47 protein-coding genes (1 of these 47 running past the window's edge) are annotated in these 57,671 nt (G+C 45.0%); 36 read left to right on the top strand and 11 right to left on the bottom strand.

All coding sequences use genetic code 11. The features are described 5' to 3' along the window. A protein-coding gene (locus KN811_RS19265; protein WP_187966365.1) for a LamG-like jellyroll fold domain-containing protein crosses the window boundary here: on the bottom strand, window positions 1–1,776 show its 5' end (the start). 5,553 nt of this gene lie to the left of the window's left edge; only the first 1,776 of its 7,329 coding nucleotides appear in the window; it begins with the start codon at window positions 1,774–1,776; its stop codon lies off the left edge, out of view. A gap of 736 nt (window positions 1,777–2,512) precedes the next feature. Further along, a complete protein-coding gene (locus KN811_RS19260; protein WP_187966366.1) occupies window positions 2,513–3,544 on the bottom strand; it encodes an LLM class flavin-dependent oxidoreductase in 1,032 nt (343 codons plus the stop codon). Window positions 3,545–3,662: 118 nt separating this feature from the next. On the opposite strand from KN811_RS19260, the gene KN811_RS19255 reads away from it, so the two are divergent. From KN811_RS19255 to KN811_RS19180, 16 genes are all read left to right on the top strand, one after another. Continuing rightward, a complete protein-coding gene (locus KN811_RS19255) occupies window positions 3,663–4,013 on the top strand; it encodes a winged helix-turn-helix transcriptional regulator (RefSeq protein WP_187966367.1) in 351 nt (116 codons plus the stop codon). 63 nt (window positions 4,014–4,076) lie between these two features. After that, window positions 4,077–4,436, top strand: a complete 360-nt coding sequence (locus tag KN811_RS19250; RefSeq protein WP_187966368.1) for a bleomycin resistance protein — start codon at window positions 4,077–4,079, stop codon at window positions 4,434–4,436. Window positions 4,437–4,508: 72 nt separating this feature from the next. Continuing rightward, window positions 4,509–5,015, top strand: a complete 507-nt coding sequence (locus tag KN811_RS19245) for a DinB family protein (RefSeq protein WP_187966369.1) — start codon at window positions 4,509–4,511, stop codon at window positions 5,013–5,015. Between the two features lie 457 nt (window positions 5,016–5,472). Beyond that, complete coding sequence (locus KN811_RS19240; RefSeq protein ID WP_187966370.1) at window positions 5,473–8,667, top strand: SusC/RagA family TonB-linked outer membrane protein; 3,195 nt, start codon at window positions 5,473–5,475, stop codon at window positions 8,665–8,667. An 18-nt stretch (window positions 8,668–8,685) separates the two neighbouring features. After that, the gene (locus KN811_RS19235) at window positions 8,686–10,404 is read left to right on the top strand and encodes a RagB/SusD family nutrient uptake outer membrane protein (RefSeq protein WP_187966371.1); all 1,719 of its coding nucleotides are present in this window, start codon (window positions 8,686–8,688) and stop codon (window positions 10,402–10,404) included. 75 nt (window positions 10,405–10,479) lie between these two features. After that, on the top strand, window positions 10,480–11,205 hold the full coding sequence (locus tag KN811_RS19230) for a DUF6250 domain-containing protein (RefSeq protein ID WP_187966372.1): 726 nt from the start codon (window positions 10,480–10,482) through the stop codon (window positions 11,203–11,205). A 15-nt stretch (window positions 11,206–11,220) separates the two neighbouring features. Next, on the top strand, window positions 11,221–12,600 hold the full coding sequence (locus KN811_RS19225; protein WP_187966373.1) for an acetylxylan esterase: 1,380 nt from the start codon (window positions 11,221–11,223) through the stop codon (window positions 12,598–12,600). A 373-nt stretch (window positions 12,601–12,973) separates the two neighbouring features. Further along, a complete protein-coding gene (locus tag KN811_RS19220; RefSeq protein WP_187966374.1) occupies window positions 12,974–14,137 on the top strand; it encodes a dienelactone hydrolase family protein in 1,164 nt (387 codons plus the stop codon). Between the two features lie 23 nt (window positions 14,138–14,160). Continuing rightward, window positions 14,161–15,576, top strand: coding sequence for a mandelate racemase/muconate lactonizing enzyme family protein (locus KN811_RS19215; RefSeq protein WP_216334954.1), 1,416 nt, complete (start codon window positions 14,161–14,163; stop codon window positions 15,574–15,576). 17 nt (window positions 15,577–15,593) lie between these two features. Continuing rightward, on the top strand, window positions 15,594–16,163 hold the full coding sequence (locus KN811_RS19210; RefSeq protein WP_187965909.1) for a gluconate 2-dehydrogenase subunit 3 family protein: 570 nt from the start codon (window positions 15,594–15,596) through the stop codon (window positions 16,161–16,163). Between the two features lie 48 nt (window positions 16,164–16,211). After that, window positions 16,212–17,918 carry a GMC oxidoreductase gene (locus KN811_RS19205; RefSeq protein WP_187965910.1) on the top strand — a complete coding sequence of 569 codons (1,707 nt, stop codon included), beginning with the start codon at window positions 16,212–16,214 and terminating at the stop codon, window positions 17,916–17,918. Beyond that, a complete protein-coding gene (locus tag KN811_RS19200) occupies window positions 17,915–19,447 on the top strand; it encodes a PQQ-dependent sugar dehydrogenase (RefSeq protein ID WP_187965911.1) in 1,533 nt (510 codons plus the stop codon). The genes KN811_RS19205 and KN811_RS19200 overlap by 4 nt, the downstream gene beginning before the upstream one ends. After that, window positions 19,447–20,664 carry an Nramp family divalent metal transporter gene (locus tag KN811_RS19195; RefSeq protein ID WP_187965912.1) on the top strand — a complete coding sequence of 406 codons (1,218 nt, stop codon included), beginning with the start codon at window positions 19,447–19,449 and terminating at the stop codon, window positions 20,662–20,664. Before KN811_RS19200 ends, KN811_RS19195 begins: the two co-directional genes overlap by 1 nt. A gap of 5 nt (window positions 20,665–20,669) precedes the next feature. After that, a complete protein-coding gene (locus KN811_RS19190) occupies window positions 20,670–21,683 on the top strand; it encodes an NAD-dependent epimerase/dehydratase family protein (protein ID WP_216334953.1) in 1,014 nt (337 codons plus the stop codon). After that, window positions 21,683–22,750: a dihydrodipicolinate synthase family protein gene (locus KN811_RS19185; protein WP_187965914.1), complete on the top strand. Its 1,068-nt coding sequence runs from the start codon at window positions 21,683–21,685 to the stop codon at window positions 22,748–22,750. The genes KN811_RS19190 and KN811_RS19185 overlap by 1 nt, the downstream gene beginning before the upstream one ends. Window positions 22,751–22,845: 95 nt before the next feature. After that, window positions 22,846–24,030, top strand: a complete 1,185-nt coding sequence (locus tag KN811_RS19180; RefSeq protein WP_187965915.1) for a M20 metallopeptidase family protein — start codon at window positions 22,846–22,848, stop codon at window positions 24,028–24,030. A 188-nt stretch (window positions 24,031–24,218) separates the two neighbouring features. Here the strand turns inward: KN811_RS19180 and KN811_RS19175 are convergent, their stop codons facing one another. Then, window positions 24,219–25,244 (bottom strand): LacI family DNA-binding transcriptional regulator, encoded by a 1,026-nt coding sequence (locus KN811_RS19175; protein ID WP_187965916.1) that lies wholly within the window; start codon window positions 25,242–25,244, stop codon window positions 24,219–24,221. Between the two features lie 744 nt (window positions 25,245–25,988). Here KN811_RS19175 and KN811_RS19170 point away from each other — a divergent pair. The 7 genes from KN811_RS19170 to KN811_RS19140 all read left to right on the top strand — a co-directional run bounded on the left by KN811_RS19170 (window position 25,989) and on the right by KN811_RS19140 (window position 30,151). Then, entirely contained in the window at window positions 25,989–26,654 is a 666-nt protein-coding gene (locus KN811_RS19170; RefSeq protein WP_187965917.1) for a helix-turn-helix transcriptional regulator, read from the top strand. A 125-nt stretch (window positions 26,655–26,779) separates the two neighbouring features. Beyond that, window positions 26,780–27,475, top strand: a complete 696-nt coding sequence (locus KN811_RS19165) for a DUF2589 domain-containing protein (protein WP_187965918.1) — start codon at window positions 26,780–26,782, stop codon at window positions 27,473–27,475. 107 nt (window positions 27,476–27,582) lie between these two features. Further along, complete coding sequence (locus KN811_RS19160) at window positions 27,583–28,218, top strand: DUF2589 domain-containing protein (RefSeq protein ID WP_187965919.1); 636 nt, start codon at window positions 27,583–27,585, stop codon at window positions 28,216–28,218. A gap of 37 nt (window positions 28,219–28,255) precedes the next feature. Then, window positions 28,256–28,480 (top strand): hypothetical protein, encoded by a 225-nt coding sequence (locus KN811_RS19155; protein WP_187965920.1) that lies wholly within the window; start codon window positions 28,256–28,258, stop codon window positions 28,478–28,480. 18 nt (window positions 28,481–28,498) lie between these two features. Next, the gene (locus tag KN811_RS19150) at window positions 28,499–29,020 is read left to right on the top strand and encodes a DUF2589 domain-containing protein (RefSeq protein WP_187965921.1); all 522 of its coding nucleotides are present in this window, start codon (window positions 28,499–28,501) and stop codon (window positions 29,018–29,020) included. 23 nt (window positions 29,021–29,043) lie between these two features. Continuing rightward, a complete protein-coding gene (locus tag KN811_RS19145) occupies window positions 29,044–29,613 on the top strand; it encodes a hypothetical protein (protein WP_187965922.1) in 570 nt (189 codons plus the stop codon). A gap of 115 nt (window positions 29,614–29,728) precedes the next feature. Beyond that, entirely contained in the window at window positions 29,729–30,151 is a 423-nt protein-coding gene (locus tag KN811_RS19140) for a hypothetical protein (RefSeq protein ID WP_187965923.1), read from the top strand. A gap of 78 nt (window positions 30,152–30,229) precedes the next feature. Here KN811_RS19140 and KN811_RS19135 read toward each other — a convergent pair whose 3' ends face one another. Then, window positions 30,230–30,373: a hypothetical protein gene (locus KN811_RS19135; protein WP_187965924.1), complete on the bottom strand. Its 144-nt coding sequence runs from the start codon at window positions 30,371–30,373 to the stop codon at window positions 30,230–30,232. 439 nt (window positions 30,374–30,812) lie between these two features. Between KN811_RS19135 and KN811_RS19130 the strand changes: the two genes are divergently transcribed. The 3 genes from KN811_RS19130 to KN811_RS19120 all read left to right on the top strand — a co-directional run bounded on the left by KN811_RS19130 (window position 30,813) and on the right by KN811_RS19120 (window position 37,075). Next, window positions 30,813–34,004: a SusC/RagA family TonB-linked outer membrane protein gene (locus tag KN811_RS19130; RefSeq protein WP_187965925.1), complete on the top strand. Its 3,192-nt coding sequence runs from the start codon at window positions 30,813–30,815 to the stop codon at window positions 34,002–34,004. A gap of 26 nt (window positions 34,005–34,030) precedes the next feature. Then, entirely contained in the window at window positions 34,031–35,533 is a 1,503-nt protein-coding gene (locus KN811_RS19125; protein ID WP_187965926.1) for a RagB/SusD family nutrient uptake outer membrane protein, read from the top strand. A 207-nt stretch (window positions 35,534–35,740) separates the two neighbouring features. Continuing rightward, complete coding sequence (locus KN811_RS19120; protein ID WP_187965927.1) at window positions 35,741–37,075, top strand: alpha-L-fucosidase; 1,335 nt, start codon at window positions 35,741–35,743, stop codon at window positions 37,073–37,075. A gap of 539 nt (window positions 37,076–37,614) precedes the next feature. On the opposite strand, the gene KN811_RS19115 is transcribed toward KN811_RS19120, so the two are convergent. Next, complete coding sequence (locus KN811_RS19115) at window positions 37,615–38,106, bottom strand: DUF2938 domain-containing protein (protein WP_187965928.1); 492 nt, start codon at window positions 38,104–38,106, stop codon at window positions 37,615–37,617. A 267-nt stretch (window positions 38,107–38,373) separates the two neighbouring features. Further along, complete coding sequence (locus KN811_RS19110; RefSeq protein ID WP_187965929.1) at window positions 38,374–39,225, bottom strand: AraC family transcriptional regulator; 852 nt, start codon at window positions 39,223–39,225, stop codon at window positions 38,374–38,376. 267 nt (window positions 39,226–39,492) lie between these two features. Here KN811_RS19110 and KN811_RS19105 point away from each other — a divergent pair, with 267 nt between their 5' ends. From KN811_RS19105 to KN811_RS19085, 5 genes are all read left to right on the top strand, one after another. Further along, window positions 39,493–39,996 carry a nuclear transport factor 2 family protein gene (locus KN811_RS19105; protein WP_282097926.1) on the top strand — a complete coding sequence of 168 codons (504 nt, stop codon included), beginning with the start codon at window positions 39,493–39,495 and terminating at the stop codon, window positions 39,994–39,996. Window positions 39,997–40,440: 444 nt separating this feature from the next. Then, window positions 40,441–43,443 (top strand): glycoside hydrolase domain-containing protein, encoded by a 3,003-nt coding sequence (locus KN811_RS19100; protein WP_247716566.1) that lies wholly within the window; start codon window positions 40,441–40,443, stop codon window positions 43,441–43,443. Next, complete coding sequence (locus tag KN811_RS19095; RefSeq protein WP_187965931.1) at window positions 43,440–46,379, top strand: DUF5107 domain-containing protein; 2,940 nt, start codon at window positions 43,440–43,442, stop codon at window positions 46,377–46,379. Before KN811_RS19100 ends, KN811_RS19095 begins: the two co-directional genes overlap by 4 nt. Window positions 46,380–46,685: 306 nt before the next feature. Then, entirely contained in the window at window positions 46,686–47,750 is a 1,065-nt protein-coding gene (locus tag KN811_RS19090; protein WP_187965932.1) for an NAD(P)H-dependent flavin oxidoreductase, read from the top strand. Between the two features lie 279 nt (window positions 47,751–48,029). After that, window positions 48,030–48,428 carry a cupin domain-containing protein gene (locus KN811_RS19085; protein WP_216334952.1) on the top strand — a complete coding sequence of 133 codons (399 nt, stop codon included), beginning with the start codon at window positions 48,030–48,032 and terminating at the stop codon, window positions 48,426–48,428. Window positions 48,429–48,652: 224 nt separating this feature from the next. Here KN811_RS19085 and KN811_RS19080 read toward each other — a convergent pair whose 3' ends face one another. Then, a complete protein-coding gene (locus tag KN811_RS19080; RefSeq protein ID WP_187965933.1) occupies window positions 48,653–49,294 on the bottom strand; it encodes a DUF6266 family protein in 642 nt (213 codons plus the stop codon). A 301-nt stretch (window positions 49,295–49,595) separates the two neighbouring features. Continuing rightward, the gene (locus tag KN811_RS19075; protein WP_187965934.1) at window positions 49,596–49,850 is read right to left on the bottom strand and encodes a helix-turn-helix domain-containing protein; all 255 of its coding nucleotides are present in this window, start codon (window positions 49,848–49,850) and stop codon (window positions 49,596–49,598) included. 617 nt (window positions 49,851–50,467) lie between these two features. On the opposite strand from KN811_RS19075, the gene KN811_RS19070 reads away from it, so the two are divergent. After that, window positions 50,468–50,779, top strand: a complete 312-nt coding sequence (locus KN811_RS19070) for a GIY-YIG nuclease family protein (RefSeq protein ID WP_187965935.1) — start codon at window positions 50,468–50,470, stop codon at window positions 50,777–50,779. 362 nt (window positions 50,780–51,141) lie between these two features. On the opposite strand, the gene KN811_RS19065 is transcribed toward KN811_RS19070, so the two are convergent. Then, entirely contained in the window at window positions 51,142–52,794 is a 1,653-nt protein-coding gene (locus KN811_RS19065) for a S41 family peptidase (protein ID WP_187965936.1), read from the bottom strand. A gap of 386 nt (window positions 52,795–53,180) precedes the next feature. Between KN811_RS19065 and KN811_RS19060 the strand changes: the two genes are divergently transcribed. Both KN811_RS19060 and KN811_RS19055 read left to right on the top strand, forming a co-directional pair. After that, window positions 53,181–53,660 (top strand): hypothetical protein, encoded by a 480-nt coding sequence (locus KN811_RS19060; RefSeq protein ID WP_187965937.1) that lies wholly within the window; start codon window positions 53,181–53,183, stop codon window positions 53,658–53,660. Window positions 53,661–54,102: 442 nt separating this feature from the next. Then, window positions 54,103–54,327 (top strand): hypothetical protein, encoded by a 225-nt coding sequence (locus tag KN811_RS19055; RefSeq protein ID WP_187965938.1) that lies wholly within the window; start codon window positions 54,103–54,105, stop codon window positions 54,325–54,327. A 103-nt stretch (window positions 54,328–54,430) separates the two neighbouring features. Here KN811_RS19055 and KN811_RS22140 read toward each other — a convergent pair whose 3' ends face one another. Next, on the bottom strand, window positions 54,431–54,667 hold the full coding sequence (locus KN811_RS22140; protein WP_187965939.1) for a helix-turn-helix domain-containing protein: 237 nt from the start codon (window positions 54,665–54,667) through the stop codon (window positions 54,431–54,433). A 611-nt stretch (window positions 54,668–55,278) separates the two neighbouring features. On the opposite strand from KN811_RS22140, the gene KN811_RS19045 reads away from it, so the two are divergent. Then, the gene (locus KN811_RS19045; RefSeq protein WP_187965940.1) at window positions 55,279–55,551 is read left to right on the top strand and encodes a hypothetical protein; all 273 of its coding nucleotides are present in this window, start codon (window positions 55,279–55,281) and stop codon (window positions 55,549–55,551) included. 108 nt (window positions 55,552–55,659) lie between these two features. Then, on the top strand, window positions 55,660–57,378 hold the full coding sequence (locus KN811_RS19040) for a HEPN domain-containing protein (protein ID WP_187965941.1): 1,719 nt from the start codon (window positions 55,660–55,662) through the stop codon (window positions 57,376–57,378). Here KN811_RS19040 and KN811_RS19035 read toward each other — a convergent pair. After that, a partial coding sequence (locus tag KN811_RS19035) for a hypothetical protein (RefSeq protein ID WP_216334951.1) occupies window positions 57,319–57,671 on the bottom strand: 353 nt, incomplete at its 5' end. The genes KN811_RS19040 and KN811_RS19035 overlap by 60 nt on opposite strands.

The following is a 57,671-nucleotide window of genomic DNA, read 5'->3' as shown; positions in this document are numbered from 1 at the left end:
CCACCGGCCACCCTGGCAAACCGCGTTTTCGTGCGTACTACCTTCAACCTTGTTTATTAACGTATTACCCTGGCCCTCATCCATTTGATAAACAGAATTAATGCCGCTATCCTTTTTTTGTTCCAATACATCGATACTTCGGTATTTATTCAATTGACGACTAACCAATTTACTGTCCCAAATACGCATTTCACCAATTAAGCCTTTGAAATAATACCTATGTGCTAGTTCGCTGCGCCCCACGGTTGCTCCAACCGGTTGACCGATAGGCGATGGGGAAATTTGAAAGTCACCCACTTCCCAGCCATTTAAATATCCTTTCAAATATCCTGAACTGGAAAAAGTAAACGCGATATGTGTCCAGACATTGGGGGGTAATGGGGGAAGCTGATCCAGGATAGTCGGGTACAATAGATTGCGTGTCTCTGGATTTATTTTGAACAGGCCTAAATGTAAATCATTCATCAGGCATATTCCGCCGCTGCTTTTATCGTCACCATCGCCGAACTCCAGTTCGAAAATACACTGATCCTCCTGTGGATTTGCATACGGCATGATCCAGGCCTCAAACGTATGCCCGCTGGCGCTGCTATTAGGTAGCGTAATATAATCGCTACGGCCGTTTAGTTCGAGGGCTGTGCCATAAAAAGGGATTTCCGGTAAATTGAGTTCAACGGCTTCCGGATCGCTGTTCATCCATTTTTCCGTTGACGAGCCTGCAAGCCGCCCGTTCAAACCGAGGTCGATATCCAGTACACTGAATAATTGACCGCAGGACAAACTGAGCATGATCCCTGCATTGGTCATTACACTAATGGCGCCGCTGTCATTGGTGTACGCAGGTTCCTGACGGTAGTAGAGTGTAGCTGATAAGTTGCTTACCGGGGGAGTAGTATTTTGTCCGCTGCCATCATCATCATTGTTATGAACAGGCAGGTATTTTGCCGAAGGCTCGATAAGAGGAAAGGTCTGTTTGTTGGTATTGGTGGAAAATTTATTGAATCCGTGTAATTGTGAAACATCAAATGGAACAAAAAGGGAAGCAGGAATAGAAAAAGCCACAATATACTGGTCTTGTGGGGCAAAAATATGCCATACAGGGGATTTATCTCCCACAGGCACTCTCACCACTGCAAATGTACTGGTCGGGGAAAATTGCACATCAAGGGGCAGGAGGAATGCCGGTTCCAAAAATGGTTCTCCGTCCATGGACTCACTGCCCAGGCTGTCTTTATCTGAAGCGGGGACATCCGCATTTTCACTGCGTACATAGCGGGTTTCCGTAGCATGTGCCAGGGCCATATCCTGCTGTTGAAAAATAAACCGGTCCACTAAAAGCCCCACGGGAAATGTATCATTAGAACCCTGGGATTGAGGGTCCAGCGACGTAGTGCGGAACAGGTATATATAGTCTCCGTCAGATACCACAATAAAAGGATTGGCTTGTGTGAGCGATGCTGTGGTATTCGGGTCTCCATTGGCATCTTCGCCCGGGATATCCCGTAAAAGCAGGTTCATCCCTGCTACGCGGGTTTCTGTGGCACAATTTAAAGGAATAAGTTCTGTCCAGCCATCATCGACTGTCAGGTCGCCGGCATCGATATTTTCTTCAACTTCGGTTCCGACAGCAGGGTTGAGCACGCACCAAAATACTTCATCATATTCCGATCCATCACCTGAGCGGGTTGTAGGCGATGAAGCAAAGGCAAAAGCATGGCCCTGGTGTGTAAGGGTCTTTACATGGGTAAACGGACGCTCTTCGTTTCTGGTTTTCATAGTAGGTTTATTTTTGGGGCCTTTCGGGGGAAAGGGCGTTAGTAATATTTTCAGATCGGATAAAAACTCATTTCGGTAATTTTTATGTTATTTCACTAAGAGCCTGTCTTTGGAATATTTTATAGTGTATTTTTTTGTCAGACAGGGCCGGGCGTATAAAAAAGGTCTGCCGGACCTTTTTAACGAAGGAGCCAGGCTGTCGCGAGGGCAAAGGCACATAAAAGAGCCAAAAGCGATGCCTTGAGCTTGTCGAAGGGATAAAATTCAGACAGGCTCTAAAAGTTCTGATATTCTAAACTTATGTCAAGATTTCCAACAAATAAAATAAAAACTGTTTTTGATGAAAATTTGTGAAATAAGTTTTGTTTTTAGTGAAGTAATAACTCCGGATGTCCTGATTGGAAGAGAAGGCTGCTATTTTGTTATGTGTAGATGATCCGATGTTTTTATTCGTTGCTTTCTGAAGTTGATCTTCTCAAACCCTCCAAAAATAGTCCGGAAATTGTCCTGAAAGGACAACTGAAGTCAAACAGCCACCATTTAAAATCAAATAGTACCGTTTTTTATGTAACAACCTTTTTATCGGTCCGGGTGGGGGATAAGGTTTTCTGGAATTTCGACCTGATACCCGGCATGTGTCAAATATCTGACCGATATGGTCTACACCAATAAATTCTATTTTCATTTCTCCATTCTATCTTATTTGTATGGCGAATAATTTTAACGCTTATTGTGCTTAGGCAATCTCTCTTCGTATTTTTTCTTCATTGATTTCCGTCATGACTTCGCCAAACAGCCTTACAGAATTGATCCGATCTTCTAAAGCAAAGGTTGTGGATACTGCGATGAGTTCATTTACCTGTGTTTCTTCAAGAAATGCTTCAAGTTGCTTTTTTACGGTTTGTTTGCTTCCTACGAAAGAGTATTTCAACATTTGGTGTAAAGAGGGATGTTTCAGCAATTCCTGTAATTCTTCTGTCATTGCCGTAGGCGGTTGTATGGCATCTTTGGCCCCGGTCAAAACCCCGAGAAACATTTTAATTAAGGTAGTAAACAACCGTTCCGCTTCTTCATCCGTATTGGCAATTAAAACATTTATCCCCGCTATGGTGTAGGGCTTTTCTAAAATATCGGAAGGCTGGAATTCATCGCGATAAATATTTAATGCATTGAATAAATGTGTTGAAGCAAAATGGCTGGCAAAGGCATAAGGTAATCCTTTTCGGGCCGCTAAATGCGCACTGTCAGTGCTGGAACCTAATATATAAAGGGGGACATCTGTACCTTCTGCAATCGTTGCCCGTACTTCTGCATTTTTATTATCTGTGGAAAAGTATTGTTGTATTTTTTCTATTTCCCGGGAAAAAGAATGTGCGGCCTGCATAAAGTCGGACCGGATGGCACGGGCAGTTTTCGGGTCGGTACCGGGCGCCCTTCCAAGCCCTAAATCAATTCGGTTGGGGTATAAATGGGCCAGGGTACCAAACTGTTCTGCCACGATCAAAGGGGAGTGGTTGGGAAGCATAACACCACCCGAACCTACCCGGATGTTGGAAGTGTTATCGGCTACGTAGCCAATGAGCAGTGAGGTAGCGCTACTGCCTATATATTCGGCATTATGGTGTTCGGCAAACCAATAGCGTTTGTACTTATTGGCTTCCGCTTCTTTTGCTACGGTTAACGAATCGTTAAGCGTCTGTTTAATGGTACCTCCTTGTGGCACAAGGGCTAATTCCAAAATGGAAAAGGCAATATCTCGGTTATCCATATCTTCCGTGTTTCGATAAAGAAAAATTTTATATCAAATAATATTGCAAAGTTAAGGTTTCTTACTTTCTTTTGTATAGTACTTTCCTGAAGGAAAGTACTATTTAAAACAAAATGATATGGCAGCAAAACGAGACTATCTGTCCTGCCTGGACACTCTAAAACCTGTGAGGGATGCACTGGATGTAATTAACGGAAAATGGAAATTGCCGATTATTATTTCTATTATGGTGGGTAATAAGCGTTTTACCGATATACAAAACAGTATTCCAGGAATAACGCCTAAAGTTCTGGCCAAAGAGCTAAAGGAGCTGGAAGTGCACCAGTTAATTAAAAGGACGGTAATGGACGACTATCCGGTAAAGATTTTGTACAAACCGGAACCTTATGCGGATACCCTGGTTCCTGTTATTGATGCTTTGAAGGGATGGGGGCTGAATCATCGCAAGAGGCTTTTTAACAGGGAATAACCTTGCGATATTAGATCCAATTATTTAAAACCATTCCTTATTTTTATAAAAAAATAAAAAGATATGCTGACAGATATAAACCCAAAATTACCTATGCGAGACAAGTTGGTTACAAGGAACTTTTACCTGAACAGGTTGGGGTTTCAGGAATTTGGAAATGCCGACTATGAAGGATATCTGATGGTACAAAAGGATCATGTACAACTCCATTTTTTTGAATTTAAAGAATTAGACCCCAAAGAGAACTACGGACAAGTTTATATCCGAACCGATGACATCGATAACCTGTACCAATCATTCCTGGAAAAGAAATTGAGCATACATCCGGCTGGGCACCTCCAGATGAAACCCTGGGGGCAGAAAGAATTTGCAATGCTTGACCCGGACAATAATCTGCTGACATTTGGACAGGGCATGCTATAACAACAGGGGTGAATATGCAAAATACGTTTTGCGTATGTTCGTACATCATTGGTTATAAAACACAAAAAGTATATGGATAATCGGAGAGTGATTCGGCATATAATCCGGCAGCTTTTAGAAGTTCAAAATGGAAAACTTTGGATGGGTGATAATTTTGATAGAAAAATTAATTCCATAACGGAGCGGGAAGCATTCACAAAGCCATCCCCAAGCATGCACAGTGTTGCTGAATTAATCGCCCATCTTACTGCATGGAGCAACGATACAATCTTAAAGATAAGGAACGGAACAGGCCAGCTTAGGGATAACGATGAGCAAAACTGGCCTGATAACGATAGCCTCAAAAAATTAGGATGGGACACCATAGTTCAGGATTATCGAAAAAGCCTTTCCCGGGTGATTGATCTGTTAAAAGATAAAGATGATTCCTTTTTAAAAGAAACGTATTATGATCAGGACTTCAAAGGCGAATTTGAGTATTCATTTGCCATAGATGGAATGCTTCATCATAATATCTACCATCTGGGTCAAATGGGGATTTTAATAAAACTGATCAAAGAAGGTCGAAACGCTCCATAATCCTTTAAACTACATTATTGCACTATTTTCCCTACAGACACTTATACAAAGACTTCTCTTCGATATACGGCTTCTATCGGATCTTCTTTATTCCGGCCAAGAACGTGATCGGCTCTTATTTTTTACTTGTTTAAGTTTATAGGCATTTTCTGAACCGGTGACTTCGGCTCCGTGCATTTTGGCAATTTGAATACCAGGCAAAGCAACACCGCCCTTTCCTTCAATCAGCACTGTTTTCCCCGGATAATTCCGCCGTGTTCTACATACCAAATACGGGCTATTGGCGTGGGTTAAATAGCATATGTTACCCAGGTTCATACAAACAAATCAAACTCATATTTTTTTAACATTAGTAAATATATTTCGGGAACGTTCCCGTTAATTTTTACGTCTTATTGTTTGAATTTGTCCGTTTACCGTTGCTAATTTTAACACAAATTAACCAATTCAAAGTAACATGAAAACAACTTCACTAAAACAGATCGTTCCATTTATCGCCCTGTTTTGTGCCTGGGCGGCACAGGCTCAGGTAACGGTTTCCGGAAAGGTATCGGATGCAAGCGGCTCTTTGCCTGGTGCCAACATTGTAGTAAAGGGTACTACGAACGGCACCCAGTCAGATCTCGACGGGAATTTTACCCTGGAGGATGTTGAGGAAGATGCTGTTTTGGTATTTAGCTACATAGGGTTTAAATCCCAGGAAGTAGCAGTAAACGGCAGGAACACGATCAACGTTACCCTGGCTGAAGATGCAGAAGGCTTGGATGAAGTGGTGGTAGTCGGCTACGGCACGCAAAAGAAGGAAAACCTGACCGGTTCTGTCGATGTCATTTCGGGCGACCGCCTCAAGGACCGTGCGGCAAATAATGTAGCCGACCTGGTCAAGGGGGCATCGCCCAACCTCAACATCTCCATGAACATGCGGGGTGGTGAGCCGGGTACCGCCAGCAATTGGAACATCCGGGGTATGGGATCCCTGGAAGGTAATGCCTCACCGCTGATACTGGTAGATGGCGTGGAGATGAATATCAATAATGTCGATCCGGAATCCATAGAAAGCGTCTCTATATTGAAAGACGCTTCGGCATCCGCGGTCTATGGGTCACGGGCACCTTTCGGGGTAATCCTCATCACCACTAAGAAAGGAAAGAAGACCGGCGGGGTCAGTGTCCAGTATACCAATAACCTATCGTTCAGTAGCCCTGTCCGTTTGCCCAGCTTTGTAGATTCGTATACCTGGGCTACGGCATACAACCAGGCGGCCGCCAATGCCGGGATGAATGCGGTGTACAGCGATGAACAAATGGAACGTATCCGGGGGTACCAGGATGGCACTTTCCCGTACGAATACGATCCGGAAAATCCTATCGATAACATCTGGGGCGGCCGCAGAAACGGTAATGCCAACAACGACTGGCCACATGTTTTGATGGGAAATACCGCCTTCAACCAAAAACACAACATCAATGTGTCGGGTGGTAACGAGCGGAACCAATTTTACATTTCCGGGGGGTATGTAGAAGAAAATGGCCTGTATAGCTGGGGGAATGACAGCTATAAACGCTATAATTTTATGGGCAATTACAATGCCGAGATCACTTCCTGGCTGAAATTCAATTCCAGTGTAAAGTATGCCTCTAAAAAAACCGACTACCCCATTGGCTTTACTACCGTGGGCCGGGAGCACTTCTTCAACGGAATGCTCACCTTTGCTCCGATGATGCCGTTCTATAACATCAATGGAACCGTGCAAAGCCCCCTGGTACGGAATTTACAGGGCGCCGGACGGGATAAAGGCTATACCAATGACTTTTTCATCACATTGGGCGGGGAACTGGAACCCGTCAAAGGGTGGAAAACCTCGTTTACTTTCAATTACAACAACCAGGGACACCGGAGTACATCCAACCCGCGACCCGTACCGGTAGAGCTGGGTACGGGCGAATTCGGTAACATCGGCAAGGCCATCTCCGGTTATGAGTCGGCCTTCTCCCAGAATATCTATAAGATGATCAATGGCATTACTTCATACGAAAATACCTTTAACCGGCATTATCTCAAAGCAATGGTAGGGTATGAACAGGAATACCGCTATTATACGGGGCTGACAGGATCGGGGAGCAACCTGATCAATGTGGATGTACCTTCCATCAGCACCTCATTGGGGGAGCGGAATCTGGACGATCTGATCTATCATTGGGCTACCCAGGGGGTCTTTGGGCGGATCAATTATAATTTCGATGAAAAATACCTCCTTGAGTTCAGTGCGCGGTACAACGGCTCTTCCCGGTTTGCATCGGGGAATCGTTGGGGCTTTTTCCCTTCGGGTTCCTTAGGATACGCAATCTCCAAGGAAAGTTTCTGGGAACCGATTCGGGATTATGTGAATAACCTGAAGATCAGGGTTTCATATGGTGCCCTGGGAAACCAGAATGTAACGACTTCAGGTACGCAGAATGTGAGGAATTACCGCTATCTGGCCACAATACCCACCGGTAGCCAGTTGAGATGGATCATTGATGGTGAACGACCGGCCTACGCCGATGTGCCTGCACTCATCAGTGATGATCTGACCTGGGAAACCATTACCTCGTTCAATATAGGGGTCGATGCGGCATTCCTGGATAACCGGTTAAACCTGACATTCGATTGGTACAACCGGGTAACTTCCGATATGGTAGGGCCGGCACTTTCCCTGCCGTACCAGTTGGGCACTGCCGCGCCGCGCACCAACAATGCGGAGTTATCTACCAGGGGGTATGAGATCGTGTTGTCCTGGAAAGACAGACCTTCTCCCCAGTTCGGATATAACGCCAGTGTGAGCCTTGGTGACAACCGTTCGAAAATTCTCAAATACCGTAACGATAAAGGAGTGATCGACACCTGGTATACCGGTAAACAGGTTGGAGAGATCTGGGGCTTCAAGAGCGACGGACTGATCCAGGCTGAAGGAGAAGCGATGGCAGACCAGTCCAAATACCACGACCAATGGGGCCCTGGCGATATGAAATACAAGGACCTGAATGGCGATGGTGTTATTAACGACGGCCAGCGGACCCTGGATGACCACGGAGACCTCACGGTCATCGGAAATAACCAGCCGCGGTACAATATCGGTATCACGGGGGGCGTAAACTGGAAGCAGTTCGATTTTTCGATGTTCTGGCAGGGCGTAGGGAAGCAGGACTATTATCCGCAGCTCAATTCGCCGGTCTTCTGGGGGATGACCCGGGCATGGGCGGGTTCCGCAATTTTCAGGGACTCACATAATCTTGACTATTGGCGGCCGGCCGATGAGACCAATCTCCTCGGCCCCAATACCGACGCTTACCTCCCCAAGCCCTACTTTACTACGGAAACGGAAAAGAACCGGCAGGTCCAAAGCCGGTACCTGGTCAATGCAGCTTATTTGCGGCTTCGGAATATACAGCTCGGGTATACGTTGCCGGGCGATTTTACCAACCGGTTCAATATCAGCAGCGTGAGGGTGTATGTCTCCGGAGAAAATCTGTTGTTGATTTCTAGTGTACCGAAGGTTTTCGACCCGGAAACAATGATCGCTTCGGATAAAAGTTTCGGGGGCTACCAGACAACCGGTATCATTTATCCGAATACCAGGTCGTTCTCGCTCGGATTGAATATTACTTTTTAACTTTAATACAGCAATGTCATGAAAAAGTATTTCATCATTACCACCATATTTACAGTGCTGATGAACAGCGCTTGCCAAAATGATTTCCTCGACCGGGAACCATTGGATGCGACCACATCGGATGTTTTCTTCGAAACACCAGGGCAAATGCGCGCCTACCTTAACACCTTCTATAACAGGAAGAATTTCCCCAAGTATGCCAACCACGGGAGCGACTTCAACAGCGATAACGAGGTGGCTGGTACGCCCGATATACGGTTGCAGGGTACACGGGTGGTTTCCACTACGGGAACTATCGGGTTCGGCGATGTGCGCCGGATCAATTTCTTCTTCGATAATTACCGTAGGGTAGAAGCAAACCACGAACTGGAGGAATACCAGCAATACCTGGGAGAAGCGTATTTCTTCCGGGGGTTGATTTATTTCAATCTGATGCAGAGCTACGGGGACATACAGATCATCACAAAGGAGTTGAACACCGATTCGCCAGAGTTATACAACCCGAGGGATCCGCGTAATAAGGTGGCCGATTTTATCATTCAGCAACTGGATTCCGCTGCCATATACCTCACTGCCGACAAAACCTCGGGAGCCGGACGGATAAACCGCTGGATGGCATTGCTCATCCAAAGCCGGGTAGCGCTGTACGAAGGCTCGTGGGAAAAATACCATGACGGTACACCCTTTGGTGTGGACGATGCCGACCCGGATAAGTATTTTACCAAAGCAGCCGAGGCTGCCGAAGAACTCATCGACGGAGGTGTGTACAGCATATACAGTACGGGCAACCCCGGCTCGGACTATAAAGACCTGTTTTCCCTGTTGGACTACTCGACCAATAGCGAAGTGATGTTTTGGCAGAATTTCGACCAAAGCGTCACCCAGGGCGACGGGGATTTCACGAACGACCGTTTCTTCCGGATGAAAACCCCGACCAACAAGACCATTACCAAGCAACTGGCCGATACATACCTGTGTACTGATGGCCGTCCCATCAGTGGCAATACACTGTTTGGTGGGTATAACACGCTGGCGTCGGAAGCCGAAAACCGCGATCCGCGGTTCTACCAGACCATTGCCACGCCAGATCAGGTATGGCAGATCCTCCCCGATGGCGATATAGAATATTGGAGCGACGCTTACAACAAGCTCAATTCGACCGCCGATTACAACGCGCCCGGTGGCTACATCATCCAGAAAGGGTACAACCCGAATACAACATACCATGTGCAGCAGTACGAAGAGTCACCGGGCCTGATTTACCGGTATGCCGAAGCCCTGCTCAACTTTGCAGAGGCCAGGGCCGAACTGGGGACTCTTAGCCAGGCCGATATCGACAAATCCATCAAACTGCTGCGCGACCGTGTAGGGATGCCCAACCTCGTGTTGAGTGATATTGCTACGGACCCCAACTGGGATTTCCCCGATTTGCCGCCCGTTATCAATGAGATACGGCGCGAACGCAGGGTAGAACTGGCTGCGGAAGGCTTTCGGTGGGATGATATTGCCCGTTGGGCAGCGGCAGACGAGCTGATTGTCGGCACTCGCCCAAAAGGATTCAAGGCTTCCCAGATCGCAGAAAACCCATTTCCGGTTGATGAAAATGGTTTCCTCGATCCTTTCCGGAATGCAATTCCCGAAGGCTATGGTTTTAAACTGGACCGGGATTACCTGAATTCAATTCCCGAAAGTGAGATTACACTCAACGATAACCTGACCCAAAACCCGGGTTGGTGATGATTAATAATCACATAAGTGGATCATGAGTGATTTTTTTATGGACATATTTTTCTGTACCGCTCAACCAAACGTATGAACAATATAAACGAGTACAATTTGTCTATAAAATATTTAAGTGTAATACTGATCGTCTTGTGGAGTATGGCAACGGCCTGTGCACAGGCCGAAAGAGAAGTAGATACAGTGATTGTAGGTGACGATACATACCAGGTAGAATGGAAGCTCCGGGAGTCGTTCGATGAAGGCTGGGAAGACCGGTGGGTGCTGGAGGGCGATAGTTGTTACATTTCGGTGCTGGACAATAAACTTTATGTCAATGATTATATGGGGGCCACCATCTGGAACGTGGAGGAATACCCCGCCAATATCCTGGTCCGGCTCAAGGTGATCGGTCTGGATCGGACAGATACCAAAACCAATTTCAATATAATCACGCATGGTCGCGAAAACGACGGTTCCCCATTGGTCATCGGCCCGGAAAGTGGACGGACGGGTGCATATAAACCCTACCACGATTTTCCCAATCACATCGCCACGTTTGTGTATAAATGGACGCGGGTACGCCGGGATCCCGGTTTTAATTTGCTGAGTGATGTGCAGGAGGTAGCCTCGAAGACCAATACCGAATACGAGATCGTGTTCGCAGTCAACGAAGAACGTTTGATATACTACATTAACGGGGTAAAACACCATGAGGTTCCGAACGAGCATCCGCTCCCTGGCGGGAAATTCGGGATCAGAACCTGGAATACGCTGGCATTTTGGTACGATATCGAAATCGGCGAACTGATAAAATAATTAATTCTTTCACGAATGATTGAGACAGATTTATTTAACGTATTTAAACGATCTACACGGATTGCAGTGCTCTGTATCGTATTCTGGGTAAACCAACAGGCAGCATTTGCACAATCGACGGCTGGTATTGATGTAGAAAATTCTCAATCGGATGAATTTAAGGATATTGAGCTGGCTGTTTCAGCGGGGAATGAGGATTGGGTTTACGCGCTTGGGGAAGAGGTGGTTTTTAATGCAGTGTTATCCGTTGACGGTGCACCATCAACAACCGACAGCATTTCATTTGCCTATACCATTGGTCCTGAAAAAATGCCTGCCATAAGCCAGGGAACTGTAGTGGGCAAAAACGGCAGGGCTGAGATCAGGGGTGGAACAATGCGTATTCCCGGATTTTTGAGGTGCAAAGTGACCGTGGAGGTAGACGGGCAGGTATACGAAGGTACGGCAACCGCCGCTTTCGAACCGGAAAAAATTGAGCCCACTGCAATTGTTCCGGCAGATTTTGACCGGTACTGGAAAACCGCTATAAAAAAATCCAGAAGCATTCCCCTGGCATATCAACTCACGCCGATACCCGAACGGCAAACAGCATCCGTAGATGTTTATCAGGTAGCATACCGGTTTTTCAATGAAGGGCCCCAGACGTTCTACGGTGTGCTGAGCATGCCCAGGCGTGATGGAAAATATCCTGCCATTATCCGGTTCCCGGGTGCAGGGTGGGCACCGCTGAGTGGGGATCAGAAGACTGCCGAAAAGGGTTTCATTACTTTAGACCTCTATATACACGGCCGGCCTGTAATTGAAGACCGGTCTTATTATGATAGCCTGAAAGATCATGAATTAAAGGATTATATGTACAAGGGGATTTCCGACAGGGATGCTTTTTATTATAAAAATGTGATTTTGGGATGTGTGCGGTCTGTGGATCTGATCCATGCACTGCCACAATTCGACGGTGAGAATTTAGGGGCCTGGGGATCCAGCCAGGGAGGAGCGCTTTCCATCATTACCACATCGTTGGAGCACCGTATTGACCGGTTTGTGGCGTTGTGCCCCGCCATGTGCGATTTCACCGGATACCTGCACGGGAGGGCCGGTGGCTGGCCACATTTTTTCAATAAGCCGGAGCTATATAAAGATAATAAAGAAGAAGTGCTGCGTACCCTGTCGTATTATGATGTGGTAAATTTTGCAAAACAGATCCGGGTTCCCGGCTTCTTCTCCTGGGGTTTCAATGATCCGACGACGCCACCGACATCTTTTTATTCTGCATATAATGCTGTTCCGGCAGCTAAAAAAGTGTTGATCATTCCCCCTGGTGTACATAAAATATATCCTGAACAGCGGGAGAAAACGTACAGTTGGTTAACGGGAGCATACAAATATGATGAATAGGAGGTGTTTTTAAAGCAAGGGAGACAGATGGCAGTTTCCTTAGGTATACTGAATAAAAATGTTTCAAGTTATAGAAATTTCTGTATCACTTTGTGCCTGTTTTGTGAACCTCTGTGGTAAAACAAAGCAACCACAAAGTGATGCCCTGAACCCCTCGGCAAACTCAGGAAGAATAAAACCTGGTCCTGAATAAGGTGACAAACCGGTTTTGTCCACAGAAAACGTGTAATTTAACGGCGTACATGATAAAAAACTACTTGTTATTCGGCATTACCACCAAATGGGCATAAAATAATGTATGGAATGAAACCGGAATGATTATTTTAATTATCAAAGGTTCCATGTGACCATTAAAAAACAATAAAAGAAATACATGAAATATTCAAGTATAATACTGATAGTCCTGTGGAGCGTGGCAATGGCCTGTACGCAACCCAAAAAGAAAGCAGATACGGTGGTTACAGATGTCAAAAATGATTCGCTTTGGGACAAGATCGCCGTGTATTTTACCCCGCCCAAGGCTTATGAAAACCAATACGGGGATTTCAGGTCGCCCTTGACATTCTACGATGGCCGCCCGGTAAAGGATACGGCCGACTGGCAGGCAAGGCGGTCCGAGATCAAACAGCGCTGGCACGAATTGATGGGGGAGTGGCCGGAGCTGATCCGGGACCGGGAACTGCGCATTACGGATTCTGTCCGGAAAGAAGGATATATGCAATATACCGTGCGCTTTCGGTGGCTCCCCGAAGAGGAAAACCAGGGCTATTTACTGGTTCCGCCGGGAGCGGACAGGAAGCCTGCGGTGATCACCGTTTTCTACGAGCCGGAGACGGCTATTGGTGAAGGAAAGCCACACCGTGATTTTGCCCGCCAGTTGGCGAAGCGCGGTTTCGTAACCTTATCGATAGGCACTGCACAGGCTTCGAAGGACGGGGTGTATTCACTCTATTATCCGTCAATGGCCGATGCGCAGGTACAACCCTTGTCGATGCTGGGGTATGCTGCGGCCAACGCATGGCATGCCCTGGCCGGACATCCCGCTGTGGACTCTACCCGGATCGGGATCATGGGGCATTCCTTTGGTGGCAAATGGGCGATGTTTGCCTCTGCGCTGTTCGATAGATTTGCCTGTGGAGTGTGGTCAGATCCCGGCATAGTGTTCGACGAGACCAAAGGAGCCGCAGTGAATTATTGGGAACCGTGGTACCTCGGCTATTATCCGCCACCCTGGGAGCATACGTGGCGGGAAACAGGAATGATTGAAGATGCAAAGGGGCTTTATCCAGAGCTCGTACAGGAGGGGTACGATCTGCACGAACTACATGCCCTGATGGCACCGCGCCCGTTTTTGGTATCCGGTGGCTCCTCCGATCCGGTAGAACGATGGACGGCACTCAACCATACGATAGCCGTAAACAAACTGTTGGGGTACGACAACCGGGTGGCGATGACCAACCGCCCCGACCATTCGCCGAATGCACGATCGAACGAACAGGCGTATTTATTTTTTGAGTATTTTTTGAAACGGGATTAACGAACTCGGATGACAATGAAATAATGGATAGAAGGTGTTTTTTAAAACAGGGTAGCCTGGAGGTCGCTTCTATGAGCCTGTTACAGGGATACGCTAATCTGAATAATATGGACGGGACAGCAAACCAACTGACGATTGTCAATGCAACATCAAACTTCGAACGGGAAAAACTCCGGTATCCGTTCGGTTTTAAAGGGGGGTACCTCACGGAGCTCTGGCAAGTGGCCACACAATTGAAAGGCCCTAATGAACATACAGGTGTTGGCCTGGCCACACAGAGTGTGCTGTACGGGGATGCCAATGTGTTTGCCTCGACCTCTGAAGCAGGCGGTAATGCACTGATGTACGTACTGGCCAATAAAGCATTGGATATGCTGGCAGGGCATTCCTTTGAAAACCCCGTAGCGGCGTTAGATCATATGCTTCCCGAAGTACATGAGGAGGGGAAACGGCTCACCGGACGCCCTGATTTGAACATTAATTTTGTATATAATGCCCTGGTGAGCGTAGACAATGCCCTGTGGATGCTCTATGCCAAAGAACAGGGAGCATCCGGTTTCCGGAAAATCCTGCCATCGGCCTACAGAAAGGCACTTTCCCACCGGAATGATAAGGTGGCGGTGATGTACCAGGTTTCCTATGGTATGGCCCTGTCCTCCATCCGCCGGGCGGCGGAAGAAGGTTATCTGGTGTTCAAGATCAAGACCGGCCAGCCCGGCACTGAGGAAGAGATGCTTCAAAAGGATAAGGAACGCCTGTCTGAAATACATGAGGTGTTAAAAAACATAAAGACCGGCCGGACCAGTACCGGAAAGGTGTATTACACCATGGACGCCAATGGGCGTTATACCCGTAAAAGCTCACTCCGGGGCTATCTTGACCATGCCAGGAAAATAGGAGCCTTTGAGCACATTCTGCTATATGAAGAACCCTTTACCGGGGAAAACAAAGAAAACGTGTCAGACCTCGGGGTGATCATCGCTGCCGATGAGAGCATACATACGGCAGATGACGCTAAAAAGAAAATAAAACTGGGCTATGGTGCCTTTGTACTGAAACCAATTGCCAAAACACTGAGCGAAACGCTGAAGATCGTGCAGGTGGCCCATGAACACCGTATCCCCTGTTTCTGTGCCGACCTGACAGTAAACCCCATATTGGTGGACTGGAACAAACATGTGGCCGCATCGCTGCCCCCTTTCCCTGGCCTGGGAATGGGTATGATGGAAACAAACGGGGATATGAACTATTCGAATTGGTTAGCCATGAAAGGAAGGCATCCCTGTGCGGGCGCCGGCTGGACACAGGTAACCGATGGCGTATTTGAACTGGATGAACAATTCTATGCTGTTGCCGGCGGCATGTTCACTGCATCGCCCTATTATGAACAGCTTGCCGATGGAGATCAACAAGATACGACGAATGCTAAACAAATTTAATTAAAAAGACATATAACATGAACAGGAGAGATGCTATAGCCAGGGTTGCATGGGTTATGGGCGGGACCGTTATCGGTGCCAACCTGTTTTTGACAGGCTGTACCCGTAAGGCTACAAAAAATGTGGAAAGCCTGTTCGAACCCGATATCATCGATTTCCTCGGTGATGTGGCAGATACGATCCTGCCTCCCACAAGCAGCCCGGGGGCTAAAGAAGCAGGTGTGGGCGGGTTTATCCCGGTAATGGTGCGCGACTGTTATCCTCCTGAAGACCAAAAGGTATTTGTGGAGGGGCTCGGCAAGCTGGAAGACGCCGCAAAGGCGAAATTCCACCGTGCTTTCCGCAAACTGGAAGCGGATGAACGTACCGAACTGCTGACCGAAATAGACAAAGAGGCCAGGGAACACCAGCAAAATAAAAAGAAGGCAGATCTCAACCATTACTTTTTTATGCTCAAACAAATCACCCTGCTCGGTTATTTTACCTCTGAACTTGGGGCGACCAGGGCGCTACGCTATGTGCCGGTACCAGGAAAATACATTGGTGACTATCCCTATAAGAAGGGCGATAAGGCCTGGGCGATTTAGTTGAAGGTTTAAAGTTAGACAGTGTAAAAGTTTAAACGACTTCATAAAATGGAAGCAATACAGGAAAATACATATGACGTAATCGTTGTGGGATCGGGTATCAGTGGTGGCTGGGCAGCCAAAGAGTTTACCGAGAAGGGGTTTAAGACCTTATTGATCGAGCGCGGACGGATGGTGGAGCATATCAAGGACTACCCCACGGCCAGTAAGCACCCCTGGGAATTCGAGCACCGCAACCGGAAAACCATGCGCGACAAAACCGAAAACCGGCTGATCAGCAGGCATTATGCCTATAATGAATCTACCCGGCATTTCTATATCAACGACGACGACCAGGAATTTATACAGGAAAAACCATTCTACTGGATCAGGGGCTACCAGCTTGGCGGCAAGTCACTGTTATGGGCCCGGCAAACCCAGCGGTGGAGCGATTTCGAGTTTGAAGCGCCAAAAAAATACGGTTATGGGACAGACTGGCCTATCCGCTATGCAGAACTGGCGCCCTGGTACAGCCATGTGGAACGTTTTGTGGGTATTGCCGGCAACCGCGACGGCATTCCGAACCTGCCCGATAGCGAAGTAGTCGGCTCCTTTGAGATGAACCGCGTGGAGCGGGCCATTGCCGATAGCATCGATGCAAATTATACCGACCGAAAAGCCATCATCGGGCGCTGTGCCAACCTGGCGGAACTTGCGGAAATACAACGTGAGCAGGGAAGGAACAAATGCATGGCCCGCTCGCTGTGTTCAAGGGGATGCCCGTTTGGCGCTTATTTCAGCTCCAATTCCTCCACCATTCCCCATGCCCGTAAAACCGGCAACCTGACCATCGTAACCGATACCATCGTAGAATCGGTTGAATACGACGAAACGAACAAACGGGCCACTGGTGTCCGTACCATCAGCACCCATGACAAATCCGGAAAGATCTACCGGGCAAAGGTTATTTTCCTGAATGCAGCCACGCTCAATACCAACCTCATCCTGATGAACTCCCGGTCCGAACGGTTCCCGAATGGCCTGGGCAATGACAACGGCCTGTTGGGGCGGTTTGTCACTTTCCACAATTACAGGGGGCAAATTACGGCTGATTTTCCGGGCTATGAAGATTCCTATTACTATGGCCGCAGGCCCACGCAGGTATTTATGCCCGCTTTTAAGAATATCCATCACCCTGAACCTCGTTTCATGGGCTCGTATATGATAGCCTTTTCGGCTTCCCGGAAAAGGGGGCAGGGCACCGAAGAAACCCTCGGTGCAGCGTTCAAGGATGCACTGACCCTGCCGGGAAGCTGGAAGGTATCAATGATGATGCAGGGCGAAGTGATCCCGATCCATGAAAACCATGTACGGCTAAGTAAGGATAAACAGGATAAGTACGGTTTGCCCCAATTGATCACGTCTATCGGCTATACGGAAAACGATGTGGCCATGATGGAAGATTTTTGGGCCGAAGGTACGGCCATGCTGGAAAAAGCCGGGGCGAAAAACATCCAAACGACAGACCGGCATGAGGCCTTTGGCCGGCAACCCGGGCTGGAAGTCCACGATGTCGGGGGAGTACGTATGGGGCGTGACCCCGATACGTCCCTGTTGAATGCGCATAACCAACTACACCTGTGCAAAAATGTATTCGTAACCGATGGCGCCTGTATGAGCAGTGTGGGCAATCAAAACCCGTCGTTGACCTTTATGGCACTTACGGCCAGGGCAGCGAATTATGCCATGGAACAACTAAAAGAAGGAGTATTATGATCGTGAACCGAATCAGGAAACACCTTGCTTTTTTGCTTTTCATCGGTTTGGTATCCTGCCAAACTCAAACCCGGGACACTTTCAGGATAGAGACAGTTGATTATGTAAAGCTCAATGAAGAGGCTTACCTCGAAGTGGCCACGGTAGCCGATGGGCTGCATGTACCGTGGGGAATGGATTATGTGGATAATAAAATTGTATTTACGGAAATAACAGGTACGGTGAAACAACTGGACCTGGCGACAGGAGTGGTATCGATACTGCTGAAGCTGGAAGGCGTGTTCCATAAACGGACGCCGGGACTGCTGGATATTGCCATACAAAAGACCGGGGAAACAGATCCTTATGTGGTGTTGAACTACACAACGGAGGAAGGCGAAAAGATTGTATCCAACCTGGTACGGTATACCTATACGGGCGATACATTGAAGGATCCCAAAAAACTGTTGGCGGTCAGGGGATATCTCGGGCACAATGGCGCACGGGTAATCATAGACGACCGGGACATCATCTACTGGGCAACGGGCGATGTGGCCGATAATACCCAGGCGCAGGATTCCACCACGCTCAACGGGAAAATCCTCCGCCTGGATATGGATGGAGGTATCCCGGCAGACAACCCCATACCCGGCAGCTATGTGTATGCATGGGGCTTCCGTAACATGCAGGGCCTCACCATGGATGGGCAGGGCAACATCTTTACATCCGAACACGGCGATGCCATTGAGGATGAGATCAACCTCATCCGGCCGCTGCACAACTACGGGTGGCCGCTTGCCGAAGGCATACACGACACACCGGAAGAGCTGGCCATTACCGACAGCATCCGCCTTACAGAGCCCATCAGATCATGGACGCCGGTCGTTGCCCCGGCAGGATTGGCTTATTACGAACACAGCCGTATCCCCGAATGGAAAAACACCTTGTTGCTGGGTACCCTCAAAAGCCAGACCCTTCGGGTATTGTCGCTGAATGAAGACCACACTGCAATAAGTGGGGAAAAGGTTTATTTTTCTGATCGGTACGGCCGTATCCGGGACGTGCTGGCCGCCCCCAACGGCGATGTGTACATATCCACGAGCAACCGGGATTGGAACCCGCAACCAGGCTTCCCCTTAAAGACGGACGACCGGATTTTGCGTATCCGGACAACATCAGATATTCCCGGGGGCTGGGCGTATATCGAAGAAGATGTGCAGGAAGAAACCGGGACCCTGGACGGGGCGGCGCTCTACAAAAACTATTGTGCATCTTGCCATAAGCCGGACGGCCTGGGCATAGCGGGCAATTTCCCGCCCCTGAAAGGTTCGCGAAGAATAAACAATACGGCAGCATTTATCGGTGTCCTGCTGAACGGAACGGACGGAAAAGAACCGATCGGAGGTGTCCGGTACAACCAGCCCATGGCCAGTTTTTCCTTTCTGAAAGACGAAGAACTATCGGCCATCATCAACTATGTCAACACGGAATTCGGTAATGGCCGTTTGATCCAAACCAAAGAAGTAACCAATCATAGAACAACAGATTAATGGGTAAAAAAAATTACATCAACTGGCTGTCCGTATTAGGACCCGGTATTATCACGGCTGCACTGGTATTCGGCCCGAGCAAGATGACCATCACCTCCAAAATGGGGGCAGATTTTTCGTATTCGCTGATCTGGACCATCATCGTGGCCATCTTCTTCATGATGATCTTTACCAATATGAGTGCCCGTATCGGACAGTGCAACCGGGAATCCCTGCTGACCCTTATCCGGAAGAAAACCGGGAAGTTCGGGAGCCTGTTCATCGGTATCGGTATTTTTTTGGTAGCCACGTCGTTCCAGGCCGGCAATTCCACCGGTCTCGGCATTGCTATCGGGGAGGCCACGGAAACCGATGCCAGGATATGGATTATACTCTTTAATGTATTGGGCATATTGTTGCTGTTTTTCCGCTCGTTTTACAAGCTGATGGAAAAAGTGATGCTGGCATTGGTGCTGCTGATGCTCCTTTGTTTTACGGTTACGGCCATTGTTGTCCGGCCTGCCCTCTCCGATGTATTCTCAGGTATCAAACCGTCTATACCCGAAGGGTCAACAGGGCTCATCATCGCTTTTATCGCCTCGTGTTTCTCTCTCGTAGGTGCTTTTTACCAATCTTATCTGGTACAGGAAAAACGGAAGAGCCAGGGGCGGGACGTAGATACCAAAGACCATGCCCAGCTCAGCAGTACAATTGGGATCGTGATCCTGGGGCTGATGAGTGCCGTGGTATTGATCTGTGCGGCCACTGTTTTGCACCCCCAGGGGATCAGGGTCAATTCAGCCTCCGAAATGGGTATGGCGCTTGAACCCCTGTTCGGCTCCCTGGCCAGTGACCTCTTCTTTATCGGGCTGTTCGGCGCTTCGTTTTCCTCGCTGGTAGGTAATGCAACCCTGGGTGGGTCCATGTTGGGGGATGCGTTGGGCTTTCCGAACGGTCTGGACAACCGAAAGGTCAAAATATGTATTGCAGTGGTGATGCTGTTCGGTGCCGGGATTGCCATTGCCTTCGGGAAACTCCCCCTGGAACTGATCGTGCTGGCGCAGAGTGTCACGATTTTCCTGGTACCCTTTATCGGGATATCTATTTATTGGATCGGCAATAGCGAAGAGATCATGGGAGATAAGAAAAACAACACTTTTCAGCGGATAGCCGGGTTGATCGGTATCTGCCTGGTTATATTTTTAGCAATTACGAATTTCAACGTATTATTTTTATGAACACTATGAACTTAAAAGAAATGGAAGCGTCACTTACGCGTCCTTCGGGCGCCCTGGTCGACGATGTAAAAAAACTGGAAGGGGATGTGATGCTGCTGGGCATAGGCGGTAAGATGGGAGTGAGCATGGGTAAACTTCTGGTTGATGCTCTTGCCGAAGCCGGCAGGGAGACCAAAGTATACGGAGTTTCCCGTTTCAGTAAGCCCGAAACCCAACGGGAAGTAGAAGCCAACGGCGTGATACCTATGGCCTGTGACCTCCTGAATGATGACGGCCTCCAGGCATTGCCCGAGGTTAAAAACATCATTTACCTGGCCGGCCATAAGTTTGGCACCACAGGCAACGAAGATTTTACCTGGGCGATGAATACCTACCTGCCCGGGCGGGTGTCCGATAAATTCAGGAATTCGAATATCGTAGCGTTCTCATCAGGCAATGTGTTGCCTTTTGTACGGCTCAACGAAGGTGGGGTGGACGAAGACACCGTACCTGAACCCATTGGCGAATACGCCCAATCCTGTTTGGGCCGGGAACGTATCTTCCAGTATTTTTCTAAGAAAAACCAAACGCCCATGCTTATCTACCGCCTCAACTATGCGGTGGATTTCCGGTACGGAGTGATCATGGAGATCGCTAAATCCGTATTGGCGGGCAATCCCATAGATCTGCGGACGGAAAACGTGAACGTTATCTGGCAGGGCGATGCCAATGAGATTGCCATCAGGTCGCTGTTGCATTGCGCCTCGCCGGCCAAAGTGTTGAACGTAACCGGCCCGGAAACGTTGTCAACACGCTGGGTGGCCAGGGAATTTGGCAAGCGGTTCGAGAAAGAACCCGTTTTTCAATACGAAGCCGAAGGGACCGCCTTGCTCAACAACGCCTCTGAATGTCACCGGCTGTTTGGCTATCCCAGAATGACGATCCGGGAGATCATCGATATTACGGCAACATGGTTGCTGAACGGTGGTGACCAACTTAACAAACCTACACATTTCCAGGAACGAAAAGGACAGTTTTGATGGCACTAAGCAAAGAACTCAAGGATTTATTGATGGACGGTACGGTGATCCCCGCCCACCCGTTGGCGCTGACGGAAAACCGTACATTAGACGAGGAACGCCAACGGTTATTGACACGGTATTATATGCAGAGCGGAGCAGGGGGGGTGGCCGTAGCAGTACATTCCACCCAGTTTGAGATCCGGGATCCCGGGATCGGCCTTTTCGAAAAGATATTGGCCCTGGCAGCCGAAGAGATCGACCGGACACCGTTAGACAGGCCGTTTATTAAGGTTGCCGGTATCTGTGGGCCAACAGAACAGGCAGTATCCGAAGCCAGGATAGCCGCAAGGCTGGGTTATGATATCGGCCTGCTGAGCATGGGCGGCCTGCAAGGGTGGACAGAAGCGCAGGTCCTGGAACGGACGGCGGCTGTGGCACAGGTCATGCCGGTCTTTGGATTTTACCTGCAACCGTCGGTCGGAGGAAGGATATTCTCTTACGATTTCTGGCGGGCCCTTGTGGATATCGAAGGAGTGGAAGCCATCAAGTGTGCATCGTTCAACCGCTACCAGACACTGGATGTGATGCGCGCCGTGGCCAATTCTCCACGGCGGGAGGAGATCGCGATGTACACGGGCAATGATGACAATATCGTGGCCGATTTGCTGACGGACTATACGTTTCCGGTAAATGGGCAACAGGTAAAGGTTGGTTTCCGGGGCGGCTTGCTGGGGCATTGGGCGGTATGGACGCAGAAAGCTGTGGAGCTGTTAGATGAAGTCAAGGCCTACCGGCAACAACCGGATGCAGCAACAGCCGCGGCATTGCTGACCAAAGGCGTCAGGATAACAGATGTCAATGCGGCATTGTTCGACCCGGCCAACGCTTTCCACGGTTGTATCCCCGGAATACACGAGGTACTCCGGCGGCAGGGGCTCCTGCAAGGGCTTTGGTGCCTGAATCCGGATGAAACGCTGTCTCCCGGACAGTTGGAAGAGATCGACCGGGTATACCGGGATTATCCGGAGCTGAACGACGACGATTTCGTACGGTCGTTTTTGGCGGAGAAACAGGGCTTTAATTGATAAATTAATTTCAATTGACTGAAAAATGCCCTTTTTGTCCCATATTTGTCTTTTCCCTGGGCCATGTAGCTCAAAAGAACAAATCGTAGATCACCATGTTGAAAGATAAAATCCAAACGCTGGCCAATAAAATATACGGGAATACGGTAGCCCAGCGGAGGCATTTGCACCAACATCCCGAATTGTCATTTGAGGAGCACGACACCTGTGCTTTTGTGAAAGCGGAGCTGGACAAGCTCGGCATTCCGTATGTTACCGTTGCCAAAACCGGGGTCCTGGCAGAGATCAAGGGCGACCTGCCTTCCGATCGCGTCACCGCTCTCCGTGCGGATATGGATGCCTTACCAATTACCGAGGTTGATGGCCGGGAATACGGATCTGAAAATAAAGGCGTGATGCATGCCTGTGGGCACGATGTACATACCGCATCGCTACTGGGCACGGCGCGTATACTCCAATCGTTGAAAGCTGATTTTGGCGGTACCCTGAAACTGATCTTCCAGCCCGGGGAGGAGCGACCACCCGGAGGGGCCAGCCTGATGATTGAGGAAGGGGTACTGGAAAACCCCAGGCCCCAGGCCGTAGTGGGTCAACATGTGATGCCCCTGATACCCGCAGGTAAAGTGGGTTTCCGACCGGGGAAATTCATGGCCTCCACAGATGAATTTTTTGTAACCGTGAAAGGCAAGGGCGGCCACGGTGCCCAGCCGCAGCAGAATATAGACCCCGTGGTGATCACCGCCCATATCATCACTGCGTTACAGCAGGTGGTGAGCCGTATTGCCGACCCGAAGATGCCCAGTGTGCTGTCGTTCGGAAAGGTAATAGCCAATGGAGCAACCAACGTCATCCCAGATGAAGTGTACCTGGAAGGTACCTTCCGGACGTTCGATGAGCAATGGCGTAAGGAAGCCCGTGAACGTATAAAGAAAATTGCTGAAGGCATTGCCGAAAGTATGGGGGGCACATGCGATTTCAAAGTATGTGTAGGGTACCCATTTCTCGTAAACGAGCCAAAGCTAACGGCAGAAGTGCGCGCCTACGCCGAAGAGTTTCTGGGCAAAGAGCAGGTAGTAGACCTGGATCCCTGGCTGGCCGCCGAGGATTTCGCCTATTATTCGCAGATGGCCGATGCGTGCTTCTACCTCCTGGGAACGGGCAATGAGCCCCGGGGTATTACTTCAGCCTTACATACCTCCACATTTGATGTGGATGAAAACGCTATGCAATTAAGTACCGGCCTCATGGCCTATATCGCATTACGGCAGCTGGGCAATTGAAACGGGGTGCCCTCCGCGCTTTTTACTTTCGTCCGCAGCTTCCATAAAGGCAAATATCTCCAGGGTCTCGACGGGGTCGACTGGTGGTATGCCACTATCGAAAAACTCGGCTATCCGGTAGGGGACGTTTCTGAAAACCCGGGGTAAGGCCGCAACTTATCTGGCAATTTTAACGCGCTAAGTAAGATCTATGCTCCGGTACCCCTGTCAGTAGACTCCCGTACGATCAATTCCCCGGACAGCACGATCTCCCGTGCCTGGAAGTTGTTTTTATGTGCAATATGCCGCAATAGCAATTCGCAACTTTGTTTCCCTATCTCGTAAGCGGGTTCTGCCAGGGTAGACAAGGTAGGCGTAACAATGGTTGACATGGGGTCGTTTGTAAACCCGATGACTCCGAAATCTTTTCCGATGTGTACACCATGGCGTTTCAATGTAGTCATGGCGCCTATTGCCTTACGGTCGCTGACGGCAAAAACCGCATCGGGCCTTGTCTTCGCGGCCCAAAGCGCCTCCATGTCCGCTTCGCCATTTTCCTGGGAAAAACCAGATTGGACAATCCATTCCGGATTTACCTCCATACCATGCTTTTTCAGGGCGTCAACGTAGCCCAACAGCCGCTTTTGGGTAAACAGATGATGTGTCGGGCCACCTACATGGGCTATTTTTTTATACCCCCGCCGGATCAGGTGTTCAACCGCTTTAAATGCTCCGTTATAACTGTCCTGCTGCACCTTGGAGGCCTCAATATCGGCTAAAACACGACCGAAAAAAACAATCGGCGTACCCTGTTCCATGATCTGCTCAAAATAGCTTCTGGAATCCGAACCGGTGCAGACGCAGACCAGCAAACCATCCAGGTTCTGTACATTGAGGTCCGCCAGGACATCCTTTTCGAGCTGGGGGGAGTCGTTGGTCACGTACAGCACGATCTTATACCCCTGGGAAAACGCAATTTCCTGTATCCCCGTAATGACCATCGAGAAATAGTGAACTGTAATATAAGGCAGGACGATACCGATATTGTGTGTCGCCCCTCCGGCAAGACCGGCCGCCCCGAAATTGCGTTTGTAGTTCAGCTCCTTGGCCAGTTTAAGCACCTTTTCGCGTGTTTCAGGATTAACATCATAAGAATCACACAGCGCACGGGATACCGTAGAAGAAGAGATCTTTAATATTCTGGCAATATCCTTTATTGTAGTTTTTCCAGGCATAACAATTGCAGGGTTGAATGGTCAACGTAGCTAAGATAAACAATAATTGCATTTTTCGGAATGGAAGTGTAAAACAGGCTTGCGTGCTGCCAAACCAGCTTGGATTAAGCCCTGTCGGATAGGTATTCCAGATATAGAGCATACATTTTGTCCAGTTTTTTCTTTATCCAGGTTTTATTGACCGAACAATACCCCATGACCAGGCCATTCCTGCTATTTTCACTGACATAATAACTGCTTAGCGGAAAGGTGATTATGTTATTTTTAAGCAGGTAATTGCAGAATTCAAAATCCTTGATATGATCTTTTAGGGTGATACTTCTTTCCTTTCAGCTTTTTCTTTTTTCATTGGTTTTAACCAAATTCTTTTGCTCCGTAGTTGAGTTATTTTTTGTATTTTCATTTGCTTTCTGGCACGTTTTGAAGGTATTTTCTGTATTTAAATATAGAAGTCTATAAATTATTAGTGCTTCAGGACTTATGTTTTTTGTAATATTGATTTCATAGTATATCAATTTTCACTTACCCTGAAAAAGCTACCGTAGGATTACGGGATCATCTCCCCCGATAGTGCCACGATGGGACTATGTCTCCGGAAAGAACCTTCAGGTAGCCAAACAGGCAGGCAATGTCATTATGGACAGACACTAACTACCCTAAATAATGTCCTATAAATCACCTGATGAATTTAAAACCGGAAGAAAAAAAAATGTTGACGATCCGATAATTCCTGATGCAGGTTGTATGCTACTTGAAGTTTTTGCATTACAAAGCCATACTTTTATCGGCATATTCGACACGATTCGCTCCTGTTATATTTTCCAAACGTCCAATACCCTTGATTCTGCCATAAACAAAGATAACACAGATCACTACCTGGGGTTTGTACACAATAAAAAAATCCAGAACAGAATAATAGACCTGGAGACGGAAATTATTGCTCAGTTTACCCAGGAAGAAAAGAAGGATGTCAGGATATTTATCTGTGGAGGCTATCCTGTCAGGGCCGATCAAAACAGGATAAAGCATCTGTTGCAAAGAATACCATTGGCATTTGGCCCTAAAGTTTATCCGGGTATTTATTTAGACAACATACAAAATGTTGCACACCTCATTTCAGGAGATGGATACTGGCTCAGGATAAAAACAGGGGAAAAAGTGTATTCCTGGTTTTCTGATGAGGAGAAACTGCTAAGGCATGATATCATTTCGAAAAGAGAGAAAGAAGTGATCAAATGTTGGGCCCACGGATATTCACTTTCAAAAATCGGGGATACACTTTTTATCAGTATCAATACGGTAAAAAATCACCTGAAAGCATGCCGAAACAGGTTGCTGGCACGTGATAACGCCAGCCTGGTACAACTTTGCCTGTTAAGTGGAACTATTCGCCCAGGTGCATTTTTATGATCATTTAAATCTTTCAGTAGCTTAAAAATGGCCCATCGGGCTATTGTATGGCCCTTTTCTCCCTTTTACCTTTATACCACCAATAAAAAGTAACTTTATTTATTAACCTATTAAACTTAACCACTATGGACACAGAACTCGTTTCAATGGCCCAGCAATTCACAGGTCTTCCTATGAATGCACTGATCGGCGCTCCTCTGAATGCCGCTGCAAAAGCAAATGCAGCAATGGCAGTTACACAAACCAAATTTATACTGGATACCTGCTTTGGTTATGAGGAATCAGGTAAAAAAGGTGAAGATGTAGAGTACGAACCTGTTATGGTTAAAATGACTATAACTAGAGGCGTAATCCAGCCCCAACCAGAGAAGAATAATGAAGTGCAACCACCAAAGATTGTTCCTGTTAAAACAACTTTTGACCTGCCCCTGCTGACCATTATTCCAATCAATTCATTGGGGGTTGACGAAGTGAACATCACCTTTGAAATGGAGGTGAAATCCAGTTATTCTGAAGAACAGACTGATGAAACAGAGAAAAATATCCAGGCGCAAGCCAGCTGGGATGTAAAAGTGGGCTGGGGGCCTATCTCTGCGGAAGTGAAAGGAAGTGCCAGTTATGATCAAAAAGACTCTTCCTCACACAGTACACATTATCAGAAAAGCAATTCGGCTAAATATACCGTGTTGGTCCATGCCGGGCAATTACCGGTACCCAAAGGTGTAAATACCATTATTGAAGCATATACCAATGCTATTCAGCCTATAGAAATGCCCGCACCGGCTAATAGTTCAAGCGGCGGCGGTACAGGTGGTAGCTAAGAAAGGCTCATTGTTCACCTTGACAGGATAGAGAAAAGTTATCCGGAGGCCTGTTGATAGCTTTTCTCTATTATCCTTTCACTCTAACATTGTTTATATTTTTACTTATGATGAACCTGAAAACACATGCTTTTAATCCGGAAATATACAGAAACCTGGATATAGAAGAGATTATCAGTGCACCACTGATTGCGGCTACTTCCGCTAATGGAATGATGGCCAGGGAACAAGTTCGGTTTCTCATGGATTTCTGCTTCAACAAAGAAGGAGAAAACTACAAACCGGTGATGATCAGGACGGCCATTGTAAACAGCATAATCGAGCCAGGTAAAGAAGCCGGTGATAAAGGGGTTATTCGCCGTATAACAACCAGTTTTTATTTGCCTTTGCTTACTATTATTCCTATAAATTCCCTGGCCGTAGAAACTACTTCAGTAAATTTTGAAATAGAACTTACCGGTCAGACTACAAAAACGGATAGTAATGAAGGGGCAAAATCTGGGAACCCGCCGGCTACTCCTCCCAGACCCCGTCTTTTGGGCAAGGTAAGTTATGATTCAAAAGAAAGGTCCGGGCAATCTGATAAATACCAGAACCGCAGTTCCAATTCATCAGGATTGAAAGTAGATATTAAGGCCGGACAATTGCCCCTTCCACCGGGGATGACCACCCTTTTAGATCTTTATACAAAATCAATAGGGCCCTTTGAGCAGCCAGATAAAACGGCTGAGAAAGAAGGATGACAGACTTTTTAAATGAATCACTTATTGGTAATAAATTATGAATGACCAGCAATTTATACCCTGTCCTACTGAAAATTGTTCAGGAAATATCTTTTTTGATCCTCATGAATTAATGCGCGGAGCTCAATTTGTGTGCCCGATTTGTAATACAGTCGTCGGACTTGCACCAGAAAGCAGAGAGATTGTAAATGAAGCGATTGAAAAGTTTGATGAGCTGAAACGAGATATTATTAAAATGAAAAAAGATCATTCAATGTCTTAATTTTTTAATACCCTACTTATGATCAGTCTTAAAGCATTTGTCAATGCCATTCACGATGCTATTTTAGGCGCTAATGATGCGCTGAGCGACCAGAACCTGGAAATCCTCAATAAGTATTTTGAAAAAGATGCAAACGTGCAGCAGGGGCAGCAGGCAAATAGGGATGTTTCCGAGGAGGCAGACCTGCCACATACCCTGAAAGCTAAATCAGTTGAGCTTGAATACCCGCAACAAACCAGTGAAGGAACGAAAATGGTGGGTGTTGAAGTACCTTTAATTACACTGGCACCTTTATCCTTATCCCAGATAGAGAAAGTAAAGTTGTCTGCCGACTTTCAGATCCAGGTCATAGGCGATGAATTGCAATTACTATTTCCAAAAGAACGGCCACCCGGAAAAAAATCGTTGTTCAGAAAAAGCCCTCAAAAAAAAGGAACCCTAGGAAAAATAGAGATAACCATCACTCCGGCAGAATTGTCTGATGGACTGAAAGTATTGGTGGAAGGATACGAAAAAACCTTAAAATCTCAAATTCCATAATCTCAATCTAAATCTTTAAAGCCATGAGCAAGCAAACGCAAGTAGTAGACTGGGCGCTTAACGTAGCGCGGCAAAACCAGAAATTCAAATGGACAAATAATCCAAATTATAGCTCTTTAACCCTTTGGGTAGCCAGAAATTTGAAAGAGAATCCTCCCAATCCTTTTCCTCTTCCTCCTTTGAATGAGAATTTAGTAATGATTTGTTATGAGTTTCCGTTGTATGCTGCGGCAACGACAGAAGCTATCTCTTTAACGGATTTAATAAAAATATACGAAAAAGCTTATAAGACATCCTGGGATGAAACCTTAAATGGCTATTGGTTTTCTAACCCTACGATCTACAATACAAATACTCATAAACCAGATATTCCTAAAGGAAATATCGTTTTCTTTAATGATACGGAACACATCGCCATGTCGACGGGCGATCGCGGCCGGTCTGGGAATCAAATGGTAGTCAGTTTTTGGGGATTTTCAAAAGATCCCGGAAAGGGTTTCCCTACACCCTTAACAGTAGATTCTGTTGAGGCACTTACAGAGATCATGAAACCCCGGGATGTAAAGGTAGGGTTTGCTAAAGCCCCCTGGTAGAAATTATTCGCCCCCTTTTTAATTTTCAGAAGTGTTTGTATAACCAGAATAGTATCAAAGGAGGCAATAAGCCTGATTATGTCACGGATTTAATTAACAAAAAAAATCAACTATTATGAACGACTTATGGAAAATATGGAAGACAATAACATTTATTGGCACCGGCTATTTAAATGTTATGCCAAAAGACCCGACATTCAGCGATAATAATCGTCGTGAATTTAATAACCACCTTAATACCATTAAGGGTAAAGACAAACCGTCAGAAGCATGGCTAAGTCACCTAAGGCAAATTAATTATTACTGCGATCAGCAAAATGTTACATTGCTCGATGATGAAAAAGATCAATTAGAGAAGCTCTATAACGATGTTACACATATCTCGGTTCACGATGCCGTAATGGCGGAAGAAAGTCTTTTCGGGCATAATGCGAACCACTTTAAGGAAGATACTTTAAATTACGACTTACGCAGGTATCGTCCAGGCCCTTGCTTTTTACCTAATGGAAGGATTAACTTTGGGCCTAATGAGCAATAAACTTAGATAGTTTATCATAATAAAACAAATGAAGGTCAGTGACTTATATTTTACTGATCTTCATTTTTTTTGACATATTTAAGATGCTCCAATCTGTGTCCTGTCCGGCAACATGCTGTAATGCCAGGCCAGATCCTGGCCTTCGGTTTTTCCGGAGCCGGAAGAGTTCCTGGCCTTTTTATCAAAATGATCCGATAGCATAAAGGATTTTACATTCTTCACAATTTAATACAGGTCAATTTTATTAATAATTCATAATCCGCAAATATTGTACAACTATCCGCCAATTCCGTGCAATTTTAACATAAATTAACTGATTATATTTAAAAAATAATATATAAGAGGTCTGATTGTTTAGATAACACCTTGATATTGTGGGGTTTGTATAACAGCTATTTTATTTTAAAATTGATAGAAGTGTAACTTTCCGGAAAGTTGTCCTAACTGTTCATGCCCGGGATCGGGCGGTGTAAAACAATCTAAAAAGTGGCGGCATTATGAATTAGAAATATAAAAAATAATACCATATTTCTCTTTTTCTATATCCTATAGATTCTCCTTTTAATTCCAGCCGGTGTATTGGGTGCATATACCCCGGACGGTACTGTCATGTTTATACTGGAAGTATTCAATAACTAACTTTTTAAAAACCATTAAATTTATGAGAACTAAATTAAAAGAAAGGTACAATTCCTTTTGGGAAGATGGTGTCTTGCTTTTTATGCGACTATCCTTCCTTTTGAGCTGTCCCGTAGCATTTGCCTTAAGCCCCGGAGACGGGTTTTCTAAAGATACAGATATTATAGTCTATGAGGGGCGGTCATACAATGATCTTGAGTTTGTAGATCAGCAAATTCAAATCAGCGGCACAGTGACCGATACAGAAGGGATACCCGTTGCCGGGGCCAGTATCCTGGAAAAAGGAACAACCAATGGTACACAGACCGATTTTGATGGCAATTTTTCCCTGGAGGTAACGGACGAGAACGCCGTTCTGGTCATTTCGTATATCGGGCTCAGGGCCCGGGAGATCCCTGTAAAAGGGAAAAATAATATTACAGTAGCCCTGAAAGAAGATGTGGCCAAACTCGATGAGGTGGTTGTAGTGGGCTACGGAACACAAAAGAAATCGGACCTGACCGGTTCTGTGGGAACCGTAAAATCCGATGACCTTCAGGAGCGTCCGGCCTCATCCCTGAATCAGGGCCTGTCCGGACGAATTACAGGGGTTAATGTCTCTTCAAACTCGGGAAGGCCGGGGGGCAGGGCCAATATCCGTATCCGTGGGTCGAGTTCCGTTAGTGTATCCAATGACCCGCTCTATGTGGTTGATGGGGTTATTCTTAATGTGGCAGGCCTCCAGAACGGGAGTAGCCCTATTGATTACCTGAACCCGAACGATATAGCTTCTATTGAAGTTTTGAAAGATGCATCCTCCACGGCTATATACGGGGCAAGGGGTGCAAACGGGGTGATCCTGGTAACCACCAGAAGGGGCTCCTCCGGCGGGGGGAGAGTTACCTACGATGCAGACTTCAGCATTGGTGTAGCCCCCAAACATTTGCCGGTACTGAACGCCGAGGAATTTTTGAGGGTCGAAGAGATCATTTATGACAATGCCAAAAAATACGATCCCGAAGGCTGGGCAACCGGAACAAAATACACCGACCCCAGGACCAAAAGGACCAATCCCCTGCTTTTTGATGCCGATGGAAATCCGTTGTACGATACGGACTGGCAGGACGAAGCCCTGCGGGAAGCATTTACCCAAAATCACCAGTTGGGCTTTACTAACGGGAATGAGAACGGCAATTATGGCATTTTCTTGAACTATCGGAATGAAGAGGGAATTGTTTACGGTTCCTGGCAAAAAAGATATTCGGGACGGTTTACCTTTGATTCCAACATTAATGACTGGCTTAAGGTCGGAGGGACTTTGGGGTATACCGATCAGAACGAGAAGCAGGTCGACCAGTTGGGCGGCGGCGGAATTACAACAATACGCCAGGTGCTGGAAGCATTGCCGATCATTCCTGTTCGGTATGAAGACGGCTCCTGGGCCAGTAACCGGGATTACCCGGGAATGGAAGGAGGGGACAACCCCATCAGGGTAGCCGATGAACGCCTGTATTACCTGCGTACGCAAACCGTATTGGGCAATGTATATGCAAATATCCGCCTTACAGACGATCTGGAATTCCGTTCTACAATAGGTACCAACATTATCAATCAACGGACAGACTATTTTGCTGCGGCAGGCCTGCAATATATTTCCAATCTTGGCAATGCCTCTGTGACCAATAACCGGTACAACTCCTGGCAGTTTGAAAATTATCTGACCTACAAAAAGGACATTTCCGAAAATCATTCCATCAACGCCATGCTGGGGTTGTCGTGGCAGCATATAGACCGGTTCGAGAACCTGGCCAGGTCTGAGGGGTTTACAGATACATACTTCGGGTTTAATAACCTTGGCGCCGGTACTACGGCCCAGACCCCCGGGTCTTCCAAAATCGCTTACGGGCTGAATTCATATTTCACCCGTCTGAACTATGCATACAAAAACAAATACCTGGTAACATTTACCGGCCGGATGGACGGGTCCTCCAAATTTGGCGCGGACAACCGCTATGCTTTTTTCCCGTCTGCAGCACTGGCCTGGAGAGTCAGTGAAGAACCTTTTATGAATAAGCAGACCACCATATCCAATCTGAAATTACGGGCCAGCTATGGTGTAACGGGTAACTCTGAACTCCCTGCCTATCGTGCCCTGGCAGGTTTGGGCAATTACGAAGTTATTTTTAACGGGGCCCGTGAAGTAGGTGTGGGAAAAGGGCGTATAGCAAATCCCGGATTGCAGTGGGAAAAGACCCATCAAATAGATTTTGGTGTAGAGCTGGGCCTCTTTTCAAACAGGGTGAACATGGAACTCGATTTATACCGGCGGAAAGTGAACGATATGCTGCTGGACACCCCGCTTCCCCGGAGTAGCGGATATAGCAGTATATTTTCCAATATCGGGAGTATGGAGAACAAAGGGGTAGAGTTCTCCCTGAATACCATCAATATCGATAAGGAAGATTTTTCCTGGAATACCACATTCAATATTTCGGTCAACAAGAATAAGGTACTGGCACTTTCGGGCGGCAGTGATATATACTCGGGCGCCACAGTGATCCGGGAAGGCGAACCGGTAGGGTCCTTTTTCGGAAGAGTGCACCAGGGCACCTGGTCTACGGCAGAGGCCGAAGAAGCCAAAAAGTACAACCTGTTGCCCGGAGATGTAAAGTACAAGGACCTGAACCAGGACGGTAAGATCAATGACCTCGATAGGACCATCATCGGCAAAGGTGTTCCGGACGGGTACGGGACACTGCTCAATACGTTCAGGTATAAAAACTGGTCGCTGACCGTAGACCTGCAATTTATGTACGGAAACGATGTCATTGACAGAAGTATTCATTCGGCAGAAGACCGCCAGGGCATAGCCAACAGCTACAAAACCGTTCTAAATGCCTGGACAGAAGACCATCAGAACACACCTATTGCGCAGATCAGGCCCATTAATGCTTACTACACGACCTATAACGACAGTCATAAAGTAACGGACGCCTCGTTTATCCGCGGAAGAAACCTGCTGCTGGCCTATAAGTTTCCCTCCGAGATCGCTTCAAAACTAAAGCTGAGCAATTTAAGGATCTACGGATCCGTACAGAATTTTTTCGTGACCACGAAATACAAAGGTTATGACCCTGAAGTATCTAACGGAAATTTTGCCTTTAGCCAGGGATATGCATTATACGATTATCCCCGTCCCAGGGTATTTATGATGGGAATTAATGCCAGCCTATAATGAACATTTATTTAAAATCCGGAAAAATGAAAAGAAGAACCTATATAAACGTTTTGACAGTTTTTGTAGCAGTACTGGGGTTGACAGGTTGTTCCGATTTCCTTGACGAATCGGATCCCAGCAACTTTACAGAAGACGAATATTTTACCGAACCCCACCATGCCAGGAGCTCGGTAAATGCCATTTACGCCAGCATGCGCGATCCGATGAACAGCGGTTTTGGCGGTGCAACCTGGTCCATGCTCGAATTTGCCACCGGCCTGGCTGCTACCGATCTCGGACAGGCCGTAGACAGCTATTTTGTCAAGGACCTGAACAACACTTCCGACAATGGTTATAGCCTAACCTATTGGACATCGTACTATGAAGGAATAGCCAATGCCAACCTCTCCATCCAGAAGATACCCGGTATAACGATGGATGAAAAAGAAAAAAAGCGGCTTTTGGGCGAAGCCTATTTTTTAAGGGCGTGGTATTATTTTAACCTGGTGAGGATATTTGGCCATATCCCGCTCATTACCGAGCCGGTGTCATCAGTTCAATCTGAAGATCTAAGGCCTTCACAGGCAACCCCTGAAGAAGTCTATAACCAGATTGTAGAAGACCTTAAAACTGTGGAAAGCGCCGGGCTTCCCTGGTCAGATACCTCCGGAAAAGTAAGCCTCGGAGCCGTAAAATCACTGTTGGCTAAAGTATATCTCACCATGGCCGGCCACCCTTTGCAAAAAGGATCTGAATACTACGCCCTGGCTGCCGAAAAAGCAGAGGAAGTGATTGCGTCGGGCGAGTTTAAACTTTTTGAGAACTACGATGCCCTGCACGATCCGGCCTATAAGAATATAGGAGAGAATATTTTTATGATCCAGTACCAAACCCAGATACTGCCCTCTGACTGGCAAATATTTATTATCCCGTATAATAAAAATATTTCTGCATACTCCGCCGAGACAGGGGGTATTTATGCCACTCAGGACTTTGTAAACTCCTATGAACCAAATGACCTGAGAGCTGAAGAAAACCAGTTCTTTTTTACCAAATTCACCCATCAGGACGACCGGAGCCAGGAGGTAGACCTGGGAGCGTATTTCATATATAAGCATCTCGATCTTGAAGCGCAACTCTCTACCGGGAACAGTGACCTGAACTGGTCGCTCATCCGCTATGCCGATGTATTGCTTGTGTATGCCGAAGCCTCTAATGAAGTCAACGGCCCGACAACAGCCGCCTACGAAGCCGTGAATGCTGTCCGCTCCAGGGCCGGCTTGCCCGATCTGGAAAATCTGTCAAAAGATCAGCTCAGGGAAGCCGTGTGGAAAGAACGGTGGTACGAGCTGTGCTTTGAGAACACCACCTGGTTTGATATGGTGCGTTTGCAGAAAGCGTTTAATGTCACCACCAAACAGTTCGACGATTTTGTAGGGCATAGTTTCTCATATGGCCCAACCCTGGGAGAGCGGGAACTTTTATTTCCCATTCCCACCTCCGAGATACTCAATAACCCTAACCTGGTTCAGAATACGGGATATTAGGTATATTACTTATATGATGGAGCTCGTAAATCTTCGGTTTTCCATCTGACTTTGTGACCTTTGTGCCTGCTTTGTGGTTTCCCCGTCGCGGGCCTTATTTTACCGCAGAGCGATGCCCTGAGTAAAGTCGAAGGGACTCACAAATCAGGCACAGAGTTACACAAAGTATTGTATAGAATTGAATATATAACCAAATAAAACGAACAGATGAAAATTATAAAAACACTTTTCCTTTTAGTGTTGTGTAATACTATAATGGCACAGGAAAATTATGTGCCGGCAAAAGAAAACCTCGAAGCCCGGGAATGGTTTCAGGATGCCAAATTCGGAATGTTCATCCATTGGGGAGTATACAGCATTCCGGGAGATGGGGAATGGGTAATGCAACGTCAGGACATTCCGGTAGACAGGTATGAGCTATTGCCCTCCTTTTTCAATCCACAGGACTTTGATGCCAAAGAAGTCGTGAGCCTGGCCAAAGAAGCGGGAATGAAGTATATTACCATTACCACCAAACACCACGACGGTTTTGCCATGTATGACTCAAAGGTGTCCGATTATAATATTGTAAAGGCAACCCCCTATGGCAAGGATATTCTGAGGATGCTGGAACAGGAATGCGAAAAACAGGGTATAAAACTGTTTGCCTACTATTCGCAACTGGATTGGCACCACCCCGATTATTATCCCAGGGGGTGGACAGGCAGGAAAACAGGGCGGCCCGAATCCGGGGACTGGGAAACCTATCTGAAGTACCAGGACGCCCAGATCAGGGAACTGGCCGAAAACTACAATATAGCCGGTTTTTGGTTCGATGGATGGTGGGACCAGGCCCCTCATAAAAAGGACTGGCACAAAGCGGTTGAGTACAGAATAAAAGGCGCGGATTGGAAACTGGGGAGAACCTATAAAATGATCCATGACGTAAACCCGGCCTTGCTTATAGGAAATAATCACCACGAATTACCTATAAAAGGGGAAGACTTTCAAATGTTTGAAAAGGACCTTCCGGGAAAGAATACTTCCGGTTTCGGAGGTGCGGATATAGGTCAGTTGCCGTTGGAGACCTGTGAGACCATTAACCATTCGTGGGGGTTTAATTTACAGGATGGCAAACACAAGTCTGTGAAAAACCTGATCCGCTATCTGGTAAAGGCAGCAGGGAACAATGCCAATTTCTTACTGAATGTGGGCCCCATGCCTAATGGGGACATTCAGCAGGAACATAAAGAACGTCTAAAAGCAATTGGGGAATGGATCAATACCAATGGCAAAACGGTTTACGGCACACGGAAAGGCCCCGTAAATGTGGAAAACAAAATAGTTTCTACCCAAAAAGATAAAACCGTGTATTTGCACATACTGGATACGGAGGGAGAAGAAGCGGCCATCGAGGGGTTTGGCCAAAAAATTAAAAAGGCCGTTATGTTCAAAGACCAGTCGCCTGTAAAACACCGGTTAAAAAAAGGAACATTATATATAACCGTTCCAGCCGATAAACAAAATGATGTGGACACCATAGTGGAGATCACACTTAAATAGGTGTGAATAATGGATAAGAAAAAGGCTCCCCTCTTCAGGCGAAGACCTGTGCTGAGCTTGCCGAAGTAGGGGTGTCCCGCAAGCGGGACGGGGAGTTTGACCAGGCCCAAACCTTGGCCATTTCCCCAACGTTTGTATTTTTCCAGTGGCTTGGGCTTTCAAACCCTCCGACCAAACTAAAGTCTGCCACCTCCCTTTATCACAAGGGAGGAGTCCTGTTAGCCTTAATTAAAACCAAATGTGAAAATAAAAATAGTATTCAATTGATTTATATTCAGTTGTTTGTGTTTTTTTTCTTTGAAAATTAACGCATCACCAGTAATGCTTCTTTTTAATTTTAACAATAACCTTAAAGCCCCTTCCCCGAAGGTGTGATTTTTACTGAAATAATAGGTAAGCCTCTATCTCCCTTAAGGGTTTAAAGCATTTTTCTTTGAACCCTTTTTCTTTTCCGGTCGTGATCATCGGTCAGAGAATAATACCATGATTAAATTATGGTGAATATGTCATTTTTTAAAATAAAACTGCAATGCAAATTTTTAGTGGGTATTCCTTATCAGGGTTAACAATAAAGCAGTCAAATACAAACCAATTCCAAAAATGCAATGGGTAATGAAGCTCATAAGCCTGGCCCTGTTGGGATCAGGTAAATCCGATCCGGCAATCCCGAAACCAAAGGCAGGTTGCATCAGGAAAAATGGCGCAATAATAGTAACTATTCCAATCATTAGTGCAGGGACAAGCCTGGGTTGGCCGAGCCAATTTTCCCCGTAAACGAAAACGAGAAGGAACGCCCACACGATTCCAATAGAATAATGGGCTATCCATCCAATGATTTGCTCGTTCGGGATAGGTGGTGTTTCCATAATTTTAGAATGGAAAAACTTTCCTTTCGGAAAATAACCGATCCAACGGCCGACAAACCTATAATCGAGGGTCTTTATGCCAAAAAAATTCAATATTAAAGCATAAAGATCCATTATAAGTGTGGCCCCGATGCCTGTTAAAATGGTATGTACTATTGTATTCATGTATTTAGTTTTTAGATGGGTTTTTCGTCCTGGCACATCATAAAAATTTACATGTGATTGATGTTGTACGGAATGTGTATTGACAAACAAACAAAACGTAATGGTCAGGCGTAAAAAGACGGCTATCAGATAGGTGCTGATTTTTATTGCTTTCCGCGAAAATCTGCGCCATCTGCGGGAAAAGCCCGGGTGAAACATCTTATTTTCCTGCAAAAATAGGCTGAGCTATAAGGCAGGTGATAGGACGAAACTGAAGTGGAACAGGACTTATTTAAAATTCTGTCTGAAGGTTTCGGGAGAGAAGCCTGTGTGTTTTTTGAAAAACCGGATAAAATAAGAAGTGTCTTCGTAACCTAAATGATAAGCAATTTCATTTACCTGATTAGAGGTAGCCAGTAAGTTCCTTTTGGCTTCCAGTACAACGTGTTCATAAATCAATTGTGAACAGGTTTTATCTAAAATATTCTTGGTTATGGCATTCAACTGATAAGGCGTTAGATGCAGCATTTCGGCGTAAAACACCACTTGTTTATTAGTGCAGATGTGCGATTCCAATAACTCTAAAAATTCCTGAAGGCGTTCCTGGGCATAGGAGGTATTACTTTTTGAAATACTGTCAGGTTCCTGGTTTTGCCTGGCCAATTCTATAAAAAAGATGTCCAGATTTGATTTAATAACCTCTTTGTAGCCAGTTTGCCTGTCAGAATGTTCCAGAAAGATATTATCCAGAATATGAAGTAATCTCCTGAACTTCCCTGAATCGGGTTTGTAATAATTCTTCCGGTTCGCTTTTTTAAACAACTGATTTTTAGGTTCTTTCTGAGGGGGATAAAAACCGGGGTCAAAAACCATTAAATAGCCTTTGCTCCCTTGTTTTATTGTGAGTTGATGCACTTGTCCGGGGCGGATAACAAAAACGGAATGATCGGTAACCGGGTAGGCGGTAAAATCGATATGATGTGTTCCGGTACCTTTTTCAATGGCCAGAACAAAAAAGAAATTGTGCCGGTGAAGGGCTTCAACCATATCCTTTTCGGCAAGCAGATCTCCGAGATCACTAATTGCAAAACTTCCTGAAAAATCAGGTTCTTTTATGGTCCTTACCGGTATTTCTTTCATTTGGATCTTAATACGAAAGGCATCTTTTTAGAATTCTGACCAACGCTTAAATATAGTATAATTTTCTCACCTGCTGATCGGAACATTGGTTAGTGTAACAATCCTGCAATTTAAAAAACTTCAAAGGCCCCTTTAATCAATTATCCAATATAAAACGACTGGCAATACGCAATTCATTTATATTCATTAACTTGTGTTTTTGTTTTGAAGATTAACGCATCACCGGTAATAAACAAACAAAAATAATTACCTATAAATCAAGCCAACATGAAACAGTTTTGCTTTTTATCACTATTGATAATTTTCACGACCACCCCGGTATTAATTTCATGTAATAATGTTGAAAAAAAAGAAACTACTCCCGGTCAGGCTAAAAGTGAGCAGGAATTTGTAAATATCATGCAAAGGCATTTGAATGCAGTTACAAACCGTGATATTGAGGCCTTAAAGAGCACCATGTCTCCCGAAGGCAAAATGCAATTAATTTTACCGGGCTCCGAGATCATTTATTCCGTAGACGGATTTATGGATTACCATAAAAAGTGGTTTAGCGACAGTGCCTGGACATTTGAAGCAAAGATCCTGAATACAAGGATAGGTAATAAAATAGGTATGGCCGTCGCCGAAATAATGTATAAGGAGCCGGAAAGGGAAGGGAAACCTTATTACAACCGGATGATAGTGAGCTATGACCTGGAAAAAATCGATGGAACATGGTATGTGATAAAAGATCATGCCAGCTCCGTCGAAAAATCTACCGACAAGGAATAGCATATAGAAATTCCTCATTCACCGGATAGGTCAAAACCTAAGAAAACAAAACTTTTTAAAGGGGAGTTACCTGCATTCAATATAAGTATAAACGGCTATGTCTATCATAATAAGAATGTCGTTTGATTATATTTTTGATTTTTAGAACTAAAAGGCTAACTTTATCGGGATTTCATAAGAATCATTGCGGGTTTTATCAAAGTGTTATTAAAAAACAAGAAGATGGTGAAAATTGTGCTTATTTGTGTTCGTGCACTTTTAGGTTTATTAAGGATTTCTTCAATCTTGCCCGCTAATTATACTTTCTACTTATAGCCCTTTAGGATTTTGAAAGAGGTACCATAAAACAAGATTTATTATGGATTCTCAATTCGTCTTTTATCCCTTACAGGGCAGAATATGTACCCCGGTCCACATGGTCCGGGTATTTAAAACAGAGAAAAAATGACACATTTAAAAAGTATGGGCCATACCGTACTGATATGCCTCTTTTTGATAAGCGGAAATGTACTTTGGGCACAAAAGCATATATACCCGCCTCAAGAGGAGTTGTGGAATGCAGATTCGCTGGGCACCCGGAGAGCGGTGGTCCGTGTAAAGAAAAAGGTAGAAGAAGTTACGGTTGCTGTCAACTGGAGAAACCGTAATGTCCGGAAAGACCAGGCGGTCATTGTGGTTGACAGTTCGGGGAAGAAGGTACTACCGGATGTACTTCCTCTTAAAATGGACCCCGAAAGCGGAGTGATCCAATTTAAAACCGGGGGAAATACAGGTATTTTCTATGTCTACTATTTACCCTATCAATTGGGCGGCAGAAGAAATTACCCGAATGCCGGCTACCTTAAACAACCGGATCATCAGGAAGGGAAGAATACAAAGTTTAAGATTTCCGGGGCCAAAACAGCAGAGGTAGTTCGCCTTGAACCGGTCGATGAGTTTAACAGCAATATCCCTATGGAGGTTATAGCTACGAAAGAGGAAGTCAATGATTTTAAGAAAAAATATAAAGGCCAGCCCTATGTGGTCTTTCCGGAAAAAAGGGAGTTCCCTGTAAAAATGAAAGATCACCTGCCTCAAAAATGGGTAACCGGTACATTACCATCAACCTTCAGGGATAAGGTGCAGAAAGGGGAAAATTATACCTTTCAGCTTGGCATATGGGCAAAAGATCAGGACCTGGCGGATGTTTCCATAAGCTATTCCGACTTTAAAGATGAGAACGGAAATGCACTGCCCAAAGAACTTTTTTCCTGCTTTAACAAAGAAGGGGTAGATTATACCGGAAAGCCGTTCTCAAAAACGGTTCGTATTGATAAAGGTGCTGTCCAGGCCCTGTGGTTCGGACTCCGTGTTCCCGAAGATATACCTTCCGGGACATATACGGGAGAGATTGCGCTTAAACCGTCAAACAGTACCGAAATAAAAACAAAGGTCGAATTAAATATTTCGGGGGAACCTGTCGAAAATAACGGTGTAGACGAACCGTGGAAACAGACCAGGTTATCCTGGATCAACTCTACACTGGCACAGGAAAATTCGGTTATAGAGCCTTATAGCCCCGTAGAAGTGGCAGGCCGTACACTGTCTATATTAGGGAGAAAAGTCACCCTGGATAAAAATGGTTTTCCCGGCAGGATTGAAAGTTTCTTTACAGAAGAAATGACCTCGGTATCGGAAAGCACAAAGGATATCCTGACCTCACCTTTCCGCTTTTCGATCAAAGAAACAGGAGGCCGTATTCTGGAAATGAAAAGTTCAGGTGTGGATTTTCTGAAAAAAGAGCCGGGCAAAGTGCAATGGAAAGCTGTAAATGAAGGACAAGGCATAAAGATGGCTGTTTCGGGAACTTTGGAGTTTGATGGTTTTATGAACTACGAAGTAAAACTCACCGCCCAAAAAGATATGGAACTCGAAGATATTGCCTTAACAGTTCCATTATCAGAAAAAAGTTCAAAGTATATGCTCGGTCTGGGGTTCAAAGGAAGAAAACGCCCCGGCAAGGTAGACTGGAAATGGGATGTGGCAAAGAAAAACCAGGACGGCTGGTGGCTGGGCGATGTAAATGCAGGTTTGCAACTGAGCCTCAGGGATGAGAATTACGAGAGGCCGCTAAACACCAATTTCTATTTGCAGAAACCACTCAGGCTGCCAGTTTCGTGGGGTAATGAAGGAAAAGGGGGGATACGTATAAATTCGTCCGGCGACCAGGTTGTGGTTGAAAATTACAGCGGAAAACGGGTTGTCAGAAAAGGAGAGGAGCTATATTTTAACTTTACCCTTTTAATTACCCCCTTCCATACCATTCAGACAGACCAGCATTGGAACAATCGCTATTTCCATGCCTATAAACCGGTCGATTCGGTGATCAAAAGCGGCTCCAATGTCATCAATATTCACCATGCCAATGAAATAAATCCCTATATTAATTATCCCTTTATAGCCACAAAGGAGATGAAATCGTATATAGACGAAGCCCACAGTAAGAACTTAAAGGTAAAGATATACAACACCGTCCGTGAAGTGTCTAACCGCCTCTATGAACTGTATCCCTTGAGAAGCCTTAACAACGAAGTCTTTTCCAAAGGAAACGGGGGCGGAAGCGCATGGTTGCAGGAACACTTGCAGGACAATTACATAGCGGCCTGGTATGTGCCGAAGTACAAAGATGCAGCCATCATTAACAGTGGTATGAACAGGTGGCATAACTACTATGTAGAAGGGATGAACTGGCTGGTTCAGAACATAGGCATTGACGGTATCTATCTGGATGATGTGGCTTTCGACCGCATTACCATGAAGAGGATAAAACGGGTATTGACCCAGGACGGCCATCCCGGAATTATAGACCTGCATTCGGCCAACCAGTACAACGAACGCGACGGCTATATCAACAGTGCCCACCTGTATATGGAGCATTTTCCGTACATCAACAGGCTCTGGTTTGGCGAGTATTTCGATTACGAGAAGGAATCCCCCGATTTTTACCTGACCGAAGTCAGCGGAATACCATTCGGGCTTATGGGAGAGATGTTACAGGATGGCGGCAATCCCTGGCGCGGAATGCTGTATGGTATGACCAACAGGATGCCCTACCAGAAGAAAAAACCCGACCAGATATGGAAAGCCTGGGACGATTTCGGAATAGAAGGATCGCGTATGATAGGCTACTGGGTAGATAAAAACCCCGTGAAGACCAGCAATGAAAAAGTACTGGCCACCATATATAAAAAAGAATCCAAAACCCTGGTTTCCCTCGCAAGCTGGGCCGAAGAAGACAGCCCGGTAACATTGCAGATCAACTGGGGAGGCCTGGGCCTCGACAAGGAAAACGTTAGGATATATGCCCCGGAAGTTAAGGATTTTCAACCCGGAAGGAGCTTTAAAATAGATGGGGAAATTCCCGTAGAAAAAAACAAAGGCTGGTTATTAATCATCGAAGAAAAATGAAAAAACTACTGACCCTATTGGTTTTGGCCGGCATATCGTGTAGTGCGCTGGCCCAGCAGAAGGCTTCGTACCGGGAATTTACGGAAGCGTACACCACCTATCCCTTTTCCGATCCCGACCCTATACCGGCAAAGCCCAAACTGTACCCGTATTTCCGTTTTGACGGCTTTACCTCAAAAGCGGTCCGGAAAAAATGGAAAGTTGTAGAACTGGAGAACGATTACATAAAGGTAAAGATCATGCCCGAGATCGGGGGAAAGGTGTGGACGGCTTACGACAAAGTCAATAAAAAACATTTTTTGTATAACAACGAGGTAGTGAAATTCCGCGATATTGCCATGAGGGGCCCCTGGGTAAGCGGCGGTATCGAAGCCAATTACGGGATCATCGGCCATACGCCCAATAGCGCTACCCCGGTAGACTATAAGGTAATAACCAAAGAAGACGGGAGCGTGAGCTGTATAGTGAGTGTCCTGGACTTGCTGACAAGGACACGTTGGGTACTGGACATTAACCTGGAAAAGGATAAGGGCTATTTTACAACCCGGTCCTACTGGTTTAACCAAACCGGAATGGAACAACCCTATTACACCTGGATGAATGCAGGGGGCCCGGCCGGGGACGATCTGAAATTTTTATATCCGGGAGATCATTACATAGGCCATGACGGCAAGGCGCATAACTGGCCCGAAGATGCACAGGGCAGGGACCTGTCGCTGTATTCGGAGAACGATTTTAAAGGGTCTAAATCATATCACGTATTAGGGGCATACAGTAAATACTTCGGTGCACTGTGGAAAGATCAGGATTACGGAATGATCCGTTATTCCAACCGGGGGGACAAACTCGGGAAAAAGATTTTCCTCTGGGCACAGTCAGGCCAGGGCAAAATATGGGAAAACCTGCTTACCGATAACAGCGGGCAGTATGTAGAACTGCAAAGCGGCCGTTTGTATAACCAGAATGTAGACCAAAGCAGCGAAACCCCTTTTAAACAAATCGGGTTCACCCCGTATGCCAATGACTCGTGGAAAGAATACTGGTACCCGTTTGGAAATATTAACGGGTTTACACACGCAAATTCAACAGGGGCGTTTAACATTAGCTTAAACCAAACCCGCCTGGATTTGCAACTTTCTCCTGTAAAAAGTTATTCGGGCCATATGGTTCTCCTGGACAAGAAAGGCCATGAGGTGCATAAAGAAGCCATTGAGATCGAACCGCTGCATCCTTATGAGAAAAGTATAAAGGTCCCGGAAAATGCTGAGCTGCAATTCATTCAAATAGGAGACGACCGTATAGACCTGTCCGCAGCCAGTCAGAAAACCTTGAGCAGGCCGGTGTCCACTCCGGCAGAATTTGATGCCGGTAGTTATTACGGCCTTTACCTGATGGGAAGGGACTATTATAATTTCAGAAAGTACCCCTTAGCAGAAAAAACGATCAAAGCCTCCCTGGAAGGGAATGCATATTTTGTACCGTCTTTGGTAGAAATGGCAAAGATCAAATACTTTAAGATGGAGTACGATTCGGCATTTTATTATTCGAAAAAGGCATTGAGTATCGATACCTATAATGGCGGTGCCAACTATTTATATGGCCTGTCAGCAGATAAAACAGCAAGGTTTTACGATGCCTTGGACGGTTATGAAGTGGCAGCTTTAACCCCTCAAAACCGAAATGCCGCATATACCCGGCTGGGTCACTTATACTTTAAAAAGAACAATCTCGCCAGGGCAGAAGAGTATGCCACGCTGGCCCTGGACGACCACAGCCGGAACATGGATGCACTTCAGGTGCTGTATGTATTGGCCAGGCTAAAGGGCGATATGGCAAAAATGGCAGCCCTGGAAAAAAGGATCGTTGCCCTCAATCCTCTCAGTCACTTTGTGAGGTTTGAACATTATTTCCAAACCGGGTCTGAAAAGAGCCGTACAGATTTTACAGCACTCATCAGAAATGAAATGCCTGTTGAGACCTATCTCGAAATGGCCATCTGGTACGGCAACCTGGGAAGGGCAGACGAAAGTGTGGCCCTGTTGGAATTAGCACCAAAAAACGCCCTTACACTATACTGGCTGTCTTTCCGCTCCGACGATAAAGACCGAGCAGATAAATATTTTCAGGAAGCCGAAAAAATGCCGTTGGACTACGTGTTTCCGTTTCGGGAAGAAACAGCCACAATGCTGGAGCAGCTAAGGTCAAAAAGAAACTCGTGGAAGGTCAATTATCTTTTGGCACTGGTCCACGCCTTTAAAAACAACAAGGAGAAATCCAATGCATTGCTCAATGAAACCGAAGTGAAATTTGCCCCTTATTATATAATAAAAGAAAGGGTAGATGAAGGAGCTGATATAAAAACCAGGCTCGCATACCTTGACAAAGCAATGAAGTTAGCCCCCGGACAATGGAGATACAAAATATTGTACAGCAAACTGCTCGAAAAATCCGGCAGCATAGACCGGTCGATCGCGGTTCTTGAAAAACAATACCGCAAAACCCCGGATAATTATGTTGCAGGGCTGGACTTAACAAGGCTGTACATGAAAAATGACGAATACGCCAAAGCCGAAGCCGTTTTATCCCGGATCAGGGTATTACCTTTCGAAGGTGCCACCGACAGCCGCAGATATTACCGGCAAACCAAGTTAATGCTGGCCTATAAGGCCTATAAGAAAGGGCAATATAAAAAAGCGTTGCAAAAGCTCGAAGAAAGCGAGGCGTGGCCGGAAAACCTGGGCGTTGGAAAACCCTATCAAAGTATGATAGACAGCAATCTGGAAAACTCCATGCGGGTTTATATTTATCAAAAGTTAAAAGATAAAGAACACGGGCAGCAATACAGGGACCTGCTAACAAAAGAACCCGTAAATGAAGCCGGGCTTAAAGCGAAGATAGAACAGATTTCATTTAAAGAAGATGAGTATTTGTTTTGATAAAATGATACATATCCGTAAATAATTAAAAAAATATAGCGCTAAATACAAGAGATCAGGATGATGTAGTAGTAGCTAAAAAAGTAATGGTTCAGATCGGTTTTTTATCGTAAAGACTGTTAAAAAGAGGTCGTCAAATGCGGCCTCTTTTTTTGTTGCTGTTAAAGAAATACAAAAAACACTTTTCACAGTTATATTCGATATGAATATTTTAATTTAGTGAAAAATCAATTAGAGCCGGAAAATTGAAAGTACTGCCTTTAAGACAGCTTAAAAGCAGCTATGTGCCGTAAAAATATAAAAGCAATGACATGGAAAAACCACCTTACCCGGATACTGAACATTGAATATCCCATGATACAGGCCCCGATGTTTGGCGTAACAACGCCCGAAATGGTCGCGGCCGCGGCAAAAGCCGGTGTACTTGGTTCACTGTCGCTGGGCGACCTGCCTGCCGATAAGTGCAGAGAGCTTATACAGACCACCAAAAAGTTGACAGACAAACCTTTTGCGGTCAATATTTTTGTCCATGAGATCCCGGAGCTGTCAGATGCTTTGAGAACCCGCTACAACAATGCAAAGCAGTTTGCCGAAAACCTTGCAAAGCAGCATCAGATAGATGTAATACTCCCCGATATCGATAGTATAACAACGCCCGACTATCACGACCAGGTAGATACTATTATGGCTGAGGAATGTAGGATTGTGAGTTTTACCTTCGGTAACCTGGATGCACAGAGTATTGAACGGTTAAAAAGCCACGATACGGTCCTGATAGGTACCTGTACATCCGTGGAAGAAGCGCGGATATTGGAGCGGTCCGGCATTGACCTGGTCTGTGTACAGGGTATCGAAGCCGGTGGGCACCGCGGAAGTTTCGCAGCAGAAGACATCCCTGCCATAGGCGGCCTGTCTCTTTTGGCACAGGTGTATGACAGCGTCGATGTTCCGCTCATTTATGCGGGCGGTGTTTACAATGCTAAGACACTATTGGCAGCAAAAACGCTGGGGGCACAGGGCGTACAGATCGGAAGTTTACTACTGGGATCGGCAGAAAGCGCATTGCAGGAGTTCGAAAAAGAAAAATTGCGAAATGCCTCCGAAAGTGATATTGTACTGACCCGGAGTTTTTCGGGCCGCTATGCAAGGGGCATCAAAAATGCATTTATCAATGCTGTGGAAAACAGCGGACAGGTATTGCCATATCCCTATCAGAACAAGCTGACCGGCCCATTGCGGAAAACCGCCAAAGCAGCCGGGAACACTGATTTTGTAAGTATCTGGGCAGGACAGTCCCTCAACGGTTTTAGCAGTGCTTCCACCACAGATATCATCCGAAAGCTGATCGACGAGGTAGAGGAGAAGCCTTAATAAACTTCCAAAGAAAGAGGTGGTTGAGTGATCGCCCCAAAGCGATCGTACCGAAACCACCGGCCGCTTCGATACACCCCGGCGGGGCCGGGGCACTCAGCGGCCTCCGTTATTGCTGTTTTGGGGTACTTAGCGGCCTCCGTCATTGCTGTTTTGAGGTACTCAGCGGCCTCTGTTATTGCTTTTTCAGATAAGTGATCTTTATTTTAGTACATGAAAAAACCCACATTAACATAACCTCTCAAAATAAGGGCCTAATTTTACCTCAAAATTTAAAAGATGAAAATAAATATCAAATTAGGGTTTGCAATAGTATTTGCACTTACTTTAAACAACACAATGGCACAACAAAACACAATTGCAAGGCAAGAACTTCTAAAAGAAAATATAAAACAAAACATTTCCAATATTGAGACTCAGATAATAACAATGAAAGCAGGACAGGTAGCCCCAAAACATTTGCATCCTTGTCCGGTAATCGGATATATAGAATCCGGGGAAGTTTTATTTCAAATTGAGGGAGAAGAAAAGAAGGTTTTAAAAGCAGGGCAAGCCTTTTACGAACCTAAAAATAAAAATATAGTGCATTTTGACAATCATTCTAAAGATAGTGATTTGGTTTTTATAGCATTCTACCTTAAGGAATGTGATGAAGAAAACATTAAATTCTCAAAATAGAAACTACTGCCAGCATGTACAAAAAATTGTGGTTTTTGTGCTTAAAAACACGCAATATCTAATGTCATAGAAAAAACGGTAACCTACCAAAAATTGATAGGCGGCTGAATGCCCCGGGCTTTGCCCGGGATGTAGCGAAGCGACTGAAAACACCAAAAACCGGCAGTCATAAAAAATAGTATAACTACCGGTTGTTTACGATACCGAAAAATAAAGGATCGTCATTAAGCAATAGTAAATGCACCCAGGTAAGGGCTGTTACAGGCTTTGGTTTGCATTTCGTTATTAAAGTAGGCCCAAACCTGTACTTCTTTGCCTGTAAATAACTCCGGCACAGTTACCGTAGCGGTAAGATCGGTGCGTTTTGCCAGTTGCAGAAAAGATTCAAAAGTTTCCGTTTCCGGGCAATAACACACCAGGTTTACCAGGTCCGTAGCCGAAGCATTGCCCTGTATGCTGTTGTCTTCCCAGCTTAGAGTTAGCACCCCGCCGGCCTGGTTGTTCAGGGCAGCATTCTGAAACCCTGCCAGGTCGCCCCGGGTAATCAACACCTTGTTATACACCAGTTGTGGCATATCATTGACCACCTCCACCGCTTCGTTAATCGTGTAAGATACCGCCAGGTTTATCCGCGAGCGGGCCCCCGATCTGGTTCCGAAAAACAGTTGTTGAATACTTCTTACCGGTTGCAGAAAACCCACTACCAGTTTAAACTTCATCTGTTGCAGTAGTTGCTTGTTTGTAGGTTCCTTGCTGCTGGGTTTCGGTGTGCTGCGTATAATGTCCTTACCACGCCAGTTGGCACCTACTACTGTTCCTACTTTTCCTGAGAATCCACCAAGGATCCCTTTTGAAATAATAGCCATGATATAATAATTTAAAGTTAATACAACCCCAATATACCCTGTTTCAGCCCAGGTTGTATGGCCGTGACAGTTTGTGACTGCTTATGACAGGTTATGACCGGGTAAGGCTGCACACGCTTCGGGTTTTCTTCCGGAAAAACAGGAGGTTTCTTCGAAAAAAAATATTTTTTAGCGAAGTATTGCCGAACAACTACCGAAGGACTCCCGGAACAATATCATAAAAATTCAGGTGCCGGGTTGCTGCACAGGAGGATAAAATAGTTGAAAATAATAGGGGGTAGGTGAGGAATGAAGAAAGTTTTTAACGCTTCACGGAGCGGTCAAAGAATTTTTTGGGATAATAATATTTTCTTCCCAGTCTTACACACGGTATGGCCTTCCGCTTTCGCATACGGTACAGGGTACTGTCGCTCAGGTTAAATACCTGTTTTATATCTGCACTGTCATAATAGCCCGAACTATCCGGTATTTTTCTGGATATTAATGTCTTGATCTCTTCCAGAGATTCCATAATATCATATTCATCCGGATGATCTGAAGTCATTTTCTCTTTCATGATGCTTAGGTTTGGTTACTAATAAAAATAAGGAAAATATTACGAATTACCGAAGATTTAACATTTTTAAGGCTTATTTTGAGTGTAAAAGTGAAAAAAATGGCGTTTTTTTAAGAAAAATTACGGAAATCCGTAAAAACCGGCCGCTTCGGTACACCCCGGCGGGGCCGGGGCACTCAGCGGCCTCCGTTTGGGCTATTTTAAGGATGGGACCTTCATGGACTTATGAAGCCTATTCGAAACGGCTGAGTATCCCGGGCTTTGCATGGATACTCAAGGTCTCTGTTTAAATTATTCCGGTTCAGCTTTCATAAACCTATAAAGCCTACCCGAGGCGGCTGAGTATCCCGGGCTTTGCAAGGACGCTCAAGGTCTCTGTTTAAATTATTCCAGTTCAGTCTCATTAAACTTTATAAAGCCCACCCGAGGCGGCTGAGTATCCTGGGCTTTGCATGGACGCTCAAAGTCTTTGTTTAAATTATTTCAGTTCAGTCTCATTAAACTTTATAAAGCCTACCCGAGGTGGCTGAGTATCCCGGCTCCGCCGGGATGTACCGAAGCCCCGGCCCCTTCCCAATTATTTCAATTTATTATATTTGCATGAAAACCAACCAGATATGGCAAAAGGCTACATGTATATTCTGGAATGTAACGACAACTCCTATTACACCGGGAGCACCAAAAACCTCGAAAGAAGATTACGCCAGCATATGAAAGGGATAGGCGCTAACCATACCGCAAAGCGTTTACCTGTTACCTTACTGTATTATGAAGAATACGACCGTATAGATCATGCATTTTACCGCGAAAAACAGGTGCAGGGCTGGAGCAGAAAGAAAAAAGAAGCCCTTATGAATGGTAATGTGGAACTGTTACCGGGCTTAGCTAAAAAAATATTTAAGCGGGAGAAAAAGGGGAAGGAATTGTAGGAGGGATGGAGCCAAAATCCCCGGCCACTTCGGTACACCCCGGCGGGGCCGGGGCACTCAGTGGCCTCCGTTTGGGCTTTTTTATTGATGGAACCTTTATAGACTTATAAAACTTGCTCAGGGTTCTGTTTAAATGATTCCAGTTCAGCCTCTATAACTTATAAAGCCTCCCCGAGGCGGCTGAGTGTCCCGGGCTATGCCCGGGATGTACCGAAGCCCCGGCCCGCAAGCCCACAATACCCTTACACAGCTTTACATACCAAAAACTAAAGAAATACAAGAATATACTGTTCTTTCAAATGATAGTATATGAGAACTTACATTGTATTAATGTAATCTATTGGGGGTTTAATAAATGTAATCTATTGGGTGTTTAATACTTGTTCGATATATTCTATTGCACGATCCAAGATTTCATCTTTGTTAGATAGAAGGCCTTTAATAGTTGGAGATAACACCAAGTCTATTTTAATTCCTTTTCTCTGTGTTTGTGTCCCATCAGGGTAAAAATAAGCTCGTCCGGAAACTGCTGTTTTATAATCGCCTATAAAATGGAATGTTGTCACTTCACCGTCTGCCCCGGCTGTCTGATTTCCTATTGTAATGGCATTATCTGCTGTTTGCAATGACATTACCGCATATTCTCCCAGACTTATGGTTTTATTGTTTACTAATATTACTGTTAAACCTTTAAAGGCTTTTTTCTTTTTACTTCTTGTAGTCATTTGTTTATTATCGTCCCATATAAAACGACCTGGGTAGGACAAATCGGGCTGGATGGCGCGAGCAAACTTTCTTTTTTCTGAGTTTAGATATTCCGATATTTTTTTAAAAGCAAAATTAGGATATCCTCTGACATCAATTATTATTGCTTTGTAATTATGAAACTTCTCAAAAATTCCGGGAACCTCAACAGGTTTAATTTTAGTTAAATCAATATAACCGATTTTTTCGTTTATGGTTTTTACTTTTACCTTTTTCGAAGTACTGTTACTGAGCTTATCTAAACTATATCGTTTAAAGGTTTTGTTAAAAATCTTTCCATTTCTATTAAGGGTAATTTCGATGGAGTCTTTTTCTCCACTAAACATTCTTACATAAGTCGATGATAATTTTATATTAAGATTAGACCCCGGAACATAGTGTACGTGTTTTTTGATAAGAGTGCCTATGTCTATATTGTTAGCCTTTAAGATTATATCCCCTAATTGTAAACCGGCTTTATCCAATGCAAGAGAGTCATTAAAAAAACCAGACACTACCACTTTTCCATCGATGTTTAAAAACCTTGCCGGAAGCCATTTTCTTTCCTCCTTTATATCTACCCAAGCGTGCGAGTCATCTACCTTAGCAACCAGTTCTTGAATTATTTTTTTATATGAAGTTATATCTTTGGAATTGATAAATTTGGGTATCATTTCAAAAAGAACGTTATCCCATTTTTCATCTAAAAGGTACTTGTTGGGATAAAAATACTGGATGATGTTCCAATATCTAAACAGACTTAATAGCCTATATTGTTCATTTTTAAGCAACTCCTTGTCGTATTCTTTTTCATTAATAACAGTAAACTTCCCTACCTTAGTTGTACTGATATAATGTTGTTCTCCTTTAAAACAATTGTCTTTAATGAAGTTTAACTTATTAATAAGGTTATTATTTAATTTTACAGTATCATTAATCCACCTGAAATCCAAATTCTGATAAAAGTATTTTAAAGAGTCTTCTTTCTTGTCATCCGTGTAAGATTTGATTTCCCCCAGATCTTTTATCCAGTCGGTTAAAGAACTGGATACTTCCGATTTATCAGAAGCCTTTTTAATAGTAGGTATAATTTTAATTAATTCTTTATCCCAATCATGTTGACCCCCTGCGACATTGGGATGATAGTACTTTAAAAACCCCCATGTTTTGCACAATAGAGCAAGTTTTTGAATTTCAAAATTTTCATTTTGAGAATAAGAAGTTGACAGGGTTAAATATAGGATTAGAAAAGATAAAACTTTCTTTTTCATGTATTTTTTAGAATTAAGGAAACTTGCTAAAAATAAAAAAATGCTTTTAAGAACAAGGTATTTATCATTTTATTTATTTAGTATTATAGTTCAGCCTTCATAAACTTTATAAAGCCCACCCAAGGCAGCTGAGTGTCCCGGGCTTTGCATGGGCGTTCAAGGTCTCTGTTTAAATAATTCCAGTTCAGCCTTCATAAACTTTATAAAGCCTACCCGAGGCGGCTGAGTGTCCCGGGCTATGCCCGGGATGTACCGAAGCCCCGGCCCTCAAGCCCACAATACCCTTACACAGCCCACAAACTTTCCCAACCCCTTCCCATAGAAAAACAAAAACTTTATATTTTTTAGAAAAACGTATATTGCATAGACATAAAATTAAATGACGTATGAAAAGAACTATACTCTTACTTCTCACAACTTTATTAATTGGACTTAAGGTAAATTCTCAAAATCTTACTTGTTCTGATTTTAAGACTGGACGATTCTATATACCAAAAACTAAAGAAATAGGAAAATATACTGTTGTTTCGAATGATAGTATATGGGAATTTACAGCCGACATAGATACCTCTGTAAAAAAACATGTTGTTGTTCGGGAAAAAAATACTCAAATCGAGTGGGAAAATGAAATTGGAAATGGAAGTCCTCGACATGAAATAATCGAATGGATTGATGACTGCACTTATAGATTGACCTATGACGCTTCGAAATCGGAGTTAGAGGATGATAAACAGTGGATTAATAAAAATAACGGAATTATAGTATCTAAAAACAAAATTGAGGGAAATTGTATGCACTATACCGCTACAATGATACTAAATGACGGATCAAAAATTTCACAGAACGGAATAATTTGCAAAGAATAAATAGTATGTATACCGCAAGCCATTCACTCACCTCTATTTTTAAAAACGGTTCAGCCTCCATAAACTTATAAAGCCCACCCGAGGCGGCTGAGTGTCCCGGGCTTTGCCCGGGATGTACCGAAGCCCCGGCCCGCAAGCCCATAATACTCTTACATAGCCCACAAACTTTCCCAACCCTCTCCCATAGAAAAACAAAGAAACTCGTGTTTTTTCAACAAAATGTGGAAAGCCATAAAATTATTTAGTAAATTTCTATGAAATTGAACACTCCATAAAAGAATAAGTAATTGCTTTTAGCTTATAGAGTTAGCCCTAATTAAATAAACTAAATTATTAAAAATGACAGACTTAAAAACATTCGTGTCAGAAACGATTAAACAAGTTATAGAAGGAACTAAAGAGGCTGGCCACCATTTAAAGGAAAATATTGATTATAATAGGGATGGATATTTCCAAATCGGAAGTGGAACAATGCAAAAAAATAGATTTTGATATATCTGTAACGACAAGTGAATCAACTAATACTGAAGGAAGGGCTGGTATTTTAATTAAAGTTTTAGATTTTGGAATTAATGGTTCTGAAAATATTGGAGCTTCATCAATTAATAAAATAAAGTTTAGTGTGCCAGTTGCAATTCCCCAAATGGCTAATAAAAAATTTGGTTAAAGTAACTCTTAATTCATATAAATAACTAAGTGTTTATGATGGTATGACCAATTACGAATACATTGTTAAATTGTTACTCGAAGATTTAACCTTTTTCCTGATCTTAATTTTCGGAAATTACTTTTTCTATATTAGCAAAAAACTCCGAAACCTTAATATTCCGCGCTTCACAAATCTTATAAATTGTAGGTAAAGAAATTTGATAACTACTGTCCTTTTTAAGAATATCTCTTAAGGTTCTTTCCTCGATATTGTATTCTGTGGCAAATTTCCTTTTGGATAGCCCTGAATTTTTCCAGGCTTTTTCTATATAAGAATATATGGCTTTATTATAATCCATAACAACAAATAAACTATATCAAGTATAAAAAAGTGCGGAATATGTTCCGCACTTTGTTTATTTTTATTATATTTGATACAAATACATATATTTGCGATACTTCTAAAAATAAAAATATTAGAAGCAATTGCTTTGAATCTCGAATCGAAAACTGGCACTTTTCAAATGGAAAGAGAGGATAAGTAAGTTTGCTCACGACCCGGGCGTGGGCTCACTTGTCTTTCCATGGTATGCCAGTACCTCGATTCGATAAGTTGAGTTCCACGCCTATTTTTTTCTGGTAACTCTTCTACACTAAGCAAAAGCACTTTTATACCATTTCTTTTTTTGAAGTCTATCGCAATACAAGGCATAACAGGGCAGCGCATCCTGTTATTTTGGGGTAGCACGAAAGGAAAAGGGACGCCTTTTCCTTTCTTTCACTGCTACGCTATACTCGCATACCTGTTACACCCAAGGTTTTTATCTAAAAAATAATTGACCATAAAACGGAATACCCCGTTTTATGTGTGCTGAAAACCTGTATCCCTGTATACATACGTAAGATAAAAACACTTTTAGGGTAAACAGGGTATTAAACGCTGCTATGTATCATTTAAAAACAAAACAGGATGAATACCAACCCAAAGAAACTATTGCACCACCTCAAGGAGGATGTTACAGACCACATCCCCACTCTAAGGCTACACCCGGAGTTTAAAGGCAAGTTACAGTTACCATATTTCTATATGGATAGCATTGCAGACTATATAGAATCTGTCGGGGCATTGATCGGGCTATGCGATACTTTGCTGGATTCGGAGGAGAAACGATGTAAGGCGCAAATACATAAAGTATTAGTGCTTATCGGTAAGTTGCTCTCCGTTAGCGAAGATACGTCCTGATACCTGGCGCCCTGCGTTCGGAAAGCCCTGAACCTGAAAAACGTTTATTACACGATACACCCCGATGCCTCTGCATACTTTATGGTTAACCTTTAAAAAACAAAAACTATGGCCTTACCCATACAAGACATAACACAAAAACTGGTGCAACTCCTGGAAGTACAGTACATCTATAAGACAGAAATAACAGAAGGCAACCCCCAAAAGCTGCTTATTATAGTGCTGCGGGGCCGTTGCTCCACACTCACTACGGAACTGGCCGATACGGTAGGCAAAATATTCCAGGAACAAACCGACTTCCTGTACCGTATATTTTCTATGGAGTATGCCGGGGAGCAGCTCAAAGAAAAGAACCTGTTTTTTATACACGGCTGCCTGCCGCATAAACTGATCTATAAAGGGGAGGAAGATGCCCCCGGCCTGTTGCCGTATACGGTAGACGAGGTGGTCAAAGACCGGCTCACAGCCCGTTTTAAGAACGAAGCGATAAAAACCGGTGCATTTATTGAAGGTGCAGCCTATTATATAAAGCGCATACGGCATTCGCATGCCGCCTTTATGCTGCACCAGTATATAGAACTGAACCTGCGCTTTGCTACATTGTTTATCATGGGCAGAGAGCGCAAAAGGCATAGTATAAAAGAATTACAGAACGGCATAAAAGCCTTTGCCCCGGAACTTGGGTGTATTTTTAATACGGAGATCGAAGAAGAAACCCTGCTTCTCAAAATACTGGACGATGCCTACATAGCCACCCGCTACCGCAATGACTACCATATTACCGAAAACCAGCTTATGCTTATTTACGAGCGGGCACAGGGCATAGCAACACTTATCAGGGAGCAGTACAACCACCGACTGAAGGGGATAACCCATCCGCCGCAGCAAGAAAAGCAATCCGATGGGGTAGTGCTGTACCCCACAACCGGAGATACGCTATTGCAGGAGATCATTGCCCGGTTGCAGGAATATATAACGTTAGATAGTGTATATGTCATGGGAAAGAAAAAGGAAATGCACACGCAGGAGGTTTATATGGCCCCTGCTCATTACCACCCCGTATACCGTATGTCATATACACTGCTTATCCTTACTGAAGGGTATTCTGCTATACCCGTTACCCGTATAGTCAAAGCGATCGGCAAAAAACTCCCGGAGGCCTGTTATATTTACCCCATAGTCTATAATGCCGGGGAGGCTTGGGAGAAGGTAGATTTCGGGTGTAATTTCCTTTCCCGCGCTATGGGACAATCTGCTTTGGCTTACTATACAAGCGAGAATCCTGTACCTATGCAATATATGCCTGTCCGTTATCCCAGGGTATGGAAACGTATATGCAAAAAATGGAAAAGTCACTTTAGCCGTTGCAAAAACATTAACCGAAGGGCCGAACTTAACGAATATGATTACAGAACAGACCCCGTTGCCAGGGTAGCCATGATGCATTATGCACTGGAACAGGTGTGCTTGGGGCTGCTATACGTATTCTGGGAGTTTGAGCCAAAAATACATACCCTTCCATACCTTATGCATCTTTGTAGTCACTTTACCGATATTCCCGATACCGTTTTTCCCCGTACTACCTATTACAACAATTACCTGTATCATTTACTCTGCAAAGGGCACAAGATCATGCGCCACAAAACGGATACCTGTATTACAAAGGAAGATGCCGAAGAAGCCTATAAGATTGCAAACAGGTTTATTGATAAAGCCAGGCAGATCGCCAAACAGGAACTGGAACGTTTAAAGAAATTGCATAAGGTACTACCCCCGGCCGCTTCGGTACACCCCGGCGGGGCCGGGGCACTCAGCGGCCTCCGTTAAAGCTGTTTCAGTGAAGTAACTTCTATAAATTTTTATAACCCATATGTAGGCGATTGGATGATTGCCAAAGGCGATTGTACCAAAATCCCGGGCGTTTCGGTACACTTCGGCGGGGCCGGGGCACTCAGGGGCCTCCGTTAAAGCTGTTTCAGTGAAGTAACATCTGTAAATTTTTATAACCCATATGTAGGCGATTGGATGATTGCCAAAGGCGATTGTACCAAAATCCCGGGCGTTTCGGTACACTTCGGCGGGGCCGGGGCACTCAGGGGCCTCCGTTAAAGCTGTTTCAG

Origin of the sequence: Sinomicrobium weinanense (assembly GCF_018863395.1) — a bacterium.
Taxonomy (GTDB): Bacteria; Bacteroidota; Bacteroidia; order Flavobacteriales; family Flavobacteriaceae; genus Sinomicrobium; species Sinomicrobium weinanense.
Note: the sequence above shows the minus strand (reverse complement) of the source record. Positions and strands in the feature narration are given on the sequence as shown.

Coding starts and splice junctions, on each gene's coding strand:
- KN811_RS19110 (WP_187965929.1), bottom strand. CDS start 39,225: ATGAAAGAAATACCGGTAAGGACCATAAAAGAACCTGATTTTTCAGGA.
- KN811_RS19175 (WP_187965916.1), bottom strand. CDS start 25,244: ATGCCTGGAAAAACTACAATAAAGGATATTGCCAGAATATTAAAGATC.
- KN811_RS19150 (WP_187965921.1), top strand. CDS start 28,499: ATGATCAGTCTTAAAGCATTTGTCAATGCCATTCACGATGCTATTTTA.
- KN811_RS19190 (WP_216334953.1), top strand. CDS start 20,670: ATGAACTTAAAAGAAATGGAAGCGTCACTTACGCGTCCTTCGGGCGCC.
- KN811_RS19140 (WP_187965923.1), top strand. CDS start 29,729: ATGAACGACTTATGGAAAATATGGAAGACAATAACATTTATTGGCACC.
- KN811_RS19130 (WP_187965925.1), top strand. CDS start 30,813: ATGAGAACTAAATTAAAAGAAAGGTACAATTCCTTTTGGGAAGATGGT.
- KN811_RS19155 (WP_187965920.1), top strand. CDS start 28,256: ATGAATGACCAGCAATTTATACCCTGTCCTACTGAAAATTGTTCAGGA.
- KN811_RS19115 (WP_187965928.1), bottom strand. CDS start 38,106: ATGAATACAATAGTACATACCATTTTAACAGGCATCGGGGCCACACTT.
- KN811_RS19220 (WP_187966374.1), top strand. CDS start 12,974: ATGAAATATTCAAGTATAATACTGATAGTCCTGTGGAGCGTGGCAATG.
- KN811_RS19065 (WP_187965936.1), bottom strand. CDS start 52,794: ATGAAAAAGAAAGTTTTATCTTTTCTAATCCTATATTTAACCCTGTCA.
- KN811_RS19055 (WP_187965938.1), top strand. CDS start 54,103: ATGGATATTTCCAAATCGGAAGTGGAACAATGCAAAAAAATAGATTTT.
- KN811_RS19045 (WP_187965940.1), top strand. CDS start 55,279: ATGAATACCAACCCAAAGAAACTATTGCACCACCTCAAGGAGGATGTT.
- KN811_RS19085 (WP_216334952.1), top strand. CDS start 48,030: ATGAAAATAAATATCAAATTAGGGTTTGCAATAGTATTTGCACTTACT.
- KN811_RS19235 (WP_187966371.1), top strand. CDS start 8,686: ATGAAAAAGTATTTCATCATTACCACCATATTTACAGTGCTGATGAAC.
- KN811_RS19080 (WP_187965933.1), bottom strand. CDS start 49,294: ATGGCTATTATTTCAAAAGGGATCCTTGGTGGATTCTCAGGAAAAGTA.
- KN811_RS19260 (WP_187966366.1), bottom strand. CDS start 3,544: ATGGATAACCGAGATATTGCCTTTTCCATTTTGGAATTAGCCCTTGTG.
- KN811_RS19215 (WP_216334954.1), top strand. CDS start 14,161: ATGGATAGAAGGTGTTTTTTAAAACAGGGTAGCCTGGAGGTCGCTTCT.
- KN811_RS19200 (WP_187965911.1), top strand. CDS start 17,915: ATGATCGTGAACCGAATCAGGAAACACCTTGCTTTTTTGCTTTTCATC.
- KN811_RS19040 (WP_187965941.1), top strand. CDS start 55,660: ATGGCCTTACCCATACAAGACATAACACAAAAACTGGTGCAACTCCTG.
- KN811_RS19125 (WP_187965926.1), top strand. CDS start 34,031: ATGAAAAGAAGAACCTATATAAACGTTTTGACAGTTTTTGTAGCAGTA.
- KN811_RS19230 (WP_187966372.1), top strand. CDS start 10,480: ATGAACAATATAAACGAGTACAATTTGTCTATAAAATATTTAAGTGTA.
- KN811_RS22140 (WP_187965939.1), bottom strand. CDS start 54,667: ATGGATTATAATAAAGCCATATATTCTTATATAGAAAAAGCCTGGAAA.
- KN811_RS19165 (WP_187965918.1), top strand. CDS start 26,780: ATGGACACAGAACTCGTTTCAATGGCCCAGCAATTCACAGGTCTTCCT.
- KN811_RS19255 (WP_187966367.1), top strand. CDS start 3,663: ATGGCAGCAAAACGAGACTATCTGTCCTGCCTGGACACTCTAAAACCT.
- KN811_RS19105 (WP_282097926.1), top strand. CDS start 39,493: ATGAAACAGTTTTGCTTTTTATCACTATTGATAATTTTCACGACCACC.
- KN811_RS19060 (WP_187965937.1), top strand. CDS start 53,181: ATGAAAAGAACTATACTCTTACTTCTCACAACTTTATTAATTGGACTT.
- KN811_RS19180 (WP_187965915.1), top strand. CDS start 22,846: ATGTTGAAAGATAAAATCCAAACGCTGGCCAATAAAATATACGGGAAT.
- KN811_RS19205 (WP_187965910.1), top strand. CDS start 16,212: ATGGAAGCAATACAGGAAAATACATATGACGTAATCGTTGTGGGATCG.
- KN811_RS19240 (WP_187966370.1), top strand. CDS start 5,473: ATGAAAACAACTTCACTAAAACAGATCGTTCCATTTATCGCCCTGTTT.
- KN811_RS19160 (WP_187965919.1), top strand. CDS start 27,583: ATGATGAACCTGAAAACACATGCTTTTAATCCGGAAATATACAGAAAC.
- KN811_RS19210 (WP_187965909.1), top strand. CDS start 15,594: ATGAACAGGAGAGATGCTATAGCCAGGGTTGCATGGGTTATGGGCGGG.
- KN811_RS19245 (WP_187966369.1), top strand. CDS start 4,509: ATGGATAATCGGAGAGTGATTCGGCATATAATCCGGCAGCTTTTAGAA.
- KN811_RS19145 (WP_187965922.1), top strand. CDS start 29,044: ATGAGCAAGCAAACGCAAGTAGTAGACTGGGCGCTTAACGTAGCGCGG.
- KN811_RS19070 (WP_187965935.1), top strand. CDS start 50,468: ATGGCAAAAGGCTACATGTATATTCTGGAATGTAACGACAACTCCTAT.
- KN811_RS19075 (WP_187965934.1), bottom strand. CDS start 49,850: ATGAAAGAGAAAATGACTTCAGATCATCCGGATGAATATGATATTATG.
- KN811_RS19170 (WP_187965917.1), top strand. CDS start 25,989: ATGCTACTTGAAGTTTTTGCATTACAAAGCCATACTTTTATCGGCATA.
- KN811_RS19100 (WP_247716566.1), top strand. CDS start 40,441: ATGACACATTTAAAAAGTATGGGCCATACCGTACTGATATGCCTCTTT.
- KN811_RS19225 (WP_187966373.1), top strand. CDS start 11,221: ATGATTGAGACAGATTTATTTAACGTATTTAAACGATCTACACGGATT.
- KN811_RS19120 (WP_187965927.1), top strand. CDS start 35,741: ATGAAAATTATAAAAACACTTTTCCTTTTAGTGTTGTGTAATACTATA.
- KN811_RS19195 (WP_187965912.1), top strand. CDS start 19,447: ATGGGTAAAAAAAATTACATCAACTGGCTGTCCGTATTAGGACCCGGT.
- KN811_RS19250 (WP_187966368.1), top strand. CDS start 4,077: ATGCTGACAGATATAAACCCAAAATTACCTATGCGAGACAAGTTGGTT.
- KN811_RS19185 (WP_187965914.1), top strand. CDS start 21,683: ATGGCACTAAGCAAAGAACTCAAGGATTTATTGATGGACGGTACGGTG.
- KN811_RS19095 (WP_187965931.1), top strand. CDS start 43,440: ATGAAAAAACTACTGACCCTATTGGTTTTGGCCGGCATATCGTGTAGT.
- KN811_RS19090 (WP_187965932.1), top strand. CDS start 46,686: ATGACATGGAAAAACCACCTTACCCGGATACTGAACATTGAATATCCC.